This window comes from Paenibacillus sp. SER-28, from assembly GCF_052906305.1.
Genome location: NZ_JBRECM010000013.1, coordinates 57672 through 115342, shown reverse-complemented (window position 1 = coordinate 115342; position 57671 = coordinate 57672). Strand labels below are relative to the sequence as shown.

The window sequence follows — 57671 nt, the reverse complement described above, 5'->3', positions numbered from 1 at the left end:
AATTAAGCTCACATAGTTCATTCCCGATTCCCTTATATGAGGGGGCCGGGATTTTTTATTTCTCGCTGCCTACAATACCGTCCATGTGGAGCACAGTTGCACTCCACATACTGGACAGGATTTTCTTTGCTCCGCTAAGCGCACTAAGTTAGTCCGTCATTAGGAAGCCCGCTTGCTCCAATGCAGCGCAGGCATCATTAATTTTATCTTCGTCCGAGGCATTCAAGGTATGCAGGTGGATGCCTCCGGTCAGCTGGGACAAATAAGTGGCCTGGGTGGAGCTGATTTTACGGATAAAATCGTCCACTTCCTTGCGAGTTCCAACCCGTATCGGAGCAGTCAGATCCCCGTATACCGGATGCTCAACAATAACATCCTGCACACTTACACCGTAGTCCACAATCAGCTTTAGTTCCTCTTCTGTCTGTTCAGGTCGATGTTTACACACAATAATACGTGAAGCTAAGGGAGTTGCCTGACTCGCAGGCTCCATATAAATGTATCCTTGACTTGTTGCAAGGATAGGTTCTTGGCTTGCTTTTAACAGGGAAATATCCTGTACAATTACTTGTCGGGAGACGGAGGATCTGCGCGCCAGTTCGCTCCCGGTCAGCGGTGATTCGCTCTTGAGCCACAATAGTAGCTGTTCGCGGCGATCCGTACCTGACCGTTTTAAAGATTCAGTCAACGGGATAAGCTCCTTTCTTTTCGATGCGTCAGGTCTGTCAAAATATCTACCAATACATTCAATTCCTCGATGGTGGTCGTTCTTCCGAAAGAAACACGGATAAATTGTAACGCTTCACGGCCGGATGCTCCAAGCGCCTGTAAAGCAGGCGAAGGATCGTGGTGTCCGGCAGCACATGCGCTTCCAGTTGATATACAGACACCTCTGCGATTACATTCCAGCATAACATATTGTCCCTCGTAACCGTGAAAAAAACATCCTACGATATGATGAAGCACTGCTTTATTCTCGCTTTCCTGTACGGCCCAACGTAACGGAATGGATCTTTCCTGAATTTTCGTAATAAAGTGTCTTCTCAGGGTAGTATATCGCTCCTGATGCGACTCCATCTGTTCGGACATCATTTCTGCTGCCGCGACAAAGGCTGCAATCCCGGGAACATTAACCGTTCCAGGACGAAAGCCGTTTTCATGTAGTGTATCAGGGTACAAGGGACGCCACGGGGTTCCGGGTTTGAGATATGCAGCACCGACACCTTTGGGGCCATACACTTTATGGCTTGATACAGAGAGTGCATCTACTCCCATGGATTCTACATCTACGCGAATATTCCCAAATGTCTGTACCGCATCACTGTGCAGCAAAATACCCCGTTCGCGTAGCAGGGGAGATAAGGCAGCAAGGTCCTGAACCAGTCCCGTTTCCGAATTAGCGTGTTGTACGGAGACAAGTCCGGTGTCTTCTCTCAGGTGAGGTAAAAGAGTTTCGCGAGTCATCCGTCCTTCCCGATCCGGTTGCACAATGGTCAGTTCATAGCCCTGACGTTCCAGCAAAGTAGCAAGGTTGTACATCGAGTGGTGTTCCAAAGCGCTCATGATCCAATGCTTTTTATGCTGCGGCAACCCGTTCAGGATCGATTGCACAACCAACATATTGGATTCTGTTCCCCCTGTTGTAAAATAGATGCCTTCCTTTTGCCCGCCAATCATATTTGCTATTCGTTGCCTGCTGTAATCTAGCGTATAGGCTGCTTGACCGCCCGCATCATGAAGACTGCTGGCATTTCCGAACATTTCCTTATTTAATACGTTATACATATTTAAAGCTTCGCCACACATAGGTGTGGAAGCGGCATAGTCCAGATAAATCACACCAAATCCTCCCTGCTTAAAATAATTCCATTCAAAAACTCTTGAGATTATTGTAGGCATGTGTAAATATAAGTGTCAAGACACTTGTAAACATGTATGTACACAGAGCGGTTATCTGTTCGTGAGAGCGGGAACGATCAGCCGCATCGATATGGAGGGATTCTAATGTCTATGCTTGACGTTTTACAAGGAAATCGAGGGCTTATGCCAGAGCATTATAAGACACTGACGGTTGCTGACATGGAGCACCGAGTGGCCGAGCTGAAACAAAAATGGGGACCCAAGCTGCTCATACCGGGCCATCACTATCAGAAGGACGAGGTTATTCAATTTGCTGATATAACAGGAGACTCTCTACAGCTTGCTCAATTGGCTGCACAAAATCAGGAAGCGGAGTTTATTGTATTTTGTGGGGTACATTTTATGGCGGAGACAGCGGATATGCTGACTACTGATCGACAGACTGTTGTCCTGCCGGATATGCGTGCAGGCTGCTCGATGGCAGATATGGCGAATGTGGAGCAGACAGAACGAGCATGGAAGCATTTACAGGAGTTGGTAGGAGATACGATCATTCCGTTAACGTATGTAAATTCCACAGCAGAGATCAAAGCCTTTGTAGGACGGCATGGCGGGGCTACCGTGACTTCTTCGAATGCTAAGCAAGTGCTGGAGTGGGCGCTGAAGCAAAAGGAACGTATTTTGTTTTTGCCGGATCAGCATTTAGGTCGCAATACAGCTTACGATCTTGGAATTCCGTTAAATGAAATGGCCGTGTGGAATCCAGTGACCGATCAGCTTGAGACTGAACAGGACCCGGCAACTGTAAAAATTATTTTATGGAAAGGACATTGCTCTGTTCATGAAAAGTTTACAGTAGATCATATTCGCAATGTCCGCGAGCGTGATAAGAACATCGGGGTCATCGTTCACCCCGAATGCTCTTATGAGGTCGTACAGCTCGCAGATTGCGCGGGCTCCACAAAATTCATCATCGATACCATTCGCGCGGCAGAGCCGGGAACCCAATGGGCTGTTGGCACAGAAATGAATCTCGTGCAACGAATCAAGCAGCAGTACCCTGAACAGCAGATTGAATCGCTCAATCCCGATATGTGTCCCTGTCTGACCATGAACCGGATCGATCTTCCCCATTTGCTGTGGGCAATGGAGCAGTTTGATCGGGGTGAGCCTGTGGGTGTGATTCGTGTGGATGCTCAGATCAGACAGGATGCTGTACTAGCATTGAATCGTATGCTTGCTATCCGTTAACCTTTTGCTGTTCCAGCGAGAATGTGCTGCTTGAAATCTTTGGCCTTATTTTAAAGAAGCAGGGAGCTTGACGCCAAGCAGACGGTTTCCGCTTTGAATAAATATCATTCCACCGGATTTGAGCGTTGGACCGAAGGAGCGTGAGCCTGTGTTGACAGCAAACACGGGCTTTAAGCTCATCAAATCATAGCCATGAAATACGCCATCTGATTGCCCGACGTAGACTTCTTTACCGAATACGTCAGCTTGAACGGTCGGATTATCGCCGTCGTAATGAATGAATTGACCTGAGGACAGCTTCATAGCAGTCAGTCTGGATGTACTAAAATCTTGGTAGAACATGCGACCTTCATGAATAGACAATAAAGGAACAAGTTGATCATAGCCATTTTGCGCCCACTTGCGAGCAGGTTTGCTGTCTGGCTTGTAGTTCCAAAAATCATAGGAAGCTAGTGTCTCTCCCTGAAAGACATAAAGATCTTTGCCGTACAAAAAAGCAGAACCATATACACCTCCAGATCGGTAGACACCGTCTTTATTTTCAGGCTCGGTCCAGCGGTACTGACGATCTCCTTTGGATTTACCTGTCTTGAGGTCGTACTGTGCGATCGTAACTTTATGGTTTACCGGGTCATCATCAATCATAAACGTGTTGGCTACAGAGTATACGATTCCGTCTTTAACCGCCAGTGGAAAGGAAGTTCTAAAGCTGTCCCAAAGCTTTTTGCCGGTTTTAGCGTCATAGGCATTAATCTGTTCAAAGGTCAGGCTGCCTTGTACATTATAGTTGCGGATAAGCACACCGTCAGTTTCCATTATTTCGCCCAAACCACTGTATGAGTTCTTATCCTCACTGATTTTCCACTTCACCTTGCCACTGACAGCATCAATGGCAGCCGTTTGCACCGATTGCATAATATATATAGTCGGACCAATGCGCTGAATACGATATGCTTCAGTAAATCCCAGCGGAGTGGACCACACTTTCTTGCCAGCTTCTGTAACGGCATAGATAGAACCGCTTCGTGTCATTCCGTAGATGATACCTTTGTTGTACGTTAAAACAGGGGTAAGCTGATCACCATATTGCCACAATTTCCGACCCGAACTGGCCTCAAGGGCAACCAGTCTATGGTTCGAGTCAACCGCGAATACCTTACCGTTTTCCGCTATTGTTACCGCCTGATCTGGATATCGGTTTCTATCGATTGGGATAACGGGAAAAGACCAGGAAGGTTTGATCACAGGTGCTTGGATTGAGGTGCTATAAGCGCCGTTACTCATGGAGACCGCAGACGGCTCTGCACTTGCCTTTTCAGCGAATCCACCGCTGATCAAGGGCAGCCCAATGCTGGCTACCGCCAATCCTGTAAACAATGTGCTATGTATCGTTTTTCTCATACGCGCTGGCTCCTTTAATGGTTAATAGGGGAGTAAGGATTTCAGAAAGTCACCTTTGATTAGACTGTAAAAAAAACCAAAAGTTTCATGTTGTATTTGCATTTTGGTTGTTTTGAGCATAAATACTTAAATTCAGTTGCTTGTGTCGAACCTGTATCTCTAATTAAAGATTAGTCGCTTGTCCGGTTTTCGTGCTATAATTGTGGCAACAAACCGAAGGAGGTGAATCCCTTGTTTGAGCTTCAGGACCTACTCCCTTATTTATTTACAATCGGCTTACTGTGCACAGTGACTTATACGTATCTCGCTCATTTGCACGGCAATGTACCCGAATGCTGGGTCGAAGGCGGGCCCGTAAGATCTCATGCTTCTCCACAGATGCCGATGTCTGCCCGTGGACAGGACATGCCTGTCCGGCTGGCCCGACATATCCGACGTAAGGAAGCGCCGGATGAAGATGCATCCGATTGTTCTCCCTCGTTGAACGATGGCACAGCCAATCAACGAGGAGGAACATATGAAACGATTCAAGGGATTCACCTTTTGGGGTAAAAAAGAACGGATATTTGGATTAATGGTAGTGTTGGCGGTGGTCATGCTGCTGTCTGGTTGTGGTGCGAATGCTGCGGAGATAAATGCACAGACACCGGGATTTTTTAATCATTACGTGGTGTTCCCGCTTTCTTGGCTTATTCAGCAATTGGCGCAATGGTTTGGTGGAAGCTTTGGGCTTGCGATTATGACGTTGACATTCATTGTCCGTCTGGCCTTACTCCCGCTTATGATGCGTCAAACGCGTGCCCAGCAGGGGATGAAGCGTAAGATGAGCGCCATGCAGCCCGACTTGGACCGAATTAAGAAGAAGTATGAAAACAAGAAAGATGCCACCAGCCAGCAGAGTATGCAGCAGGAAATGATGTCGCTTTACAAAGAGCACCAATTCAATCCGCTTAATATCGGTTGTCTGCCTATTCTCATTCAGCTCCCGATCTTGAGCGGTATGTACACTGCAATCCGCTTAACCCCGGAGTTGGCGTCTCACTCCTTCCTATGGTTCCGGCTCGGACAGCCGGACTGGATTTTGGCAATCGTCGTCGCAATTGTATACTTGGCACAGGCCAAGCTTTCTCAGTTTCAGATGACGCCTGACCAGCGCAAGCAATTTGCGATCATGGGCTATCTTTCACCGATTATGATGGCGATCTTTTCCTTTAATGCCCCTTCTGCCATGCCATTATATTGGACGGTAAGCGGCACCTTTTTGCTGCTTCAGTCGCTATGGTTCCGCAGACGCTATCCAATAGAGGAAGCAGAGAGTAAGGTTAAAATTGGAGAAGTCACACCAACCTAATTAGAAGATCATGTTTGTTTAACTTGGGAATTGCGCTTGTAGTTGTCACGTGTAATCTTAGGATGTCATTCGAGCCGTTTATAAGGCTTGAATGGCGTCCTTTTTTGATGCTGCTTTTTTCGCTACATTCCGCTTGCGATTTTGTAGTCAATATGAAATCCTTATATTATAAAGTGACGCACCTAATTCTTTTAATGAAATGATAAGAGAAAAGTGGGCAAAGTAAGACCTATATGTAATGCTGAACTTTGTTTTATCACGCAATGAATATTATGGAGGAACTATAGAAAATGAAGAAAACATCAACAAAGCTGCCCATTTCCTTGGCTCTGCTCACATGTATAGTATGTGCATTCGGTTTTGGCTTAGTCGCATTATGGGTGAGTGACCATCAAGTTCGGCATTTTGACCAGGAAATTATTTCGGCTATTGGACAACTAGAGTCGCCCGCCATGACCCATCTAATGAAATTTTTTACCATGCTCGGCAGTGGGATTCCAGTTGCGATCATCATTTTAATTGCCATGTTCGTGCTCTATAGAGTATTGGGACATCGCAGAGAACTGCTTTTTTTGGCGGCTGGTGTATTGGGATCGGTAATGCTGAATACGATACTAAAATTGCTTTTTCAGCGTGCGAGACCGGAGATTAACCGTATTATTGAAGAGAATGGATACAGCTTTCCAAGCGGACATTCCATGACAGCTTTCAGCATGTATGCGGCGCTGACATTTTTAGTGTGGAAGCATGTTCCTTCTAGGCTGGGGCGTATCCTTCTTATTGTACTCAGCAGCCTGCTGATTGTAGCAATCGGGACGAGCCGCATTTATTTGGGCGTACATTATCCGAGCGACGTTGTGGGTGGCTATTTTATGAGTGGCTGCTGGATGGCGGCTTGTATTTGGTTTTATCAGCGGTACGAAGAACGACGAATGCTGCCACTTCGCTCCAAATCGACAGCATAACGGGTAGCATAAATAATAAAGCTTATAAAAAAAGCAGACGCTTTAGCGTCTGCTTTTCATTTGGACAGAGGAAGTGTGCTCAGTCATCTTAGTTCTCGCCTGTTCACCAGGCTTGAGCCCCAGCTTCTGTTCCCATTTTTCATAAAATATAATAGCCGCCTGCATGAAGATGCCAGGAAGCTTCCGGCTTCGAATGAATTGATGAACGCCGACGGCACAAACTGCACCAATAAGCGCACCTGCCAAAATATCCGAGGGATAATGCACTCCGGTCCACACGCGGGATACTGCGATGAGTACAGCCAAGATAACCCAGAGGACACGAAATTTTTGATGATGAAGCCATAAAATTGCAGCCAGAGCAAACGATCCAAGGGCATGGTTACTCGGGAATGAAGCATTAGGATCATGATGAATAAGCTGAATGACTGAATGTCCGACAAAAGGCCGATCTCTGTAAAACAAATGTCCAAGGCCCCAACTAATTACAAAGCCGATACAAACCGTTATGACGGCTTCTAAAGCCATCATCCGATGCGGCATTTTAAAAGTGAACCAGTAAATCAGCAAAGCCACTCCGAATAAATACGGTGCATATTGCGCCAAGAAAAGCATGGTTCCATTCAAAAAGGCGAGGGAATTAGCCAGTTCATTGATAGAGTGAAATAAAGCATAGTCTACATTAATTAACATGAATAAATTACTCCTTAACATCAAAAAATTGAATAACAAAGTTATATTATAGAGCGACTACACGGATAAAAGCTTAAAATCAAATAAAAAATGAATGTCATTTCCATTACTCATTTGTTTTTTCTATAGAAAATAGGTGGTTTTGCAATGGAAAAGTCGGTGCTGGTTATTGATGATGAAGAGAAGATATCCAGATTGCTTCAGTTGGAGTTATCCCATGAAGGATATGCAGTTGAAATCGCACAGACGGGCAGAGAAGGATTGGAAAAAGCTCTAGCTGGTAAATGGGATATCATCATTCTGGATGTAATGCTACCGGAGATGAACGGAGTCGAGGTGCTAAAGCAGATTCGACAAGTGGACAATCATACACCAGTAATTATGGTCACTGCACGTAACACGACTCCTGATAAGGTTTCAGGTCTGGATGAAGGTGCCAATGATTACATTACGAAGCCTTTTGAGATCGAGGAGTTATTAGCGCGGATGCGGGCCAGTATGAGGCATCAAATGGAGCCAACAGCTACCACTTTACAGGAAGAGGATAAGCCGCCGTCTAGGCTCCAAGTGGACAGCTTGGTGTTGGAACGCAAGACACGGTTAGTGGTGCGGGAGGGCAATCGAATCGAACTGACGCCAAAAGAATATGATCTGCTTCTCTATCTGATGGAGCACAAAAATCAGGTATTGCAGCGGGATCAAATGATTCAGGACGTGTGGGGGTTTGATTTTGTCGGTGATACGAATGTCGTAGATGTGTATATCCGGTATGTTCGCAAAAAAATTGATCATGGATACAAAAAGAAATTGATAAAAACCGTGCGCGGCGTTGGGTACTGCATCCGGGAGGAAGACTAGTGAAGCTTCGGACCAAAATCACCCTGCTCAGTTCTATTTTAGTGATGTCGATACTCCTGTTTGTGGATGTTACAGTTCACCTATTGTTCGTCAAAATCGCTACGCGAAACGAAAGAGAAGTGCTGCAAAATAAATGGACTGAAATCATTGCCGAAACAGGACCCACGATGATTCTAAAGAATGCATGGGGCTCCAAACTAAAAGATGAGCTTTCTGGAGACACCACTCTGAGAGTGTTTGATCAGCAATCCCGACTTCTGTATGAAGTAAGTCGCCAGTCCCGATTTAAGCTGGGCGGTATACGTTTTAACACTTCACAAAGTTCTCAACTGACAGATGTACAGGGTCATAAAATTCTGGTAATCCATCTCCCTGTGCTTTCTCCAGAGGGTAATCAGAAGGGGACCCTGGAGATTGTAGAAAAATGGGATGCACTCGAAACCAATCTCGATATTTTAAATACGATCCTCATCACATCCACTGTAGGGGCTATGTTGCTAAGTTTGGTAGGGAGCACGATTTTGGCGAATGCGATATTGCTGCCGATTTCAAGTAGTATTCAAACGATGCAGGAAATTGAAAGAAGCTTGAAATTCAAAAAAATCCCCGTTGGTGGTCACAATCAAGATGAATTGTCCCAAATGACCGCTACTTTTAACCGAATGATGGAGAGATTAGAAGAAAGCTTTCAGAGTCAGCAGCAGTTTGTTTCAGATGCCTCACATGAGCTGAACACCACACTTATGATTATTGAGGGTTATGCCAACATGCTGCGGCGGTGGGGCACGCGTGACGAGGAGATTCGTAAGGAATCCATTGAATCGATCTATGAAGAAACTCAGCGAATGCGTACGATGACACAGCAGTTGCTGACTCTTGCCTCCTCACAGCAGAAAGATCCTGAGCCGTATGAGCGGATCGAAATGATCGGTTGTTGTCAACAGGTAGTAGCGCATCTCAAGCCTTTACATGATCGTCAAATTTCTATTTTAACAGAAGAGAACGAAATTTGGCTGGATGCCAACCTGACAAAAATGAAGCAGTTGCTAGTCATCCTGCTGGATAATGCATTAAAATACAGCTCGGATGAGATCGAAATAGGGTTATCTACAGATGAAAAGGATGTTTATATCCAGGTTAAGGATTATGGGATCGGAATACCTGAGGGCGAGATCAAGCGGGTCTTTGAACGATTTTATCGGGTAGATAGCTCCAGACATCGTAAAACCGGAGGAACCGGGCTGGGGTTGCCAATTGCCAAGGCAATTACAGACGCCCATCAGGGTACGATACGTATGGAGAGCGTAGAAGGAGAAGGAACGGTAGTCATCGTCACGCTGCCCCAAAGACAACAGGAAAGGCTGTCCCTCCAGTAGAATATCTACTCGCGGAACAGCCTTTTTATTGTTACTTGTAAGTTAAGCATTCGGTGGATGGAAATCATCTAAAATTATGCTAAAGGACACGACGTGCTGTTGTGTAATTGCGACTCCACCATCCCGAATTTAGATCTGTAACCGTTACGCCGCCTTTACCATACGTATGCAGAATTTTTCCGTTCCCCATGTAAATGGCTACATGATGAATTGGCGCATAGAAAAAGACCAAATCGCCTTTTTTCAACTGGCTACGCGGTACGAAAGTGCCAACAGTTGATTGCTGTCTGGAAGATCGCGGAAGCTTGATGCCATTTTGTGCAAATACATATTGAGTGAATGAAGAGCAGTCAAAAGAGCTTGTACTGCCAGCTGGGGCTCCATGTTGATAACGCACGCCCATATACTGGGAGCCTTTAGAAATAATCCGATCAGCTTTACTTGCCGAAGCGGCATGAGTGGTGGCTGGTCCAACGACGAAGCTCCCTGCGCTCAATGCCAAAGTCATAGTAAAGCAAATACCCATCCACAATTTTTTAGAAGTACGTTTCATATATAAATTCCTCCGTTATTCGTATTGTGTTGATGTCCTGAAATGACAATAACACAAATAAAATGTCCGGAATTTACCACTCATGGTTACAAACCTGTTACCCCAACGCTTTGTCCTCATTTATTAGAAAACGATGAGAATTTCCTCCTTAATTTTGGCTTGACAAAATGTATAGATTCTACTTATAGATAGGCTCGTATGACAAAAAGCGAGTTGCAGTCGATTGGCACAAGCAATCACGCAAAATATACATACCTATATACTACAATTTATTACCTGTACGGGAGTATGTTCTGATTCCCGTTGACATTGTAAGGATCACACCGTATTTCCGGTCAGGAAGGGGAATTCGTATGGCTTCAAAGCAGAATAAAGCACTCAAAAAACCACGTCTAACCATTGTTCAGGTCATTTCCAACTATCCCGATGCACAGCCGGTACCCTCCAACAAGGGCGGAACGGAAAAGGTCGTGTATGAATTAACGGAGGAATTGGTGAGACGAGGACATCATGTATCTCTTTTTGCCGCCCGTGGGAGCAGAAGCAGTGCGCGATTGATTCCCTATCCCAAGGGGTTGAAACATAGTCAGATCCCCCACTATGTACTCCGGCATATGCCTTCCGACACACATATCATTCATGATCATACCTTTCGTTCTTCTGTAGGGCGTAGGAAGCTGCCTTGTCCATCAGTATGCACCGTTCATCTTCCAGTGAAGAGACATGGTAAAAACCCAGTATATGTAAGTAAACGAGCGCGCCAGCTGATGGGCAGGGGCAAAGGTTTTTATATCTATAACGGTATCAACACACATGAATACGAGTTCAGCAGTGAGAAGCGTGGCTACTTGCTGTTCATGGGCAGAATCATACGAGATAAAGGTGTATTGGAGGCCATTCAGGTTGCAGAACGAACAGGAAAAAAACTGCTTATTGCAGGTCCTATCAAAGCTCCAGAATTTTTCCGTAAAGAGATTCAGAAACGAATTCAGCGCAATCCGAATATACGCTATGTGGGGGCAGTTGGAGGCGATCAGAAACAGAAGTTGCTGAAACATGCAGAATGTCTGTTGTTTCCGACACTGTGGGAAGAGCCATTCGGACTCGTTATGGTTGAGGCCATGGCTTGTGGAACACCGGTGCTGGCATTAAAAAATGGCTCCGTCCCCGAGGTACTATCGGGCTTTCCGCAGTTGATTTGCAAATCGGTTAGCCAAATGGCACGAAAAGCACAGCAAAAGAACTACCCGTCACCAGCGAAGCTGCGTTTGTATGTGACTCAAAGATTTACCAACAAGCAGATGACCAGTAACTACTTAAGACTATACCGTGAAATCATCCGTCGGCGAGAACAGAAGAGAGGACAACGGCAGCCTATACGGAGGTGAAGGAGATGCAGGTCAAACGATATATGCTCGGAAAGGGCTCTTGGGCAACTCCTTATTATATAGCTACAGGGGGACAGAAAGGTCCGTGTGTGATGGTGGTGGCGGGAATACATGGTAAAGAAATAGCAAGCATACGAGCTGCTGAGAAATTGGTAAAGCTTTTGAATCAGCAAAAACTGCGATTTAGCCATGGTAAGCTTATAATTGTACCGATTGTAAATCAAGAGGCTTACCGCAAACGGATTAGAGGAATACCTGATCTTAATCGAACCTTTCCGCGCAAAAAAAAGCAGCTGGCAACACAACCACTTTCCGCTGCTCTATTTAAATTAACACAAAAGCATCAACCTGAATGGTATCTCGACTTGCATGAGGCCAACGGATTGTCACAAAAGGATGCCAAGGTGCTTGGTCAAACGCTAATCTCCAATAAGGCCAATCCCGTGGTTCCTACGGTTCGTCGGATTATTAAGCGAATGAATCGCTCCATCCAGGTGAGCGACCGACATTTCAACATTCGGTTGCATGAGCTTCCAGGTTCCTCCCGCACTGCTGCAGCCCGTATTTTAGGTGCACGCGCGGTTACCGTGGAGACGGGTTGGAGCCTGCCCAAGAAAGTACGCATACACTATCAGTTGGAGATCGTCCAGCATTTTTTAAAAGAAGCCGGAATAGTCAAAGGCAACGAGGTATATTTATCTGCCAAGGTTAGAACGGTTACCTCAAAAAAATATGGCACCACAAAATAAAATCGCTTCTGGAGCAAGGATTTTTGCACCTTGCTCAGGAGCGATTTTTTATGTGCGACCTTCGTTCAGAATCCGTGGCGTGCTGATATTATATCTATGTGTTGTCAGGTCTCGGATTATAGAAGGCGTTCACTAAGCTGTTCCCCAGACGTACCTCAATCAGCTCCAGTGGTGTATCCAGATCGGCCCGGATCGTGTGATACGTATCGACCGGAATGCTAAATACAGAACCGCTTGCCGCAGCAAAACGTTCTCCGTTCAGCATGACCTCTCCTCGGCCGGACACGATCGTCCACACTTTAAGTCCACTGCCATGAATACGGCCATTCAAGCGGTGATCTGGCAGTACCGTCAGCCGTATGGCCAGTATATCGTTCAGACTCCGATGATCAAATTCGTCCAACACCCGGTAACTGCCCCAAGAGGTTTCGCCATGCTTGGGATGTAGTTGAAGTTTGCCTAGCTGGTCCTTGATCGCGTGAGCATGGCTCTTGGAAGCGATGAGAATGCCGTCGGGGCTCGCAGCTGCAATAATATCTTCTACACCAATGACATGAAGTGGATAGGGCAACTCATTGACGATGTACGTGCCATGAGTTTGGCCACTGATCTGTCCACGCCCGATCACTTGGCTATTTAGCTGCTCTGTTAGAGCCTGCCAGTTGCCGATGTCGTGCCATTCGCCATCGTAGGGCAGGACGATGGCATGTTCGGCACGCTCTGCAATCTCCTCGTCGAAACTGCGAACCGGGAGGCCATCATACATTGCGCATAATGCTTTATCGTTCAGCGGCAAATAACTTCGCTCCATACAGGAGAGCATATACCGTAATGTAAAAGCGTAAATACCACAGTTCCACAGCGCACCCTGATGAATAAGCTGCTGTGCCCCGGAATGATCCGGCTTTTCTGTGAAGCGAGCAACTTGCGCATAAGAAGGTTTCCCTTCCCGTATCATTTGCAGACCCGGAACGACATAGCCGTATTGGTCGGAGGGATGAGTGGGCCTTGTCCCAAGCATAGCCAAATCGGCTCCGCTCTCAAGCAATAAGCCGGAGAGCGCTGCTATGCTATGGAAGAAATCCTCCCCTGCAAACATGTCCGCTGGAGCAATGCAGAGAACTTCATCCAGCCCCATGCCTCTGGTGTGGAAATAAGCAGCCGCCAGTGCAGCAGCGGTGAAGGTTCCCCGTTTGGCAGGCTCGCCCAAAACGGGCAGACGACCTTCTGTATGGCGAAAGGCTAGATTTACCTGGCTTCGATGAGCCAGAAGCAGGGCAGAGGAATCCAGCCCGGCTAATGTAAGCTGACGGTACACCCGGCCGAGCATAGATTCCTTTCGCCCGTCAGGGGCGGGCAACAACTGGAGAAACAGCTTCGACCGGATTTCGTTGGATAGTGGCCATAGCCGTTTTCCAGCACCACCGCATAACAATACGATGCGCACGGACGTTTCCTCCTTCAATGCAGATCCATTTGGATTGCATCATTTTGCAGGATTTTAAGAACTATTTTAGCGATGATTCAATCTTTGTTTTTGGAGCAAGCTGGTACACCTTGCGTTGATGAAAAGATAGGGAACGATAGCTCTTGGCCAAGACATCCAATTGTTTTTGCGACAGGGAAGAAGCCCGACTATGAAGCGCTTTATTCAATGACTTGCGCAAAATCATCTGAGAAGGCTTATTGCTGTATAAATAGTTGGCATACGTTTCATATTCGGAAAACCCAAACTGTTTTGTCCGGTTTATACTTTGGATAATCGCGTTGTACCAAGGTTTTCCATGTCGGGCCTCGATAACTTGCTTGAGCTGGGTGAGCCGCGCTTTTTCAAAAAGCATATAGTGAGTGACAAAGGATTTTGGTGAGGGTGCTTTAACGCCCATCAGCTTGTGGTAGGTGCGAAAATACTCAGGCTGGCTCCAGCTACGGTAGTAAAAAATCGTTTTTCCGTCTTTACGGAACGTATGTGGACGAATCAAAATCGTGTCTGCGTCAATGACGAGAAAAAAAGAGGCTTTACTGATTTTGTCGCCATTCATTTTGAGTAATTGTTGATACAGCCAGCCTGAGCGGTCCCAGCGCGTTGTCCCGTAATGAATATGTTTTTTGGTGATGGGCAGCACCGTTTTTTCGTCAATAAATGTACATTTCTTGTTTGCGCACAGACGGCGAATCCCGGTGCTTTGCGGTGAGACGATATAAATAGTTCCAATTCGGTGCTGCACGTGACGGCGCAGACTGTCAATCACCAGCGGTAGTGTGGCAAGATCTTTATCAATTGCTGGAATCAGAACATCGATTGTAAGGGAACCCTTCCGTGGCCCATCCGATTGCGCTGACATGTTATTCACTCCCTATATGTGCAAATATACGCTCCCAGCGTCTCTCCATATCGTATGCTTGGACAGGCGCTTTCGACCGGGCAAGGTCAAACGTCCATTTCTATGCAGGACAGGGCTGATGAAGCTTCGAATGGGGAGTTAGCGCATACGATAGATTGATCTTTTTTAACAGGAGCGTTCTACCTGAGAGTAGAGAGGAGAGGGGCAAGTGAATTCTTCACAAGCGCAGGCATTGCGCAGCAAATGGCATAAAACCCAATTGTTGCTCCAGCATGGCAGCATCAAGCCGTATGTACCTGAAACTCGCAAATATAATAAAGCAAATTTGAAATCAATGCTGGAGAAGTACGGTATGGTCTATGTAAAACCCGAGCGAGGTACCTTTGGTAAAGGTGTAATGAGAGTAGAGCAGGAGGCCGGCCAGCGTTTCGCCTATCAATATGAGGAAACGCGCCAAGAATTCAAACATTTGGATGCACTATATATCAGCCTATCGAAACATACGGGGAAGAAAAGTTATCTCATTCAAAAGGGAATCCATTTACTACGCCATCAAATGCGTTATTTTGATATTCGGGTCATGGTGCAGCGTAATGAAAAAGGGCTATGGGAGTCTACCGGAATTATTGGACGTCTTGGTCATCCCCGTAAAATCGTGACCAACTATCATAGTGGTGGTAAGCCGATGGCCTTGGAGCAGTTACTAAAATCCCATTTATCGCAAAGCAAGCAGGCGGAGCTGGTTAAGAAACTAAATGAACTGGGTCTTACTATCGCCAAACAACTGCAAAAAACATATCCGAAATTCCGGCAAATTGGTGTGGACATTGGACTGGATCATCGCTTTATCCCGTGGATTATTGAGGTGAATACGAAGCCGGACCCATATATTTTTAACCAATTAACAGATAAGTCCATGTACCGTAAAGTGTTAAGCTATTGGCGACTGGCTAATGAAAAAAGGAAGGTCACCGTCCCAAGCAAAGATACAAATAAAGATAAAAATAAAGACAAGAATAAAGGTAAAAATAAAGATAAGAATGTAATTAAAGATTCTAAAAAACAAAAAATATCTTGACCAGTAGATTGCTTCATTGCCAGCAGCTAATACAGAAAAAAGGATGAATTTTTCATAATTCATCCTTTTTATTTAGGATTACATTTTAAACTCGCCAAGTCCCCAATTGTTTGCGTATAAGTACGATTTGTCCGCTATGATATGCATCGTGCAGCGTCCACCGCGATAATTCAGCACCGAGAGTGTCGGAGCCGTGAGGCTTATCCAGATCAGCATCATTCAGAGCAGTAATGGCGACAAGCAGTTGGTTTACAAGAGCTTCCGCTTCTTTCAGCGTCTCCTGCCATCCTTCATGGTCTTCAGCATCCCCTGGCGGACCGAATGTCTCATCGTTGCTTATTCCAGTTGAACTTATAGGGCGGTTAGTTAAACGTCTCAAAATACGCTCATTGTAATAATTAATGTGACGAACCGTTTGCCAAATCGTGTTTCCTCCACCTGGTGGTGTCCAAGTGGCCTCCTGTGTATTCACACCGTGAAGTGCTGCGGCAAGAGGAACAATCCATTCTTCCTTATCCCATGAATTTTCTCTTTGCAATACCAGCATATTTACTCGATCTCGGCTCAACTAACCCAACTCCTTTTGTAGGGATGTAACTAGCTAAACATAGGATAAATCGTTACAATTAACAATGTAGCATGACAAATTAAGATTTGCAACCAGTTAAAATGATTTTAGTGGTTACAGACGGTGGAGGAACTCTTTTGAATACACTTTGGACTGATCTTGTAAACAGCGAATGGCACGATTGGAGAGGGAGCGGACGTTCAGAAGATCGTTTGTTGAAGCCCGAATGGCAAAATGAATTTCTTATGCGGTGGCAATTTACCGCTTCGGTCCCAGCCAGTGCAGAAGATATCGAAGAAATGCAAATTCTCCGGCGGGAATTACGTAGCTTCGCTGAGCACCTGACTTCTGGCGGACAAATGACAACTGATCTGGTGGATATGATTAACCGAAAGATGATGGAAGGGGGGCCGGTCACTCGCTTATTAAAGCAACAGGATGAGCATTTCAGCATTGTGCTGGAACCCGTGACAAATGGTTGGAAAAAAGTGCTGGCAGAGGTTGTAGCCGATTTTGCCCAGGCACTTGTCAATAGCGGCGGCTCCAGAATTCGTATTTGCGATAATACCGATTGCCGATGGGTATTTTACGATGATACCCGAAATCGGTCAAAGCGATTTTGCGACGATAAGATGTGTGGTAATTTGATGAAGGTACGCCGTTTTCGCGAGCGTAAGAAAAAGTAGATGGAGCAAGAGAATTTACATGAGCAGTACATGTTGAGCCCACTCCTATAGGAACAATGGAGTGGGTTATTTAAAATTGAACAACCTGTGACCCTGTGCTATGCTTACATAAAAGAGGAGCTAGCCGTACTAACGATGATCTTTACTATGCGTATAAACATCTGATGATACGACGAATAGAAAGGGTGTACAGCCATGAATTCTGTCATTGAACTTAATAATGTAAGCTGGAAGAGAGATAACCGTACCATACTGGACCAAATCAATTGGCAGGTAGCTGAGGGGGAGCACTGGGCTGTACTCGGCTTGAATGGATCAGGTAAAACAACGATGCTCAATATGATTAACGGTTACATATGGCCAACCACAGGTAGTGTCGGTGTATTGGGGCATACCTTTGGAGATGTGGATCTGAGGGAGTTGCGCAAATCTATTGGTTGGGTCAGTTCCTCTTTACAGGAAAGAATTAATGGGAGTCAGCGTACGCAGGATGTTGTCATTAGCGGCAAATTTGCCTCCATTGGACTTTATGACCAGACGACGGATACAGAGTATGAACAGGCCGTTCAGCTTATGACGCAACTAGGGTGTGCTCATCTCGTGGATCGGTTGTATCAGGGATGCTCACAGGGAGAAAAGCAAAAAGTACTTATCGCCCGCGCATTAATGGCCTCGCCCAAGCTACTGATTTTGGACGAGGCGTGTAATGGTTTGGACTTTTTCTCCCGGGAAGCATTGCTAGATAGCATTCGCCAGTTATCGGAGTCGCAGGCTTCGCCGAATTTACTGTATGTTACACATCATATCGAAGAAATTCTACCGATGTACACGCATACGATTTTAATCCGCCGGGGCACGGTATTTGCCAAAGGTAAAACGACTGATATTCTGAGTAGTGACACACTTAGTGCTTTTTTTGAAACGCCTGTACAAGTAGAATGGAGACAGGATCGTGCATGGCTCTCTATGGTGTAGAGAGTCTTTTTTTCTCGCTAACCTGCTACCAACATAATCAGAATAGGCAATATCAGGAATGAGGCAAGCGTGCTCCAAAGGATGCAGGTGGAAACCAGTTTTGGCGATGCATTAAATTTTTCTGCTAAAATGACAGCATTCACAGCAACCGGCATCGAGGCCAGAATGAAGAGAACGGAGAACAAAAGGCCTGAAATTCCCAGTATCAGCATAGCAAGACAAGCCGCAAGCGGAGAGAGCAAAAGGCGAATTGTTAGTCCGGCGTAGCTGGCTTTTTTAATAGACGACTCCAGTTTGAATATTTTTACATAAGCCATCTGGGTACCAAGGATCGCCAGCACGACTGGAGAATAAGCGGCAGCAATCATCGAGACGCCCGACTGAATGCCAGAGGGAAGATGCCAGTCCAGCAGCCGCAGTCCCATGGCGAGTAGAGCTGCATAGATCGCAGGAAGTGAAAACACCGACTTAACAGCACTTTGAACAGAAAATTCAGAGCGGGCTGCAAAGTAAACGCCAATGGTATTGACCATAATCATCTGGATGACGACATACACGGAGGCTTTATCCAAACCGAGCTGCCCAAAGGCAAGTAAAATAAGGGGCAGGCCATAATTTGCACTATTGGTCAGCGTGGAGATTAAGGTAAGTCCAGCCGTTTCCGGAGTGCTCAGTCTAAAGATTTTCCCCGCTAATTGTGCAATTCCCCACAACAGCAGCAGGTTCAGTATTGAAAAAGCGGCAGTCTGCGCTACATCATGCCAAGAAAGCTGTGCTTTGAGTAGCGTGTCCAGAATCATGGCGGGGCTTAAAAAATATAAATACAAAGTCGAGAGCGGTTTCGTTTCCAGCTTCATGAATTTTCCGAGTAAAAATCCGGCGATCACTGGAATGGACAGCGGAACGATAACGGATAATAGAGTTGAAAGTACGATTTGTATCATGAATTCCACCCATCCTTTCTGTAATGACATTTTCCATTATAAGGCGCTACTTTCGAGCCCGTCCAAGATGAAAACACAATCAAGGTCATAGGTATATACTATGAAGCCTTCGACACTTATTGTGAAAACAATAAAAGGGATGCCCTATTAGCCGTTTATCATGGCTGTGGGCATCCCTTTTATTATAATGAACCAATGATACTGCCGATTTATGCAGTAGCGACGGTTTCCGCTTTGGTTCGGCAATCATCAGAGCAATAGTGCTGATGCTGTTCTTCGCAATCCGGACATACGATATGCTGGAGATTGCACACCGGGCAGTTGATATAATGATCGCTTGGCGTTTCACAATGGAAGCACTTGCCGACAATGACGTCTTCATCCGTATGATTGATCGGAATGGAGATTCGTTCGTCAAATACGTAGCATTTACCGTCAAACAAACGTCCTTGTACTTCCGGGTCCTTGCTGTAAGTCACAATGCCGCCATCCAACTGGCCTACATCGTTAAACCCTTCTTTGATCAGAAGACCGGACAACTTTTCGCAACGGATACCTCCGGTGCAGTACGTCAGGATTTTTTTGTCTTTGAACTGAGTCATATTGTCGCGAATCCATTGTGGAAATTCACGGAACGATTCGACTTCAGGGCGAATAGCCCCGCGGAAATGACCGATGTCATATTCATAATCATTACGTCCGTCCAGAACAACTACATCTTCATCTTGAAGCTGTTCATAAAACTCCTTTGGTGACAGCCGCTTACCGCTAATTACATTAGGGTCCAGTTCATCCTCATGACGCAGCGTAACTAGCTCCTGACGATGGCGTACAAATATTTTCTTGAACGCATGACCGTCAGACTCATCTATTTTAATAACAATATCGTGGAATTTCGGATTGGCGCGCAAATCACGCATATATTGCTCCGTTTGCTCTACTGTACCAGACAGTGTTCCGTTGATTCCTTCTGCAGCAATCAAGATTCTTCCCTTGACGCCCAGCTCCTTGCAGTAAGCCAGATGCTCTGCCGTAAAGGTGGCAGGGTCTTCTATGTTGACATATTTGTAAAACAACAAAATTCGATAAGCATGTTCACACACGTAAAATCACCCTCTGATTCAAGTCAAAGTTTTTTAACAAGCAATTTTAAATGTACCACATTCTTTAAGTTAGTCAACTTAAATGTATAAAAAGTGGAAATGGAAAAGATGACGAGCGACAAAAGTAAGGGTTTACATTATAATAGTAACGTAGTAATGAGGGGATTTCTGGTAGCAGGATGAGTTTTACTAGGTGAAAGGATGAATGAAATGAAACATCATTTGACAGCGCATACACCACCTATGGGGTGGAATAGCTGGGATTGCTACGGTGCAGCAGTACGGGAAGAGGAAGTACGGGGAAATGCTCAATATATGGCGGAGCACCTAAAGGAATATGGTTGGGAATATGTCGTGGTGGATATTCAGTGGTATGAATCAGGAGCAGTATCTTCACAGTATCGCCCGTTTGTCCCATTGGAAATGGATTCATTTTCACGTCTTATTCCAGCGGTGAATCGTTTTCCTTCGGCAGCAGATGGACGAGGCTTCCAAGCTCTTGCGGAATATGTACACGGTCTAGGATTGAAATTTGGCATACATATGATGAGAGGCATCTCCCGTCAGGCGGTGCACCAGGATACCCCGATTTTGGGAACCACAGCCACGGCGAGACAAATTGCGCATCCCAACTCTATTTGTCCCTGGAACACAGATATGTATGGGGTAGATGCATCCAAGGAAGGCGCACAGGAGTACTATAATTCGTTGTTTGACCTGTATGCGGAATGGGGTGTGGATCTTGTCAAAGTAGATGACATAGCTGCATCACGTCTCTATGGTATTCATTTGGCGGAAATTGAATTGATTAGGCGAGCTATCGCCCAATGCGGACGTCCGATGGTGCTGAGTCTATCACCTGGTCCTGCACCGCTGGAGCATGCATCTGATTTAATCGCAAACGCGAATATGTGGCGTATGACTGATGACTTCTGGGATGTATGGCCTTTACTGTATGGTATGTTTGAGCGCTGCGAGAAGTGGGCGGAACATGTAGGTCCGGGTCACTGGCCGGATTGCGACATGCTGCCACTAGGTCATCTGGGTATTCGTTCGGTAGATTCGGTGGATTCCGGCAGCCATGACCGATGGACACGCTTTACGAAGGATGAGCAGCTAACGATGATGACCTTGTGGAGCATTTTCCGGTCTCCATTGATGTTCGGGGGAGAACTGCGGGATAATGAAGCATGGACTCTTTCCTTGCTAACGAATGAAGAAGTATTAAATGCTCATCGCAACGGTTTGAATGCGCGGCAGGTGTACAGAAAGGATGAACATATCGTTTGGACTTCACATAACGGGGAAGGTCATGTATACGCAGCTTTGTTTAATGCTGGAGATGAAGCTTCAAAGGTGCGTGTATCCTTAAAAGACCTTGGTATTGAAGGACAGGCAAATGCCAGAGATTTGTGGAACCATGTGGATTTAGGTGTTTTAACACAAGAACTGTCCGCAGATTTACCTCCTCACGGAGTAGCTCTATTTATTTTGAAATAGAGGATTTGCAAAAATCCTGAATAACATAATGTAAGGAAGAACTATGCTGCAATTCCAACCCAATCACCCTATCGTAAAAGTGGAAGGTAAACTTTACGATAGGGTGATTTTTTTGCATGGGTAACTTTAGGATATTTTAACGAACTCGACATTATTCTTGGGAATTTGACATTTGGAACGTGTTAATTTTATAGGGTGCCTATTTCTGTACAAATTTAAATCATTCTAGCGAATAGACTCGAGAAAGGAGTCAAATCATGAAATTAAAAAAAATCCACAAAAATGAACAGGACGAGCCTTGGCCCTCTAGCAAACCAATACTATGTATCGGGGGGGCCAATCTGGATCGCAAAATCATGATTAAAGGTACATTTCAGCTTCATACCTCCAATCCGAGCAGTACAAGGCTGCAATCTTGCGGTGGGGTAGCACGAAATGTAGCCGAAAATTTAGGGAGGTTGAGCCAACGGGTCAGCCTGCTAACTGCGGTTGGGGACGATGCGGAAGGTGAATTTATTATTGAACAGTCCAGCCGTTACATGCACGTGGTTCCTCTGCAAGTCAAAGGTGAGCCGTCAACTGGGGTTTATACTGCCTTGCTGAATGAGCGTGGTGAACTGATTGTAGCGACAGCAGAAATGGAGATTTATGATCAGATTCGTCCTTCAGTAATTTATGAAAATACTCCTTTAATCGCCTCGTCCCGACTCGTTCTGCTGGACACTAATTTCTCTATGAACGTAATTGCAGCCACCATACATGTCTGCCATAAACATCGGGTTCCGATTGTCGTTTCTTCGGTATCGGCCTCCAAGATGAGAAAGCTTCCCCGGAATTTGCATGGGGTGGAATGGCTGGTATGTAAACCGGTGGAGGCTGAAGCTTATTTGGGGCTAGAACTTACAGATGATCAGCATATGTTGGATGCCACCCGGATTTTTCACAAACTTGGGGTTCAAAATGTCATTTTTATCTGTGGTGCTGATCGAGTTTTGTACGCCTCTCAGGATGGAACTCATGGACAAATTCCTATGCATCCCGTTCAAGAGGTCATTGATGTCACAGGCGCAGATGATGCTTTTATTGCCGGGATGATTTATGGAATCACCCAAGGTTATCCTATGGAGCAAGTGTGCCAATTTGGAATTAGCTGTGTCGACTTGACCCTGCAAACGGATCGGACGGTTTCAGAGACCCTTTCTATGAATAAACTCCATTCTAGGTTTCAGGAGCTGTATGGCACACATTCGCAAAATTTTGTGTTTTTCAAGGGCGTGTATTTTAAAAAGAAAGATACATAAGTAATAATTGGTAAAAGGAGCATGTTGTCTGATGGACAGCGTGAAATACGTAATTGTTTTTCTGCCACAGTGCCTCCTTTATTTGCTTTTAAAGGGAGGTTCTTTGGTAGAGTCCGCTTTGTTCTGGGTTTTCGCAGGTGTATCCGTTCTAAAGTCTGGCCACTCATTATGCAATAGGGTAACCAACGGAATTTAATTATCTTGAAAATTAAATATCGTTCATGTCCCTGGCTGATCTCAGATAGACGATTATCTCCTTGACTAGAAGTTACATTTCGTGTAAAGTGGTGAAAATTGTAATATATAGGAATAGTGTAGACCAAGGATCAAAGGTTCAATACCCGCTGTACAGAGAAGAAACTCATGGGCTGAAAGGTTTCTCGCCGCGAATGAACGTTTCCCTGCCTTGCGAGCTGTAGCGGTTTGTAAGTTAAACCGTTACCGGCTAGACGCCGTTATCTGATGAAGGACCGTTCCGTGTATGGCTACGGTCAAATTAAGGGTGGTACCACGACACATTCGTCCCTGACGGATGTGTCTTTTTGCGTACATTTTATCGTCCATACAAGGAGGTAGCTACACATGCGCCAAAGCCAATTATTACTGACAACCTTGCGTGAAGCACCCGCAGAGGCCGAAGTGATCAGTCATCAGCTTATGCTGCGGGGAGGATTTATCCGCCAACTGGCGGCTGGAATGTACACCTATATGCCATTGGGCAGACGGGTGCTCAGAAAAGTAGAGCAAATCATACGAGATGAAATGGATCGCGCCGGAGCTGGGGAGTTGCTGATGCCTGTATTGCAGCCAATGGAGCTATGGCAAGAATCAGGGAGATACGATGTTTACGGTCCTGAGCTGATGCGTCTGCAAGATCGACATGATCGAGAGTTTGCATTGGGGCCTACACATGAAGAGGTCATTACGTCTTTAATACGAAATGAAGTGAATTCTTATCGCAAATTGCCTGTAACCCTGTATCAAATTCAAACCAAATTTCGGGATGAACGACGTCCTCGATTTGGCCTGCTTCGCAGCAGAGAATTCTTGATGAAGGATGCCTATTCGTTTGATGCACATTGGGAAGGACTAGATCATACCTATTGGACTATGTTCCAGGCATATCAGCGCATTTTCACCCGCTGCGGTTTGTATTTTCGTGCAGTAGAAGCAGATGCGGGTGCCATTGGTGGCGAAGGTGAAACCCATGAATTTATGGCTCTAGCTGATATTGGAGAGGACACCATTGTAGCATGCACCTGCTGTGAATATGCAGCTAATCTTGAAAAAGCCGTGGCGCGGTCGACGGAGAAAATAGAAATAGCTCCAGTCTCAGATGAAAATGAACATGTCAGCCATCCTTCTTTTGATACAGCTAAAATGGAAAAATTCCATACTCCAGGCCTACGTACAATAGATCAACTGGTTGAATCGCTTCACATAGAACCTGAAGAAATCATCAAAACACTGATTTATATGGCTGACGATCAACCTGTTGCTGTAGTTGTCAGGGGTGATCATGAGGTTAACGAAGTGAAAGTTAAACATATTTTAGGTAGTGAAAAATTCGAAATAGCAAGTGCAGACACCGTGTCAAAGGCGACTGGAACCCCCGCGGGGTTCATAGGCCCATGCGGATTGACGATCCCTGTGTGGGTAGATTACGCCGTTGTCCAAATGTCCAGCGGTATCGCAGGCGCGAATGAGCTGGATTATCATTATCGACATGTGAATCCAAGGCACGATATAGATCTTCGGCATGTGGCTGACTTGCGGAATGTAATAGAAGGGGATAGATGTCCTCGATGTGACGAAGGGGAATTGAAACTTTATCGTGGGATTGAGATCGGACACGTGTTTAAACTGGGCACCAAATATAGTGAGAAGCTGGGTGCGACTTTTCTGGATGCTTCTGGAACGGAGCAAGCGATGATTATGGGCTGCTATGGCATTGGCGTATCCCGGATCCTTTCTGCTATTGTAGAGCAAAATCACGATCAGAACGGAATGATATGGCCTTACGCGCTGGCCCCGTTTCAAGTTCATATTATTCCGATTTCTGTGAAAGACAGGCTTCAGATGCAAATAGCCGAGAAATTATACAACCAACTGCAGGATCACGGTGTGGAGGTGCTGCTGGACGATCGTGAGGAACGGCCCGGGGTTAAATTCAAAGACTCTGATTTAGTAGGTATTCCCGTGCGCATCGTCGTTGGTAAAGATGCCGAACACGGGAAAGTAGAGTTAGTGGAACGAAAAAGCTGCAACAAAGAGACGATTCATATCGAAGATGTAGAGAGACGGATATTGGAACTACGCTAAGCATCTGTATCCCGTAGAATATGGCCTTCTCCAAGTGTAGTCTCATGAAAGTCCGCCATCTGACGTGCCTGAAACCGGATTGGCTTGTCCCGACCTACCATAATGATATTTTGAATGTCGGCAGCACCATCCGAGGGGAGCGAGAAAGTTGTGACATAGGCGAATTCTTCACGCAACGTTGTGTGAATGGCATTGATCAGGTGGTCGTGTTCACTTTTGCCCATTAAATTCATAATCAGGGAGCCTTCGGAATCCAGCTTTTCTTTGGCCATCTTGAAAAATTCCCAGGATACTAAATGCAAGGGTGTACCCTGCTCTGTGAAGGCGTCCAGAATAATATAGTCATAAGCATCAGGCGCTTCCTTCTCCAGAATGCGTCGTCCATCGCCAATAGTTACATTATCCTGATCGTATCCAAAGAATGTTCGGCTGAACTCTACGACTTGTGCATCCAGCTCGGCAATCTTAAAGCGTTTATCTGTAAAATGACCCGCTATTGTACCTATACCGTGCCCAATAACAAATACATCTTCAAATGACGGATCGTTCAGTTCCATGAGATGGATGATTGCTCTAGGATATTCGAACAAAATGCGTTGCGGATGATTCAAGTCCACCGCGCCTTGGATGGCTGTATTTGAAAACTGCATCACCCGAAATAATCCCTTTTCACCGTACAGCTCGGTGGTTTCGTATACTGTGATTTCATGATTATGGCTCAACTTTTTGTACAAGACATCCAATTAAATGATCTCCTTCAAGTCAGACTTCCTCCTCATCTTAGACATGGATAGGGGGATTGTCCATAGATGAGGAGAATTGGAAGTTCATATTTCCAAGCATTCCTAATTAGGTAGAATTGTTTATTTTTCCATAACGGAGTTGTTTGAACTTGTTCGTATGTCCTTTAGGAGATATAATATACAAGGATATAATGAAGTTCGTTGTGTATATTCATACAGGAAGAGAGCGGGATATTATGGGACGTAAGTGGAATAACATTAAAGAAAAGAAGGCATCCAAGGATGCTAATACGAGTCGTATATATGCTAAATTTGGCGTGGAAATTTATGTGGCAGCCAAACAGGGCGAACCTGATCCTGAATCCAATCGGGTATTAAGAGTCGTTTTAGAACGTGCAAAAACGTACAATGTACCCAAAGCAATCATTGACCGTGCTATTGAAAAAGCAAAAGGTGCTGGCGATGAAAACTACGTAGAACTTCGTTATGAAGGCTTCGGACCGAACGGTTCCATGGTCATTGTAGATGCACTGACCAATAACGTTAATCGTACAGCATCGGATGTGCGTTCTGCTTTTACTAAAAATGGCGGTAGCCTGGGCGTGAGCGGATCTGTAGCCTATATGTTTGATTCAACAGCAGTTATTGGTCTGGTGGGTAAAACCGCAGATGAAGTGCTGGAGCTGCTAATGGAGGCAGATGTAGAGGTGCGTGACATCATTGAAGAAGATGAAGCCGTCATCGTATATGCAGAGCCTGATCAATTCCATGCTGTGCAGGAAGCTTTCAAACAAGCAGGAGTAACTGAGTTTACCGTTGCGGAGCTCACCATGCTTGCCCAAAATGATATTTCACTTCCAGAAGATGCACAAGTTCAATTCGATAAATTGATTGATGCATTAGAAGATTTGGAGGATGTTCAGCAGGTTTACCACAATGTAGACTCTGACGAATAGTCGGATTGCATCATTTACATCTGAGCGTTTGTATAAAATAAACATTCCTAAACCATCGTATTTCGGTACGATGGTTTTTTTGTAAATAAACTTATAAAAAATCAATTTTATTTTCTTGACTGATCAGTCTGTAAAAATTATAATCATAGGCAAGGAGGTGAACATAAGGTTTGGGAAGAGCAAAAGAATTTGATACTGAAAGTGTTCTACGAAAAGCTATGGCTGTATTTGGAGAGCATGGCTATGAGGGAACTTCTCTGACAATTTTACTGGATCAGCTGGGTATAGCGCGGCAGAGTCTTTATGATACCTACGGAACGAAATATGATTTGTTTTTTTCGGCTATTCAGCTTTATATACGTGACAAGACCGAAGCTGTAGTTCATCTGCTCAGTCAACCTGGGAGCATTAAGGATGCAATAGCGATGATTTTTAATGAATCTGTTAGAGTGTTGACGGATAAGAGGCTGTCCAAGGAATGCTTTATTATGAACAGTGCTATTGAACAGGCTCCGCATCATCATGAGATCAAAGCTTTTATTTCTGAAAACACTGAAAAGCTTGAACTTGCTTTTTACGACGCCCTAGTCCGCGCCCAAAAAGAGGGGGAGATTCATGCTACGGAATCTGAGCTATTGTCAATCGCCAGATTTCTAAATCATGCCCGACTATCGTTGACATTTACCGCCAAGACAGGCGCGAGCACTGAGGTGCTTAGAGATATTGTGCGTACAACGCTGTCGATTTTAAATTGATCTTTATGAACGCTTAATAGCGTTTATTTTTTGAACATTCCAGACTGATTGGTCAAATTTTTTTGAGTATTATAGACTGTTCAATCTAGAATGCTTATGTTTATTTTAGCGTCTTGAATTCGTTTTTTAAGCAGGAACTAAAAATATATTTGCGAGGTGTCTACCATGACAATCAATCCGAATACTGACGAAGTAAAACAGCAAGCGCAAGCAGTCATGCATAAATTTACGAACAACCTGTTAGAAGAAAATATGGAGCAATGGATTTCATTATTTGATGATAACGCTGTTTTCGAGTTCCCTTATGCACCTAAGCATTTTGCACAAATGCTTCAGGGCAAAGCAGCAATTTACGAGTACATTAAGGAGTTTCCTAATATACTTCGGATTCAGCATTTCTCTTCACCAATTATCCATACGACAACGGACCGGGATTTATTCGTGGCCGAGTTCGCCTGTGAGGCGCAGGCTGTGAGCACAGGTAAACCGTATAATCAAACCTACATTTCTGTTATTAAGCTGAAGAACGGAAAAATTATTCACTACAAAGATTACTGGAACCCTTTAGTAGCTCTTGAAGCCCTGGAATCATAAATAAAAGAGTTCAAGCCTCATAGGGATATGGATATCTAGGCGAAAACAAAAAATTTAAATAGGAGTTGAATTTCATGAAAGACAGAAATATAGCGTTGATTACAGGAGCAAACGGCAAAACAGGTAGCCGTGTAGCCGCCAGACTTACGCAACTTCAGCATCCGGTACGTTTGGCAGGACGTGCTCATCCTGCCGAATGGGAAGGGAAAGATTATGTATATTTTGATTGGTATGATGAATCAACACATGCACAGGCGCTGATGAATGTAGATAAAATTTATTTGGTAGTACCTGTGCTGGATGTCAATCCCGCCAAAGTGATGATTCCTTTTATTGAGAGGGCCTTGAGAGAAGGAGTGCAAAGGTTTGTGCTGTTAGGGAGCGCATCTGTGCCTGAGGACGGGCCAGTATTTGGACCTGTGCATCAAGCACTACGTAGATTAGCTCCAGAGTGGGCTGTATTGCAGCCATCCTACTTTATGGAGAATTTTACAGAAGGTCAGCATGTAAGTACCATCAAAAACACCAGCACGATTTATAGTGCGACAGGAGAAGGGAGAGTAGGTTTTGTCAGTGCAGATGACATTGCAGAAGTGGGAGTACGAGCTCTGATTGACGATAAACCACATAACATAGCTCATGTCATCACTGGACCTCAGTCACTAACCTATGGCGAAGTCGGTAAGATTATTGGGAAGTTAACAGGCCAAGCAATCCAGCATATCTCGTTGCCTGATGAAGAGCTAAAAGCGGGCATGGTTCGAGCTGGAATGCCTGAAGAATATGCAGATATGCTGGCGGGATTGGATAGAAGGATACGTGAAAATGGAAGTGAAGATCAAGTTACTCATACCGTAGAGCGTGTCACTGGGCGCCGTCCGATATCATTCGAGCAGTTTGTTCTGAGCCATGGGGATAGCTGGAAATAATCATGACAAAGTTGTTCCCGTTATTTCTTTTTAGGGTCATAAGAATAACCAGGATATTTGACGACGGGCCATTTTACCTTTCGTAAATTAGAGATTACATCAACACCTACATGTAAATTACTCTGAATCAGTTCTGTGGGGGTAAGAGCCATCCATTGATTTAGTGAAACATCCGCAAAACGGTCACTCTTAAACATTTCAAGAAACCATAATGAGCTAGAGCCAGTATTTTGAATGTAATGACCATAAGCAAAAGGAACATATCCGACATCTCCGGCTCTAAAATCAAATGTGCGGGCAGAGCCATTACCACCAAAGACAGTCATCCGTCCTTGCCCTGTAAGATAGTATTGCCATTCGTCATTATTGGGGTGCCAGTGCATTTCTCGCATGGCTCCGGGCTCAATCTCAACAAGGGCGGCTGCGATGGTTTTGGAAATCGGAAAATTAGAGGAGTCAACGATTCGTACGCTTCCGCCCGGTGTTTTGATTGGGGGCTGGGCTAGTAATTCATGCTTGAAGGATTGGGGCAACGTCCCGTAAGGAGAGGGAACCGCTTGGCTTTGAATTGAACCGGGAATTGAATCCTGATAGATGTATACTTGTTCTTGAGGAATTGCTGCAAAATCAGCTTCTGATACACCAAAATTTGCAGAAAGTACGTCTTTGGGAGTATGTGCGAACCAATCCGAGATGGATAGGGTGTTCAGATCGGAAAAGCTGCCATCATCAAAAACCAGCAAAAATTCACAGCCATCCTCAAGCCCCTGTATAGAGTGGGGAATGCCAGGAGGAAAGTACCAGAGATCCCCGGGACCCACATCAGCAATAAAATTACGTCCATTTTGGTCAACTGCCGTAATACGAGCACTTCCCAACAGCATATAAGACCATTCCGCCTGCTGATGCCAGTGAAGCTCACGTACACCTCCCGGCGTCAAACTCATATTCACCCCGGCAAGGGTTGTGGCAATAGGTAATTCTCTTACCGTTACTTCTCTTGACCACCCACCATGATTAAGCTGCATATGGGCGTCAGAAAAAGAAAATCTCATATTCGGAATGAGACCATTGTCCGTTACGGGGGGAACCAGCATATCGGGATTTTGTAGATCCCTCATCACATCACGTGGGCCCTTGTCGATGCCCCCAGCACCATCGCTTCTGATGGGTTGGGGGATTCTTACATTTTTCGGGCAATCATTATGCATCATTAGATCTTCCTTTCCAGGTTGAAGCTTGATGAAGCAAGGAATTAGAGAAAATATGCATAAAGATTTTATGATCATGTGGTGAGTTTTATGCTGTATGTGTCAGATCTGCAAACTGTGCTTGAATGATTTGAGCTAAATCGTGTGGACTCAACTCCAGTTGGGTCCCAATTTTCCCACCGCTCACAACGATGGCTTCCAGTTCCAATGCAGGCTGGTCGATAAAAGTGGGGTAGAGCTTTTTCATTCCTATGGGGGAGCAGCCACCGCGAATATATCCCGTATACTTTTGCAAATCCTTAACTGAAAGCATTTCAATTTTTTTCTCTCCCGCGCATTTGGCTGCTTTTTTGAGATCAAGCTCTTTATGTACAGGGATTACAAAAACAAACAGATTTTGTTTGCTGTGTGCAATCAAAGTTTTGAAAACCATTTCTGGGGCTCTCTCTATTTTCTCAGCCACATTCATCCCGTCTATTTTTCCGTCTTGATGATCATAACTCAAAATATTGTATTGTATGTGTTGCCCATCCAATATGCGCATGGCGTTTGTTTTGCTGGCACTCATCTTATTTCTTCCTTTCTTAGAGTTTTTCCAATTGATCGACATAATCCTTTGCATCCTTAAGGGAAAGATCCTTAGCGGTTCTCAGCTCTTTTATGGCTTGAATCTTTTTTCCTTCCCTAATTAGCAGGATCAACTTTTCATTGATATCTTCTGAAGCTCCTGCATCTAGAACATGTGAAGGAGTGGCAGCGATGGTACCTGACAGCGATGTTCCTTGTATTCCTGAACGATTTTCAAGACGCTCCACGTCGGATTTCAGGTCATTAAGACGCGATTGAAGGCTATAGACCTTAATTAAAAGTATGACGGAGAGGAGCAACGCGATTATTGCTATATACTCAATAGCTGACAACAGAATCCCTCCTATTTCACTTCGTTTTATCGCAAAGATGCCGCACTAAAAATTTGTTTCTTATTTATAGTATAGCATGATGATGGAGGAGAAGAGGAAGACGCGTACAAATTGACTTTTTGCAGGCAGAGCGGTATATTACAACTTATTATAAACCTTTTAATAAATACTGGAAAAGGAGTGTATTCAAATACAACCAGTCTCCAATAATACTATTCGGGTTAAACAAATTAATGTAGAGTTAGTTAAAAACACACTGAAATCCAAGGAATATGCAACCAAGTCATCCATAGCCAGTATCACAGGTCTTAGTGTGGCAACCTGCGGAAATATTCTGAATGAGCTTCTTCAAACCGGGGAAGTATTAGAGACGGAATTGGAAGAATCGAACGGCGGACGTCCGGCTAGACGGTACAAATATAACGCTGATTATTCATATATTATCTGTTTAAATGTGAAAACGGAAGGCGGTATACATTCTCTTACTTATGCTGTTGCCAATTTGCTTGGTGATATCATCATCGAGAATACTTCCATAGTGCCCCATATTGATTATGAGGTCATAGAAACCCAAATTGGAGAGCTGATTAATAACTATGGAAACGTCAAAGCCATTGGGATTGGCATTCCTGGGGTTGTTCATCAAGGGATTATCGATGTTTGCGATCTCGACCTGCTCATAGGAGTCCCTGTAGGTCCACGGCTTCAAGATAAATACGGATTAGAAGTTACCATTGAAAATGATATGCATTTGACAGTCTACGGATTTTATAACATGCAGAATTATGATGAGGATAAAACCTTTGCTATTGTTTCGTTTCCCAAAGACAATTTCCCCGGAGCGGGTTTTATTGTCGACGGACATTTGTTAAAAGGAAATACCAAGTTTGCGGGGGAGGTGTCCTTCTTACCCTTTGATTTAACAAGAGAGGAACAGCTTAAACAGTTAAATAGCACAGAGGGATTTGTTCCTCTGGCGATCAAAACGATTACTTCCATTATTGCAATTATAGACCCTGTATCTATCGCTTTGACTGGAGAGTTATCCAAGCCGACTCTGTTGGACGATATTTATAACGGCTGTCTAAAAGATGTACCCAAAGAACATATGCCCGAGATTTTTGTGAAAAACGATACGCATGATGAATATATGTATGGGTTGATTTCGGTGACCCTTGAAAGTCTGACGTACAATTTGCAATTGGTGGAGAAAAGGAAATAGGACATCGTTCAATAAAGCATGAGAGGATGAGATTAATGACTCAAAAATCGATTGCATGGACTACAGGGACATGGACTAATCACCCTGTATCATCCATAGAAGAAGACCAGTTTCTTAAAGTTGAAACCAGAGAAGGAAGCGACTACTGGGAAAAAACTTTGTATGGATTTGAACGCAGTAGCGGACATTCCCTGCTTACAGACTGGGAAGAAGGCTCAGCCATCGAAGTCACGTTTCAATTAGGCTCATTTACGGAGCTCTATGATCAGGCCGGTATAATGCTGTATCAAGGACAGCAAAAGTGGATTAAAGCTGGGATTGAATTAAATGACGGAATTCCTCAATTAGCTGTCGTAGTCACAGATGGCTATTCCGATTGGTCATTAGCTCCTGTACCTGAGTGGGTAGGGAAAAATGTCACGATTCGTGCTTCACAGCTACAGGATGCAGTTATCATTAGAGCTCGAACCGAAAATCAAAGCTGGCGCACCGTACGTGTAGCACGTTTTCCTTATCAAACGGGACAACAGGCGGGTCCTTTTGCCTGCGCGCCGACTCGAGCCGGCTTTCAGGTTATCTTTACACGCTGGGTAAGCACTGAACCAGATAGAGATATTCATGTAGATCCGCCAATTAAAGAATAGTCATTTTACTCAATAATAGAAGAGTTATAAGTATGGGAGTACTTATTGGAGATAATACAGTTATAAGCTCTAGAAGTTTTTAAAATAATACTTGACATGAAACGCGTTACAAACCTTAAGATTCATTTAGAAGTACTTATAACACATTAGCATAGAGGTAACGTATTTCTATCTAGTTAATGAAAAACATCAGCAAAGGCGGAGAAAATATGAGTACACAGTTTCCAAAAGATTTCCTGTGGGGCGGAGCAGTTGCTGCTAATCAGCTCGAAGGCGCTTATCAAGAAGATGGAAAAGGCTGGTCCATTCAGGATGTAACTCCTCGTGGTGGCTGGGGGCCCGTTACGGATGTACCAACAGAAGATAACATGAAGTTGATCGGTATTGATTTTTATCATCATTATAAAGAAGATATCAAACTTTTTGCGGAAATGGGCTTCAAAGTATTCCGTACTTCTATTGCATGGTCACGTATCTTCCCTAAAGGTGACGAACTGGAGCCTAACGAAAAAGGCTTGCAATTTTATGATGATTTGTTTGATGAACTTCACAAATATGGAATTGAGCCACTCGTTACATTATCTCACTATGAAACACCTTTACATTTGTCCAGAGAATACGATGGTTGGGTAAACCGTAAGCTTGTTGATTTTTATGAGCGCTATGCTACAACTGTATTTAATCGCTACAAAGATAAAGTTAAATACTGGTTGACTTTCAATGAAATCAACTCCATTCTTGAAGCACCATTCATGAGTGGAGGAATTAGCACACCAAAAGATCAACTTAGTGAGCAAGATCTTTATCAAGCTATTCACCATGAGCTTGTAGCGAGTGCAAGAGCGGTAAAAATCGGTCATCAGATCAACCCTGATTTCAAAATTGGCTGTATGGTGCTGAGTATGCCTACTTATCCGCTGACACCTAATCCAGACGATGTGATTGCTGCGATGGAATTCGATCACAGAAACATGGCATTTGCCGATATTCACGCAAGAGGTCAATACCCTGGTTACATGAAACGATTCTTTAAAGAAAACGGAATTTCTATTCACTTTGAACCAGGTGATGCCGAAGATTTGAAGCATACCGTTGATTTTATCTCGTTCAGCTATTATATGAGTACTTGTGAGACAGCTGACGAAGCTAAAAAAGTCAAAGGTGAAGGTAACATCCTTGGTGGTGTCATCAATCCACATCTCGAGGCAAGTGAGTGGGGCTGGCAAATTGATCCGCAAGGTCTGCGTTATGTCCTGAATACGTTCTATGATCGCTTCCAAAAACCATTATTCATCGTTGAAAATGGCCTGGGCGCCGTTGATGAACTGATCACGAATGAAAAAGGCGAAAAAACGGTTGAGGATGACTACCGAATCAACTACCTGAATGATCATTTGGTTCAAGTTGGTGAAGCTATTGAGGACGGAGTAGAAGTTTTGGGCTATACGTCTTGGGGATGTATTGACCTTGTCAGCGCTTCGACCGCTCAGCTTAAAAAACGTTATGGCTACATTTACGTAGACCGTCATGATGATGGCAGCGGTACACTTGAAAGATATCCAAAGAAATCGTTCCATTGGTACAAAGAAGTTATTGCTACGAACGGTGAAAGCTTGAAACGTTAATTTATAAATAAACCAGTGATTAAGTATTAAATATACAATGAAGGCTTATAGATAGCGACCGTTTCTTCTCTTTTACGAAGCGGTCGCTAATTTTTTAGGGGTATTAGCAACCGAGTTACAAGCTGAAGACGAAAGAGCTTTCATGAATGATTCGTAAGCGTTATTTATTGAAAATTGATGATAAATAGATTGGACAAAAATGAATTACTGAGATATATTGAGACTTATTAAAACGTTAATAATAACTATGCTAAAAATTGAGTCCAGTATAAATTAATGATTTTTTAATGATGAGGGCTGCAGAAGGAGGAAAATAATGAAGATTGAGCATGTAGCGATCTGGGTGAGAGACTTAGAAAAGATGAAAAGCTTTTACGAGCAATATTTTGATGGAAAATCTAACGATAAATATTATAACGCTACAAAAGGATTTGAGTCCTATTTTATCACCTTTGAGGATGGAGCAAGGTTAGAGGTTATGCGTAAAACGGGAGTAGATCATTCACCACAGATAAATATTACGGGCTGGGCTCATGTGGCATTTTCCGTTGGAAGTAAAGCACGGGTGAATGAAAAGACAGAGCAGCTCATGCATGCAGGATATGAAGTTGTGGGTCAGCCAAGATTGACAGGTGACGGCTATTATGAAAGCGTAATTAAAGATCCAGAAGGTAATTTGGTGGAAATTTCAATGTGAGTAGCTTTCCAGTTCTGAAGAGTTGATTGAAGAACGTTTATACGCCAAAAGTCTCTGCCACGAATATAATCAGCTTCATCCTAGAAATATCGAAGAACGAGAAACACTCATCAAAACTTTACTTGGGAAAACAACTGATAGATTTTTGATTGAGCAACCTTTTGTGTGTGACTATGGCTATAACATTGAAAAAGGTGAAAATTTCTATAGTAACCATAATACGATCATGCTTGATGGGGCAAAAATCGTTTTCGGTGATCATGTGTTTATTGCTCCTAACTGCGGATTTTATACTGCGGGTCATCCTCTTGATGTAGAACAACGTAATGAGGGATTGGAGATTGCTTTTCCTATTACAGTTGGCAATAATGTGTGGATCGGTGGTAATGTCAGCGTTCTGCCTGGTGTTACTATAGGCGATAACTCCATTATCGGTGCAGGAAGTGTTGTTACCAAAGATATCCCTTCTGGTGTGATCGCTGCTGGAAACCCATGTAAGGTAATCCGTAAAATCACCGAAGATGATAAGACCAAGTACAAAGGGAACTAATAATAAACTACAGCTCACTCGGAGCTGTAGTTTATTGTCTTAAAAGAATGTTACCAAATAAAAGAACAATTTTGCACAGATTTGTTCAGGGAATAATGCAATAATGTGCTTAAGTGGAATATTTTTAGCCTATTCAGAAAGGAAAGAACAATCATGAAATTGATGTTTATATCAGATATTCACGGCTCATTACACTGGTTGCAATTGGCACTGGAAAAGTACAGGGAGGAGAAAGCCGATCGTCTTGTTCTGCTCGGAGATTATATGTACCACGGACCACGTAATCCGTTACCAGAAGGGTATAATCCGGCAGAAGTGGCAGCTCTGCTGAATAAGTACAAGTCCCATATTGCGGTTTCTGTGCGCGGAAATTGTGATGCAGAGGTGGACCAGATGCTACTGGAGTTTCCTATGATGGGTGATTATGCTTTGTTGCACCATGAAGGACGGAGAATCTATGTCACGCACGGACATGGCTTTAGTATCGGAAATTTACCACCACTGGAAGCGGGAGATGTGTTCATCCAGGGACATACTCATATTCCGGTAGCAGATGTGGAAAATGGGGTCTTTATACTGAACCCCGGTTCGATCTCGCTGCCAAAAGAAAACTATCCATCCTCTTACGGTGTGCTGGAGGGAGCACAATTCACTGTGAAGGATTTTGATGGGAATACGGTGAAAGCAATCACGTTTTCAAAGTAATTTATTCCAATGTAAATGTAAATTATTAAAACTTTTCCGCTTCGATTGAGACAAAGATCATATTATTGTATGATAGGAGCGGAGTCTACATTATGAAAAAGAAAGAGAGCTTCAATACATGCAAATTAAGGATTCACATTATAAGATGCCGCCTGAATGGGCGCCACATGAACGCACGTATATTTCTTGGCCTGTAAAATCTTCAATGGTTTACCCAGATATGCATGCTGATGTATGCAAGGGGTATGCCGGAATTGTACGCGCCATGGCGGAATTTGAACCAGTTACTGTGGTCGTAAATCCGGATGATCTGGAGAGCGTTAAGGCGCTTGAACTTGGGGAACGGGTAGAACTCCTGCCGATTGAGCACAGCGATGCGTGGCTGCGTGACAACGGCCCTACTTTTCTCACAGACGAGCATGGTCAATTGGCAGGTGTAAACTGGAAGTTTAACGCCTGGGGCGGCAAATACGCTCCATGGGATCTAGATGACCATGTTGCGCCGCAAATTTTGGACCAACTTGGAGTTCCACGGTTTGATGCACCGCTTGTGATGGAAGGCGGCTCACTGCACGTAGACGGCGAAGGCACACTGATTACAACCGAAGAGTGTTTGCTCAATCCCAACCGAAATCCGGAATTAAGCAGAGAAGAAATTGAACGGTATGTATGTGAGTATACAGGTGTAGAGAAAATAATATGGCTAAAACGTGGTCTTAGTGGCGACGAAACAGATGGCCATGTGGACAATATTGCTTGCTTTGCAGCTCCTGGCAAGGTCATTATGCAAGTATGTGATGATCCTGAGGATGAAAATTACGAAATCACGCAGGAAAATCTGCGTATTTTGGAGCAAGCAACGGATGCCCAAGGCCGTAAGCTGGAAGTGATTCGGATCGGTCAGCCGCCGCGCGTGGATTATGAAGATAGCCGATTGACACTGAGCTATATTAACTTCTACTTTGTGAATGGCGGCATTATTTTGCCGGTGTTTGGCGGTACTGCCGCTAAGAGCGATCTTGCAGCTGAGCAAGTGCTGGCAAATGTATTTCCAGATCGCACCATTCGTACTGTAGACGGTATGGCGGTCATCCGTGAAGGCGGTAACGTGCACTGTACGACCCAGCAGATGCCTGCTGTAAAGCGTTGAATGATACAACATCTAAAAGGAGGACTAACGTGAGAAAAGTAAAAGTGGCTGCAACTCAAATGAGCTGCTCTACCAATATCGAAGAAAATATTAGTAAAGCAGAGAAGTTAGTACGTGAAGCGGCAGCGCAGGGCGCACAAATTATTTTGCTGCAAGAGTTGTTCGAGACTCCATATTTCTGTCAGAAGGAAAAGTCTGATTATTATTCATATGCAACTGAGCTGGAGCACAACAAGGCGGTTAACCATTTTAAGAAGATCGCCAAGGAATTACAGGTTGTGCTGCCCATCAGTTTTTATGAAAAGAAAAACTACGCGCGCTACAACAGTCTTGCTGTCATTGACGCGGACGGTGAAGTGTTGGGTAAATATCGTAAAAGCCATATTCCGGACGGTCCTGGGTATGAGGAAAAATTTTATTTTAATCCGGGCGATACCGGTTTTAAAGTATGGAATACACGTTATGCCAAAATTGGGGTAGGCGTGTGCTGGGATCAATGGTACCCTGAGGCGGCCCGCTGTATGGCGCTCATGGGCGCAGAACTTTTGTTCTATCCGACAGCTATTGGCTCGGAACCGCAGGACTCTGCCATTGATTCCAAGGATCACTGGCAGACCTGCATGCTGGGTCATGCGGCTTCCAATCTGATTCCAGTTATTGCTTCCAATCGGATCGGAACTGAAACGGACGAGGACTCCAGTATTACATTCTACGGTTCTTCCTTTATTGCCGGGCATCAAGGTAACAAGATCGCAGAAGCGGGTCGTACCGATGAGGAAGTGCTTACTGCTGAATTTGATCTGGATGAGCTGGAAATAGGACGGATTGAATGGGGCATTTTCCGTGACCGTCGTCCTGAACTGTACAATATGATTGCCACCTATGATGGTGATTTAAAAGTATAATCTGTATACGGATAGACAAGTCTCCCTTGACGTCAAGCTGAGGTGTTTCCTTTCATTAGACTCACCCAGCTTTTCGGGCAGGGGATTTTGGAGCGTGTACCCAACGGTTTCAAAAGAACAGATCGGTAGGCGGTTCGGAATATTAGCATGATTTTTTTCACACAAAAGGGACATTCCTCACAGGTTTGTTCCTTTTTTATGTCTTAATCCAGTTAATCTATAGACTGAAACTATGATTCACTACATAAAATAGCATTAGAATTTATGAATTAGATGATATAAAATCAAACCATAAGGAATGATCGTACTCAATAACATCTCGATATTCCCAAAAGTGAAAAAAATCACATATGAAAATACTTTAATGGAAGCTTGAACATAAAATTTGTAAACTCGCAAGGAGGAAGAACAATGAACCACTATCCTGCTATCTTTGAACCTCTAACCATACGACGCATGACCTTGAAAAATCGGATTGTTATGCCCCCGATGGGAACTAACTTTGCTGCCATGGACGGAAGCTTTGTTCAGGATCATATTGACTATTACGTGCAACGGGCCAAAGGTGGTACCGGCTTGATAACAGTAGAAAATGTTTGTCTTGATTTCCCAATGGGTACGAACGGAACAACCCAGCTGCGTATGGATAACGATCAGTTTATTCCCGGACTATTTAGATTAACAGAAGCCCTGCACTCTTATGGAGCTTGTGTTTCTGTACAAATTAACCATGCGGGTGCTTCGGCTTATGCGGGACGACTGAACGGAGTTCAGCCTGTATCTTCTTCGAATATTCCTTCTAAAAAGGGCGGAGTGATTCCAAGACCTCTGCAAAAAGAAGAAATTTACGCCATTGTGCGCAAATACGGAGAAGCAGCGGGAAGAGCACAACGAGCAGGATTTGACTGTGTTGAAATTCATGCGGGACACTCCTACTTGCTGAGTCAGTTTCTTTCGCCGATGTATAATAAACGCACGGATGAATTTGGCGGCAGCGCAGAAAACCGTACCCGTTTTGCCAGATTAGTCATTGATGAAATTCGTTCAGTGGTGGGCCCATTTTTCCCTATTTGCTTACGGTTTAGCGCGGAAGAGTTCACAGAAGGTGGGAACACACTGGAAGATACACTCGAGTTATTGGAGTATCTTAATGATGAGGTAGATATTCTGAACGTTTCTGCTGCTCTGAATGATTCCATCCAGTTCCAGATTGACGGGATGAACCTGCCGGATGGTTGGCGCTCATATATGGCCAAAGCGGTCAAAGAAAAATTCGGGAAGGTCACGATGACCTCAGGTAATATTCGGAGCCCACAGGTTGCGCAGGATATTTTGGAGAGAGGTGACGCTGATCTTCTGGCAATGGGTAGAGGCTTGATTGCAGAACCGAACTGGGTGCTTAAAGTGCAAAACGGCTACGAACATTTGCTTAGAAAATGTATCTCTTGCAACATTGGTTGTGCAGATCATCGTATCTCCAAAAGTAAACCAATTTGCTGTACGGTAAATCCGGATCTGTTCAAGGAAGCTGAATACCGGAAACAACGTGTAAAAAACAACGTTCAGGTTGTTGTGATCGGTGGTGGGACCGCTGGTATGGAAGCTGCATGTACGGCAGCCGAAGTAGGCTGCAAAGTAACCCTCTTTGAGGAAAAACCAGAGTTGGGCGGCTTGGCTCGTGATATTGCCCACTTGCCAGACAAAACACGCATCAATGATTTCCCTGATTATCTGATTCAACGCACCAAACAGTTAACCAATCTGAACATTGTAACAGGGACCCGAGCCGATTTGGCGATGATTAGTGCCCTGAATCCTGATATTATTGTCAATGCGACGGGGGCCACACCACTTCTTCCGCCCATTGCAGGTTTACATGAGCAACTGGGTAAACCAGGTACAAAAGTGTTCTCCATCTTTGATCTTTTGCACAACATGGAGAAATTCCAGGAATTTGAAGGTAAACGCATTGCTGTAGTTGGCGGCGGAGCCGTGGGACTGGATGTCGTCGAATATTATGCAGAGCGTGGAGCACAAGAGGTTTCTATTATTGAGATGATGCCGTTACTGGGTAAAGACCTGGATATGATTACTCGGATTTCCATGATGAAAATGGTAGAGGAGCGGGAAGTGAACGTCCATACGGAAACAGCTTTGACAGAAGTGTGTAGCGACCGCTTCAAAGTAAAGCATGGAGAACAGGAGTTTGAGATTCCTTTTGATCTTGGATTCGTATGCTTGGGTATGCGTTCACACAGTCCGCTGATGGACAGCTTGCTCGAATATGGTAAAGAACATCAATTAGAAGTTATTAATATCGGGGATAGTAAACAAGCTCGTCGTATTATTGATGGCACACGTGAAGGTCGAAATATTCTGAAAACCATTCAACGGGTAGACGAATTTAAACATGAGTTTTCTTATTCTTACTGATTTGAAAATACAAGTGATGGGTGTTCACGATGGCAACTCAGTGAATATTGAGGTTGAAGAGACGGCTTGTCTTTTCAGCCTTTTTTATTTGAGTTTTTCCAGGAAGAGGATTGATTCCTCTGTCATTACGAAGGTAAACTATGGAAAGCATATATAGTAAGTAAGGCTATCTTAACGTGGGGGGGATGAGCGTGAATCAACTCTTTAGTGAAATACCGGGTGCCAGCAGGTGGAGCCACGTGGAAGAAATTCATAGAGGCTGGTCCAGTGACAAGAAATATTATATTCAAACCACTGACGGTAGGGACTTGCTGCTAAGAATAGCGGATATGGTTCATTATGATAAAAAGAAGCGCGAGTTTGAAGCTGTAACAAAGCTGAACCACGTGGAGAATCTGTTCATGTCCCGGCCGCTTGAATTTGGGATTTGTCATGATGGTCAATCTGTATATTCCCTGTTCACCTGGATCGAAGGGAAAGATGCTGAAGAGATTATCCCTACGTTGACCGCAGCACAACAGTATCAACTCGGGGTTCAAGCAGGAGATGCATTGAAAAAAATGCATGAGATTCATGCGGAGCAAGATCGAGTCCCATGGGGTGAACATTATAATGGCAAAATAAACAGATTTATTACAAACTATAAGTCATGCGGTATTCCCCTAAAGGGAGCAGATCAAGCCATAAGCTTTATTGAGCAAAATCGTCAGCTATTAGAAAATCGTCCCCAGACTTTTCAGCATGGGGATTATCATGTGGGCAATATGGTGGTTACCCCATCCGGTGAACTGGGTATCATCGATTTTAATAGAATGGATTATGGTGATCCTTGGGAGGAATTCAATAGAATTACCTGGTGTGCAGCGTTAAGTCCTTTATTCGCTTCGGGCCGTATCCACGGTTATTTTAATAACCATGTACCTGATTTATTTTTTAGATTAATGGCTCTGTATATTGCAAGCAATCAGCTTTCATCGGTTCACTGGGCCATTCCATTTGGCAAAAAAGAGGTGGACGATATGGTGCAACGAGCTGAAGAGGTTTTGGAAGCGTATGATTACTTTCAAACCTATATACCGAAATGGTATGTGCCCAGTTACCGCGACTTGTAAAAGCGAAGACCGCCCCTCCTGGGAGTGACGGTCTATTTTTTCTATTATTGTTTCTTAATCTTATACGTAAATTCCCAAACGGCTTGATGACCTGAGTAACGTCCACGGTTTTCAGTAACCGTCACTCTTAGCTTAACGGTAGAACCTTTGGCAGAAACAGAGGAGACCTTTACATTCTTGGTGGCTTCACCATCATCAGGAATTTTGTCTTGTTCTTCGGCATACGCATACAGCTTAATGCTGCCCCCTGATTTGACCTTTACCTTTACGCTGTTGCCTTCACTAATGGATTGGCCCGCCACCTGGGCAGCAATGGCCCATTCGTTGCCTACGTAATCGTTGGATACCAAGGTTGCTTGTTGAAACGTAACGATATACGTTGATGTTGCTGAAGCTGCGAGCGCGTACGTTCCATTGAACATCAGGGATATTACTACCAATAGAATAGCCGATGCTTTCGTCCATACTCTATTCATTCGCCTGTCTCCTTCAGTTGGATATATTGAGGGAAATCCCTCTATTCTAATTATCGTTTGCATCAAACAAAATTGTTAATGGTTGGTAAAAAAAGAGTTTGACTTCTTATTGCATCACTTGTGATCTAATTTAACTATGACTTGAATTTATTTAGCAGAGAAAGGCAAGGGAAAATCTGATGAAAAAAATATACAGTGAACAAGAAATCATAGATATGACTATTAAGCTGCTTGAACAAACTTCAATATATGAAGAGCAGTATGAGCAATATGTAAGACGACCTTTCCGTACGGATTTTTATGATGATCTTAGTTCGTATGTGCAAGTAGGCAAGCGGGGTTATACGCTCCAGATGTATGAAAGAGGCATACAGATGCTAAACAAGCTTACGAAAGATGTAGAGGATGTGATTTATTGGATTATCGAAGATACGATTCACATCATTGCTCATCTAAATCTGCTTCGCAAATATAAAGTGGATAACATAAATACTCATTTAAAATATACCAAGGAGATCATGAAGGAGCTGACAACTGTAATGAACAAAGCCTTTTATGAAATTGGAGGAATCTATCAGGAATGGCATGAAGCAAATAGAAGAGGGGAGCTGGAGAACCCATTAAAGTAAAACATAAAACTTAAAGAAACAGTTGACAATCAGTGAGGTAAAATTTACAATTTGATATTAGTGATAATGATTATCAATATCACTAATTTTAAGTATGTTTTGCACTTACTATATTTCAAAGGAGATTTACAACATGCATCGTATGATGAATAAGAAGTTTCACATGATTTTATGTGCACTATTCGTAGTGATTTTCGTTATTTCAGGTTGCGGGAATGCTGGCAGTTCCTCTGATTCATCTGCTAAACCCGCGTCGTCCGTGAAGGAAGAGGCAAGCAGTGATTCTGATACGCGTACAGTCTCTACGGTAAAAGGAGACGTGAAGGTGCCCGCTAATCCTCAACGGGTAGTCGTGAACTGGTATGTTGGCGATGTATTTACACTAGGGATTAAGCCAGCCGCAGTCATGGGGTGGAAACAAGAAACGATGCCTTTTTACGATAAGTTTAACGACATTCCCAATATTGAAAAGTGGGAAACTGAGGAAATTATGAAGTATGATCCTGATCTCATCATTACATATGATACAAAGGATTATGATAAGTTGTCTAAAATTGCGCCTGTTCTTGTAATACCTGAGGATAAAATGACCTCTATAGAACGTTTGAAATTCCTTGGTCAGGCCACAGGACATGAAGCAGAAGCAGACAAAGTGATTTCACTGTTTGAAAGCAAGCTGAGTCAGGCCAAAGAAAAACTAAATTCCGACATATTCAAGGACAAAACGTTTAGCATTTTCGAGGATTGGGGCAGTGGCTCTTACGGAATATATTATGAAACAGGCTCACGTGGAGGAACGTTGCTTTACAATTATCTGGGACTTCACAAACTGGAAAAGCTCAACACATTGGTTAAAAATTCCGGAGAGAGTCGGGGTTCTTTATCCTACGAGGTAGCTGCTGAATACTTTGGAGATTATGTCCTTTGGTTTAAGCAGGAAGGCAAGGAATCTGAATATGCGAAGACAAAAATCTGGAGCAGTATTCCAGCCGTTAAAAACGGACATATCATCGAAATTCCAGCGAAATATGCAGGACTGTTCTATTATTCGGACGTTGCTAGTATGACGGGACAGCTAGATTATATTATTAGCAAATTGCTGGAACAGACTAAGTAACGATGCATAATTGACCAACTAAGGGTGTAATCGATGTCTACTCACAAAGAACCAAATAAAAAAGGAATATTTCATTTTGTAAGCTACATGATCGTGGGCGTGTTCCTGCTCCTGCTGGTTACCGCAGCATCTATTACCTTTGGTGCTGCGGAAATGAGCCTGAAGCTGGCATGGGGTGCTATATTTCAGTTTGATCCCAACATTACAGAACATCAGATTATTCACACCTTGCGTTTTCCACGAACCGTGGCAGATATCATTGTAGGGTGCAGCTTGGCTGTGTGTGGGGCAATTATGCAGGGAACCACTCGCAATCCACTAGCGGATTCGGGACTTATTGGCATAAGTTCTGGCTCGACATTTGCTATTGCGTTATGTATGGCCTTTTTGCCTGGTCGCACCTACGGAGAAACCATGCTGTATTCTTGTCTAGGTGCAGCAATCACTACAGGCATTACGTATTACATCGCATCTATAGGCAAGCGAGGAATGACGCCTCAGCGACTGGTGCTGGCAGGAATGTCCATCTCCATGCTTTTTGGTGCGTTTAGTACGTTTATCGCTATTAAGTATGAGATTGGCCAAGCCCTTGATTACTGGTCTGCTGGTGGTACAGCCAGTGCCAAGTGGGGTGAATTAGCTTTCATTGCGCCACTGTTTGTAGTGGGTTTGATCTGTGCCATCGTGCTTTCTCCCTCGATTACGATTTTGAGCTTCGGGGAGGATGTGGCATCAGGCTTGGGTATTCGTGCAAACAGGATTAAGTTGTTTTCAACCTTAATTGTATTAATTCTAACGGGGTTATCGGTTATTGTGGTCGGCCCTGTTGGCTTCGTTGGTTTGATCGTGCCACACATTATGCGCCATCTGGTCGGAACGGATTATCGGTATATTATCCCAGCCTCAGCTTTGTATGGAGCAGTCTTTCTGTTGGCGGCGGATTTACTCGGACGTCTGATCAATCGTCCTCACGAAACACCCCTTGGCATTATTTTTGCCTTGGTGGGCGTACCCTATTTTCTCTACCTTGTGCGCAAGCAGAGGAGGGAGTTTAGTTGAAACTGTCCCGTAATACCAGGGGGATTAGCATTATTTTACTGTTAGTAGTGCTGACGCTGCTAGTGGCTGTACTTAGTATGAATGTTGGGAAAATGAACCTAACTCCATTCGAAGTTTTCAAGGTTATCATTGGCGAAGGAACGAGCAAACAGAACCTGATCGTGTTTGACTTTCGACTGCCACGTATTGTGCTTTCTATATTGGTAGGTATTGGCATGGGGATATCAGGCTGTATTATGCAAAGCTTGCTCAAAAACGACATGGCCAGTCCGGGAACACTCGGCATCAGCTCAGGCTCAGGGTTATTTGTACTTATGTATATTACGTTGTTCGCTAGTGAAGGATTGCTATCGCCTATTCTTCTTCCTGGGCTGGCTTTTGCAGGCGGCCTTTCGGCAGCATTTATGATTTTTATGTTTGCTTTCAGGCGGGGAAGAGACATCTCGCCTACAGGCTTAATTTTAACTGGTGTCGCTATGGGCAGTGGCTACAGCGCATTATCTCTGATGTTGACACTCCGGCTAGACAAGCAACAGTATGACTTTGCTTTGAGATGGCAGGCTGGAGACCTGTGGGGGGACGACTGGAGCAATATTATGGTGCTGCTCCCATGGGTGCTTATCATCTGTTTTTACGTTTTTTACAGGTCTAACACACTCAATACGTTGAATTTGGGGAATCAGACAGCATCGGGCCTCGGCGTAGCAATTAAAAGGGAGTTTATCGGCTTGACGATTGCTGCCGTTGCGCTTGCTTCTGGTAGCGTGGCACTTGGCGGAAATTTCTTTTTTGTAGGCATGGTCAGCCCCCATCTAGCGCGCAAGCTAGTAGGGCCCGATCATAAGCTATTGCTACCTACGACGGCATTCGTTGGTGCACTCGTCATTTTGATTGCTGACACACTTACTCGGACGATTAGTTTTGGGGCAGATATTCCAACCGGAATTATTATCACCATACTGGTCACCCCTTATTTCCTTTACTTGCTGTCGAAAGCCAGTTAAATGCAGATAAATGAAAAGACGCTAACCCATGTCCATAGAAAAAATGGCTAGGTTAGTATCTTTTTTTGTTACTACTTAGGTCTCCTTATGGAAAAACAATTCTTTCTCACATTCTGTTAGGATTCCCGGCCTTCGTGTTGAAGGGTGGGGATTGTAAATAAAGCCTAATCCTTGGCATAATTCAAACCCAAGTGATAAGCTTGGCCCAGCAGCATTTCAAAATGACCGGAATTTGAACTCAGGGTCTCATATAAGAATTCAACCTTGGAATTGGAAACCCCGCAATAATCTGCAATTCCCACATTCAGCAAATGAGTAATCATTTCATCATACTTACGCTTTTTCATCTGTTCCTTCGAAACTCCGGCCAAGCCAATCCACAAGACATGCTGATGATGCAGGTAATTCGAACCGTACGCAAACCCATTGTTCCATACGCGGTCAATATAACCCTTCAGCATAGCTGGCAAATTCCACCACCAAAGAGGAAAAATAAATGCCACTGCATCATGCTCCTTCATCCGCCTCATTTCCATTTCTACTTCAGGGGAAAAGGACTGTTCCGCAACTGTCAAATCCGGTTCATCTACTCCTTTTAAAATAGGATCAAAACTAATCCCATGCAAATCCAATATCTCATAATCGTGGCCTGCATCGGCAAGACCCTGTACGAAACGATCAGCAACCTTAAAGGTCAAGGAATCTTTTCTCGGGTGTGAAACAACGGTTAATACTTTCATGCTTCTTCACTACCTTTCTCAATAGCTTACTTCTAGGAATGCTCAATGCTTGATGCTATTATATACAGTAGGAAAATAATCTGGAAGTACGCACTTCTAAGTTCTATAGGATGATACAGGTGCCATAGGAACATGGAAGTGCCCTAGGTAGATTCCCTAGAAACTGATCTGAGTAATGAATTGAAGTGATGGGTTGTTCTGAGCAAACGAAGCCTTCTAAAGGAGGATTAAGAAATGACTGAACAGATAAAAAATAGGGTTCAAAAGAAGTATCAAGTTGGAGTGGAAGCGGCTTTAGAGGTGATGGGAGGGAAATGGAAGCCTTTGATTATCTACCATCTGATGACAGGACGGAAACGAACATCTGAGTTTCGTCGGTTAATACCCGGCATTACACAAAAAATGCTGACTACTCAGCTCAGAGGCCTAGAAAAGGATGAGATCGTTACACGAAAGGTTTATAATGAAGTCCCTCCTAAAGTGGAGTATGAGTTAACGGACTACGGCTGGGGATTAAAACCCGCGCTAGACCATTTATGCTACTGGGGAGAGGATCACTTAGATAAGATCCATGGAGACAAATTCAAGGTCTTGGAAGAATTCTAAGGCTGCTGTATAGAGTAACTTCAAGCTAATATTAAGCCCTCACAAAGCATTCAGTCAGAATAGCTTGTGAGGGCTTAACTGTCGTAGGTTATATAACAGACTAACTGTCGGTCATTCCGTTATCATAGCTTAACTGCCATTCAATTCCGAACTTATCTTTAAGGCTACCGTAACATTTACTCCAAAATGTTTCTTGAAGTTCCATGCTTACGGTTCCTCCTTCTTTTAACTTATGAAAGTACGATCGAATTTTCTCTTCGTCCTTATTGACGATGGCGAGGCTGATGTTGTTTCCGGCTACGAAAGGCATACCAGGAAAAACGTCTGAGAACATGACATTACTACCATCAATTTGAAGCCGCGTATGCATGACCAAATTTTTGGCTTCTTCAGGGAGAGGATAATCGGGGTTGGGTGGTGCTTCACCGAACGTCATGATTTGTGGTTTCTCAGTCCCAAATGCCTCTGCGTAAAACTCCGCTGCTTCACGACAATTTCCATTAAAGTTAAGATAAACATCAACAGACATGTGTTTCACTCCTTCAAGAATCATTATTTACTTGCAAACAAACAAAAATACAACAAGATCCGTTTTGCGAAAGTATTTGCGGCTTAACATGTTCAATTTTTAAAAGAAATGGGCATGATGATCAAAGTAATGGTATGATAGCTTAGTTAAATCTGAACGACTAGTAATGGAGTGATCATATGGGTGGAAAAAGCAAGGGCGGCGGAACCGGCAGAGGTACAGGTAGTAAGGGCTGGACACGCTGGAACAAAACTGCGAAGCCAGTAAGGACAAAAAGCGCTTCTACAAGCGCACCGGGAAGCAAAGCGGCAGGTGGCACAAAAGGCGGCACAGCCAAACCAACAAGGAATAAAAGCGGCGGCAACAGTAGCAAATAAGCCGGGAAAGTATAAGTTGTCGTAAACGTCGAACATCTGATTAAGCAAGAACAATCAGGTGTTTTTTTAATTATTTTACTTAAACTCGCATATTATAATCAGAAGCAGGTGAATTGTGAGAATTAACAAGTACATCAGTGAGACAGGATTTTGCTCACGTCGGGAAACCAACAGGCTGATTGCAGCAGGACGAATTACAATTAATGGAAATGTTTGTGAAGCGGGCGCGGAAGTAGAGCCACAGGATATCGTGCTGATTGATGGAGAAGCTATTCCGCTTAATTCCAGTGAACCTGTATATTTGGCTCTGAATAAGCCTATAGGCATTGTTTGTACCGCAGCGGAGCAAGTGGCTGGCAATATTATTAGTTATGTCAATTATCCTTCGCGGATTTTTGCCATCGGCAGGCTGGATAAAGCGTCAGAGGGACTCATTCTATTAACCAACGATGGAAGCATTGTCAATCAAATGATGCGTTCCGAAAATGGTCATGAGAAGGAGTATGTAGTGACTGTAGACCAACCTGTTACAAACGAGTTTACGCATGCCATGTCTTGTGGCGTTGAAATATTGAACGTCATTACCAAACCGTGCAAGGTTGATCGTACGAGCGAATACGAGTTCCGCATTATTTTGACGCAGGGTCTGAACTTGCAAATTCGCAGAATGTGCAAGGCCTTGGGGTACAGGGTGCTAAAGCTGGAACGTGTTCGAATTATGAATATTACCTTGGATCATCTGGAACGTGGGCAATGGAGACATCTTGAAAGGGAGGAATTGGAGTTGCTTCTTGCTAAATTGCAATAATAAGTACAACAAAAGTTTATTTGAGAACAGTATGTTCATATAGCCAACGCAACTTTAGTGATAATTTTTACGTAAATTCAACGATACCTTACCCACCAGCCATAGCACAATAGGAAACACGATACCGAAAATCATGGCGTAAAAAGGCCATACTGAAAAAAACTTGATTAAAAATTGCATATTTGGCCAAATAGAATGAACCATTGCCAATGCGATTAGGATCAGAGGAACTAAGAGAGAGTTAGCGCTTCGAAGACGAAAAGCATCTGCAAGCCCTTGCGCTGAAACATATAAAAGCAGTGCGAGTCGGAAAAAAATGGTGACAAACCAGAACACTGCAACGAAAATTTCAAACCGTTGAAGAAACTCTCCGTTACTGATTGTTCGGTTAATAAAAAAAGTAGGAAATGTCAAATTAGATACAACACCTTCACTCATCACGGCGATTATTTGTAGAACCATGAAAAAATACATGCCGCCGCTAATCAAAGCACAAGTTATCACTGTCTTTCTCCACTTTTTTGGATCGGGGATGTGCTGTGCAAAAAAAAGATACAGAATTGCCTCAAGGTAGGGAAAGGCAAACAAATTGAACGAAGCGAGAACGATAGGGTTCAAACCATACTCAAAAATAGGGAGCACATTATCTATGGTGGTATCAGAAAGAAGGGTAATCCTGACCAACAGATACAGAACCAGAAGGAAAAAAAATAGGATTTCCGCACAACGGCCAATTACAGCAGGGCCTGATCGAACGGCAAAATAAATGACTATAAGCATGATGAAATATATCGCGTCGGAGGGAGTTTCCGGCATAATAGCTATCGTGATAAAGTCGCCCAGATTTCGAAGTGTCATAATGAACACAAGAAAGGGAAAGAAAAAAATGAAAACGATGCTGATCGTCCCGCCCAAGGGACCGAAGAGGCAACGGAGATGCTCTACGAAAGATTTCCCCTGCATTTGCCTAGCGATGGAGGCATATAAAGGTATCAATAACAGATGGAAACCTAAGGAGACTGGGATGGAGAGCCAGGCATCTTGTTTTGCGACAGCGGTAATTACCGCTGGGAGCACCAGATATGCGCTTCCTATTTGATACAATGCAAACCACAAAATAGCTTGTCGAACCGTCAAATTGGAGTTCATTCCAATACCCCCCTTAAGATAACATTTCTGTAAGTAACCGACTTATTGGTTGAAATAGGATTTGAATGCCATTCAGTGGAGTCGGCAGTTTAATGTTGGCGATCCGTAGGATAATCAATATAACGCCTATAATCAACAATATCGAGCTGAATACAATTTCACGCACATATTGTTTCTCCTTGAATTTTTTAAACTCATACAAAGATGTTAAAATGGAAGTTACGAGAATCACATAAAGCATTGCATTCACTCCTAATTGTGTATTCCCATATCGATTGGACTGGTAATGTCCCCGAACCGGACTAAACGATAATTGAGCTGAATATCCACTTTAAGCGTTTGAAATTTTTGTGGCCAATCCTCTTTCCATTTATGCCATTCACGTGGGAACTTGCGGTGAAAAGCTTCTCCAAACCCGAATATATCGGAACCGATTTGTTGTGCGTACGAAATGCCCTCCTTCAAAGATTGTTCCAGATGCTCTTTAGCTGATTCTTGAAGATCTCTAAATGTCTCTTCATTCTTAAGGTTGGCATTGCACGAGACCGTTCCGATATTGGATTCTGTATCCACAATAAGAGAAATGTGCGGCTCATGATCTATTATTTTTGGATGCATCTTTACTTTGGAACGGATTACTTCAACAACAAATTTTCCTTTGGAATTCGGACAATCGATGGAAGCTACGGTGCTGGAAACACGATTGGATATATAGGTAAAGGCTTTACTTTGTGAATCATCCATCCAATTGATAAGTCGGTCTCCCTTGAAAACACCAATTCCAGTAAAAAAGTATTTAACATGTTGGGGCGATTTTGTCACATTATCAATAGTTAGACCTTTTTCTAGGTTTGTCAGTCGAATACCGGTGAGAACCGGTTCAATGCCATCATCTGTGAAACTCTGTAAAATATCTTTCACATTGACCGCGGAAGTTGGAGCCCATGCTTTTTCAGAAAGCCTTAATGCCTTATACATATCCATTGCAGGCAAGACCTCGGTTGGAGTTACAAAAGTAACGGCCTCCTTTGCCGTGTTTCCTCTGACAACGGCCAAATAGAAATCAGGCCGAACTTCATGATCACGGAACAGAAAGTCCAGCGGCTCCTTGATTCCTTTTTTTGCCGTTTTTTCATCAAAAATGACAAACTTTAAGTGAGACATATACATTTTTCGGGACGATTCCGTTGTTAATTTTCGAATAGCTTCAAATATGGTATCGGCGCGTTTGGAAAAAACGATCGTTGGCGTCCGTTCCATGGGGGAATTCTGAGACATTTTCGTTGGGTCAACCACTTGTAAACTGACTTCATATTGGTCATCAACTGCATCAATGCCCAGAGCCATCACGACGGAAATTGCGCTCAATTCCTTACTGTTCCAGCAACCCGTAAGAAACACCATTAGCCAGACGGACATAATCAGTAATAAAATGGTGGATCGATACGAGTTCATGATGGTCTACTCCTTTAGTTTTTGCGATGTTTTTTGTTAGTTCTATATGGAAAACGCAATATGGCGTCCCTCTGCTCAGACGATTTGTAATTGGCAAAGGGACTTAAATACGGTACACCGAATGAATGAAGCCCATTGAGATGCACAAAGAGCATGAGAATACCAACAGTCAATCCGTACACACCAAACATAGCGGCTATGCCTATGAAAGCGAAACGTAATATCCGGATTGGAATGGCAAAGGTGTACGAGGGAATGACAAAGCTCGAAATGGCAGTTATTGCAACAACAATGACCATAACAGCCGAAACGATGTTTGCTTCTACAGCAGCCTGGCCGATCACTATTGACCCGACAATAGAAACGGCTTGACCGACCGTCCGTGGCATACGAAGACCTGCCTCCCTCAGAATTTCAAAAACCACTTCCATGATCATCGCCTCAATAAATGCTGGAAACGGAACTCCTTCACGTTGCGCGGATAAGCTTAATAACAAAACTGTTGGAATCATATCCTGATGAAATGTCGTTAATGCGACATAAATGGCCGGAGCCAACATACAGATTGCCAGGCATATGTACCTTAATATTCGAATGATACTACTGTAAATAAAGGATTGATAATAATCTTCTGCGGATTGAAGAAAGTCTACAAACACCGCAGGTGCAAGGATGGCGAAGGGAGATCCATCCACAAATATCGCAATTTTCCCCTCCATAATTCCTGCTGCAATAGAGTCTGGGCGATCAGAATTATAAAAGATCGGAAATATCGTGAGTTGTTTATTTTCTTGGAGACATTCTTCCAAATATTCGCTTTCAAGCACACCTTCTACATGCATGTTCTTTAACTTGGATATCATGTCCTGCACCTTTTTTGGGTCAGCGACCCCATGCAAATACATGACCGATATATCGGTCTTGGTTTTTTCGCCAACTTTTATGGTAGTTAGACGTACTCTTGTATCCTTCACCCTTCGACGAGCCATAGTCGTATTCGTACGTAAAGTTTCTGTAAACGACTCTTGCGGACCTCTGACCACAGGCTGTGTCTTCGAATCTGTAATGCTGCGTTCTTCCCATCCAGGCAAAGAAATGATCAATCCTTCATCCATATCGTCCAGGAGTAGGAGAAGACCACCTGAGAGGATCTGTTCCAAAGCATCTTCAAAGTTTTGAGCAAAGCTTGCTTCACCAATGTCCAAAATTGCGTTTTTCAATAACGGTAAAGTGATCTCGTCAGAGGAGACACGATCATGCAACGGACGGATCACATTGTCCTGTACCTTTTGCATGTCAGTCATTCCGTCCAAATAAAAAAGTGCGGCGTGTTTATGGCCAGCTGTGATTTCACGAACAATAAAATCCGAACTGTTTCCCATGAAGTCACAAATGAGATCGATATTCCGGCATAATTGTCTTGAAAATTTGGTATGTAACTTCATTTTCACCCTCCTCAGATACGTAGTATTAACAATAATCCAAAATAATACCACAATAATCCATAAATGCGTTTGTTGTCGGTAAGGTCAATGACATCTTAACGGTGGAGGATTCGGGCTAAGTAATTTTTAAAAGACAGCTGCGGATAACAAGAAACTCTTGGATAAAGGGAATTTTGATATAGCAAACAGCGTGAAAGAAACCAATTGTGTGAGATATTTATTCAGCAGTTGCAGAATGTGGCTTAGTTGACTTAACCCATTTAAATAAACACTTTAAAAGTGTATATGGAACAACAGCATTTGAATATATGTCCCATTTAAATTGAGGAGGAGGGCATTGAATCCGTTTATATTAGAGTCCATTCAAGCTTAAACTGTTGATGTGAAAAATAAACGTTTTCCTGAAGAAAAACATACATTTACGATGAAGAAGAGGAACTGAAAGTACTTTATGGAGGTAAGTGATGAAGATAATTCGCATTCATTTCTAAATTATTTTTCGATTACTGTAAACACAGACTAATATTCTGTGTTTTTTTGTTTTATATATCATTGAGGGGAGGAATTCTACATGAACGAACAACTCATAAAAAGCGATGGAATAGTAATTTGTACTGACAGTTTCGGAAAGCAAGTTAACCCGGCAATATTACTGATTATGGGGGCTCAATCCTCACTGGTCTGGTGGGAGGAAGAATTCTGCCAGCGTTTAGCAGAGACAGGTCGCTTTGTCGTTCGCTATGATAACCGAGATGTTGGACGTTCTACAACCTATGAACCTGGGCAACCGGACTATACTTTCGAAGACATGGCAGATGATGCTATTCGAGTATTGGATGCGTATAAGATTGAGCAAGCGCATATTGTGGGCATGTCCATGGGCGGCATGCTGACTCAAATGATAGCTCTGCGACATCCAGGCAGAGTTCTAACCGTTACCCTCGTATCAACGTCCAATTTTGCTCCCGATCTTCCACCGATGGAGGAAAAGGTTATGGACTATTTCTCGAATATGGGAGCAATAGATTGGACGAACGAACAATCGGTGGTCGATTTTGTGATAGGTAGATCAAGAATTCTAGTAGGTTCAAAACACGCTTTCGATGAAAAAAAAGTTTATAAATTAGCAAAAGAAGAATGGAAAAGAAGCAACAATATAGCCAGCATGAACAATCACGCAATGCTGTCAGGTGGAGAATCCTATCTGGCTAGGACAAGGGAAATAACCGTCCCTGCTCTGGTTATACACGGTACTGAAGATCCGATTATCCCTTATGAACACGGAATCAATCTTGCTAACGAAATTCCGGGTGCGGTTTTACTTACATTGGAAGGAACTGGACATGAACTTCACTACGACGATTGGGATTTAATAATCGATTCTATTTCAAATCACACTTCGATACCCAATTAAGTCAAACTGATGTGTAGGATAGGCTGAATAAAGCCGTTTTTGAGAGAAGCAATCTTACTGAATAAAAAGGCAATCTCCTTTTTTAGGAGGATTGCCTTTTCTATTTGTATGCCCTTATTTCATGAAAACTGAGCCAGTCTCAGGCACAAGTATCCCAAAGCTCCATCAATTTGGTTATGGCTGCATCAATGTTGTCTAGGGGCACACCATCTCTGGCTTCCGTAGATATACCTTCTAGAAAGGTAACGAATAGTGTGGTTAACATGCTAACATTTGTGGATTCTTGAAGTTCTCCGTTCTTGGTAGCTCGCTCAATACGAGCATGGAACTTGTTCCTAGTCACTGCTCTTTGCCTGGTCAATAGTTCTCGAATATGAGTGTTTTCCGGCGAACAAGTATTTGCAGAGAATATGACTAAACAACCCAAGGGATGGGTCTGCTCAGTCTGCATGATTGCTGAACATCTTAAGGCTAATTCAATAGCTGTGCGCGATGAAAGTGAATAGTTTGTAAGGCTTGTCGATACTTGTCCGTATGTAGCCAAATACTGGTCCAGCGCTTCTTTGAATAATGCGTCTTTTGATTCAAAAGCTGCATAAAAGCTGGCTGAGGAGATGCCGCCCATCGCCTTTTTGAGCTGAGCCAAAGAGGTTGATTCAAATCCATGCTCCCAAAACAACATCATAGCTTGGGAGATCGCTTCGTCGCGACTGAATTTACGTGGTCTTCCGGTTCTAACCATGGAGTCGCCTCCTTTTATCTTGTACTTATATACTAATCGATCCAAAAGTAATTGACAAGACCGAGAGGCATCTTTAAAATATGGAATGATTGATCCATAATTGAAATAAAAGGAGGGCAAATCATTGGTATATGTGCTTGATTTTTCGCTTGAACTTGTTTTGAAATCGATATTAAGGAGCTGCGCTAATGTCCAGCAATAATTCTTCTACTACTGCAAAGATTGCTTCTTCCGTCTCATCTGAGCGCTTTCCCTGGCTTGGCCTGCTCGCTTTGGCTATGACAGGATTCATCTGTATTATGACGGAAACGATTCCGGCTGGTTTGCTTCCGCAAATAAGCAAGGGACTTTATATTTCAGACGCAATGGCTGGTCAACTGGTCACTGTCTATGCCATCGGTTCTTTAGTGGCTGCCATCCCTGTAGCTATAGTTACCCGCCAATGGCGGAGGCGTCCGCTGTTACTTCTGGCTATCTGCGGGTTTCTGGTTTTTAACAGTGTCACCGCAATTTCCTCTAGCTACATACTGACGCTGGCTGCCCGTCTGCTGGCAGGAGTTTCGGCTGGAGTTCTATGGGGGATGATCGGCGGTTACGCTCTCCGCATGGTCTCTGCTACATTGAAAGGGAGGGGGATGGCGGTTGCCATGGTTGGAACGCCCATCGCCTTGGCTATTGGTGTCCCGGCGGGAACGTTTCTGGGGAACCTTATGGGTTGGCGTTCTGTTTTTGGAATCATGTCGCTACTGACTGTTATACTGATCGCGTGGGTGCTTTGGAAGGTGCCTGACTATCCGGGACAATCCTCCGATAAGCAAGCTTCGATCTATGCAGTCTTCCTTACACCGGGGATTCGGCCCATACTATTGGTTGTACTGACCTGGATGACAGCACATAATATTCTTTACACTTATATTGCTCCATTTCTTGCGGCCAATGGGATAGGGGAGAGAGTGGGTCTGGCGCTGGCTTTCTTTGGCATTGCTGCTCTTGTAGGTATATGGATAACTGGCGTATTCATCGACCGTTGGCTGCGTAAGCTTGTCCTTATTAGTCTTATTTCCTTCGTCTTAATTTCTATTGCCATGAGCTTTAGCAACTCCAATGTCCTTATAATCTATATCATTGTTACGGTATGGGGTTTAACCTTCGGCGGCGCAGCAACGCTATTGCAAACGGCGCTTGCTCAGGCTGCAGGGGAGAGCAAAGTGGATATGGTGATGCCGATTAACACGACCGTATGGAATCTGGCTATCGCTGGCGGCGGGATGACTGGGGGTATTTTGCTTGAAACTTTTGGTGCGGGATCATTTTCATGGGCATTATTCATACTCTTATTCCTTGCGCTTCTCGTGGCTTGGGGTGGCAAAAAGTATTCGTTCCCTCCACAGTAATCTGGTAATTAGTGAGGCTTTTTGAAAAAAATTAGCTTGTTATGACTTCTAACGTTAATGAGTAGAAGATATGAAGTCCTGCTTATTTTCCAAGAAGGGCTGACTTCGTCCAGGACTTACTCAGGCAACCGGACCGAATCCGGCCACCCATACAGTATTATCCTCGATGTGGACGTGATTCTTTTTCACTGCGTTCATAATCGGTGTAAATCCTCTGGTCACATTTCAGATACTCGGCATTAGTCCTCAATTACCTTAGTGAAATATTCGCTAAAAATCAGTATTGATTTTTTACTGAGATATCCTTGT

60 protein-coding genes and 1 pseudogene (1 of these 61 only partly in view) are annotated in these 57671 nt (G+C 43.8%); 39 read left to right on the top strand and 22 right to left on the bottom strand.

From position 1 onward, the window contains the following. A protein-coding gene (greA, locus tag ACUYLD_RS22945; protein ID WP_013310174.1) for a transcription elongation factor GreA crosses the window boundary here: on the top strand, positions 1 to 16 show its 3' portion. It extends 464 nt beyond the left edge of the window; only the last 16 of its 480 coding nucleotides appear in the window; its start codon lies beyond the left edge, outside the window; the stop codon is at positions 14 to 16. Positions 17 to 148: 132 nt separating this feature from the next. Here the strand turns inward: greA and ACUYLD_RS22940 are convergent, their stop codons facing one another. Then, positions 149 to 688 (bottom strand): transcription repressor NadR, encoded by a 540-nt coding sequence (locus ACUYLD_RS22940; RefSeq protein ID WP_039274627.1) that lies wholly within the window; start codon positions 686 to 688, stop codon positions 149 to 151. Then, positions 685 to 1839 carry an IscS subfamily cysteine desulfurase gene (locus ACUYLD_RS22935; RefSeq protein ID WP_446676069.1) on the bottom strand — a complete coding sequence of 385 codons (1155 nt, stop codon included), beginning with the start codon at positions 1837 to 1839 and terminating at the stop codon, positions 685 to 687. Before ACUYLD_RS22935 ends, ACUYLD_RS22940 begins: the two co-directional genes overlap by 4 nt. Positions 1840 to 2004: 165 nt before the next feature. Between ACUYLD_RS22935 and nadA the strand changes: the two genes are divergently transcribed. After that, a complete protein-coding gene (gene nadA, locus ACUYLD_RS22930) occupies positions 2005 to 3111 on the top strand; it encodes a quinolinate synthase NadA (RefSeq protein WP_446676068.1) in 1107 nt (368 codons plus the stop codon). A gap of 45 nt (positions 3112 to 3156) precedes the next feature. Here the strand turns inward: nadA and ACUYLD_RS22925 are convergent, their stop codons facing one another. Next, complete coding sequence (locus tag ACUYLD_RS22925) at positions 3157 to 4512, bottom strand: outer membrane protein assembly factor BamB family protein (protein ID WP_446676067.1); 1356 nt, start codon at positions 4510 to 4512, stop codon at positions 3157 to 3159. 231 nt (positions 4513 to 4743) lie between these two features. Here ACUYLD_RS22925 and ACUYLD_RS22920 point away from each other — a divergent pair, with 231 nt between their 5' ends. The 3 genes from ACUYLD_RS22920 (at position 4744) to ACUYLD_RS22910 (ending at position 6828) form a co-directional block, all read left to right on the top strand. Next, the gene (locus tag ACUYLD_RS22920) at positions 4744 to 5064 is read left to right on the top strand and encodes a hypothetical protein (RefSeq protein WP_013310179.1); all 321 of its coding nucleotides are present in this window, start codon (positions 4744 to 4746) and stop codon (positions 5062 to 5064) included. After that, positions 5030 to 5863 (top strand): membrane protein insertase YidC, encoded by an 834-nt coding sequence (gene yidC, locus ACUYLD_RS22915; RefSeq protein WP_446676066.1) that lies wholly within the window; start codon positions 5030 to 5032, stop codon positions 5861 to 5863. The genes ACUYLD_RS22920 and yidC overlap by 35 nt, the downstream gene beginning before the upstream one ends. Before the next feature lie 290 nt (positions 5864 to 6153). Then, positions 6154 to 6828, top strand: coding sequence for a phosphatase PAP2 family protein (locus ACUYLD_RS22910; protein ID WP_446676065.1), 675 nt, complete (start codon positions 6154 to 6156; stop codon positions 6826 to 6828). Between the two features lie 42 nt (positions 6829 to 6870). Here ACUYLD_RS22910 and ACUYLD_RS22905 read toward each other — a convergent pair whose 3' ends face one another. Then, complete coding sequence (locus ACUYLD_RS22905) at positions 6871 to 7521, bottom strand: undecaprenyl-diphosphatase (RefSeq protein ID WP_446676064.1); 651 nt, start codon at positions 7519 to 7521, stop codon at positions 6871 to 6873. A gap of 147 nt (positions 7522 to 7668) precedes the next feature. Between ACUYLD_RS22905 and ACUYLD_RS22900 the strand changes: the two genes are divergently transcribed. Together ACUYLD_RS22900 and ACUYLD_RS22895 are read left to right on the top strand one after the other, a co-directional pair. Beyond that, entirely contained in the window at positions 7669 to 8379 is a 711-nt protein-coding gene (locus ACUYLD_RS22900) for a response regulator transcription factor (protein WP_336078460.1), read from the top strand. Beyond that, positions 8379 to 9755, top strand: a complete 1377-nt coding sequence (locus ACUYLD_RS22895; protein ID WP_446676063.1) for a sensor histidine kinase — start codon at positions 8379 to 8381, stop codon at positions 9753 to 9755. The genes ACUYLD_RS22900 and ACUYLD_RS22895 overlap by 1 nt, the downstream gene beginning before the upstream one ends. A gap of 79 nt (positions 9756 to 9834) precedes the next feature. Here the strand turns inward: ACUYLD_RS22895 and ACUYLD_RS22890 are convergent, their stop codons facing one another. Beyond that, a complete protein-coding gene (locus ACUYLD_RS22890; protein ID WP_061830140.1) occupies positions 9835 to 10308 on the bottom strand; it encodes a C40 family peptidase in 474 nt (157 codons plus the stop codon). A gap of 353 nt (positions 10309 to 10661) precedes the next feature. On the opposite strand from ACUYLD_RS22890, the gene ACUYLD_RS22885 reads away from it, so the two are divergent. After that, positions 10662 to 11696 carry a glycosyltransferase family 4 protein gene (locus ACUYLD_RS22885; RefSeq protein ID WP_446676062.1) on the top strand — a complete coding sequence of 345 codons (1035 nt, stop codon included), beginning with the start codon at positions 10662 to 10664 and terminating at the stop codon, positions 11694 to 11696. A 5-nt stretch (positions 11697 to 11701) separates the two neighbouring features. Next, positions 11702 to 12445: a succinylglutamate desuccinylase/aspartoacylase family protein gene (locus tag ACUYLD_RS22880; RefSeq protein WP_322162372.1), complete on the top strand. Its 744-nt coding sequence runs from the start codon at positions 11702 to 11704 to the stop codon at positions 12443 to 12445. 94 nt (positions 12446 to 12539) lie between these two features. Here ACUYLD_RS22880 and ACUYLD_RS22875 read toward each other — a convergent pair whose 3' ends face one another. Both ACUYLD_RS22875 and ACUYLD_RS22870 read right to left on the bottom strand, forming a co-directional pair. Further along, the gene (locus ACUYLD_RS22875; protein WP_250261456.1) at positions 12540 to 13892 is read right to left on the bottom strand and encodes a sugar phosphate nucleotidyltransferase; all 1353 of its coding nucleotides are present in this window, start codon (positions 13890 to 13892) and stop codon (positions 12540 to 12542) included. Positions 13893 to 13953: 61 nt separating this feature from the next. After that, positions 13954 to 14790, bottom strand: a complete 837-nt coding sequence (locus tag ACUYLD_RS22870) for a DUF6492 family protein (RefSeq protein WP_103047518.1) — start codon at positions 14788 to 14790, stop codon at positions 13954 to 13956. Positions 14791 to 14998: 208 nt separating this feature from the next. Here ACUYLD_RS22870 and ACUYLD_RS22865 point away from each other — a divergent pair, with 208 nt between their 5' ends. Next, entirely contained in the window at positions 14999 to 15868 is an 870-nt protein-coding gene (locus ACUYLD_RS22865; RefSeq protein WP_250268223.1) for a YheC/YheD family protein, read from the top strand. Between the two features lie 85 nt (positions 15869 to 15953). Here ACUYLD_RS22865 and ACUYLD_RS22860 read toward each other — a convergent pair whose 3' ends face one another. Continuing rightward, a complete protein-coding gene (locus ACUYLD_RS22860; protein WP_446676061.1) occupies positions 15954 to 16436 on the bottom strand; it encodes a DinB family protein in 483 nt (160 codons plus the stop codon). 137 nt (positions 16437 to 16573) lie between these two features. On the opposite strand from ACUYLD_RS22860, the gene ACUYLD_RS22855 reads away from it, so the two are divergent. Further along, complete coding sequence (locus tag ACUYLD_RS22855; protein ID WP_446676060.1) at positions 16574 to 17122, top strand: CGNR zinc finger domain-containing protein; 549 nt, start codon at positions 16574 to 16576, stop codon at positions 17120 to 17122. A gap of 195 nt (positions 17123 to 17317) precedes the next feature. Then, on the top strand, positions 17318 to 18097 hold the full coding sequence (locus ACUYLD_RS22850; RefSeq protein ID WP_250261452.1) for an ABC transporter ATP-binding protein: 780 nt from the start codon (positions 17318 to 17320) through the stop codon (positions 18095 to 18097). 17 nt (positions 18098 to 18114) lie between these two features. Here ACUYLD_RS22850 and ACUYLD_RS22845 read toward each other — a convergent pair whose 3' ends face one another. After that, positions 18115 to 19041, bottom strand: a complete 927-nt coding sequence (locus ACUYLD_RS22845) for an AEC family transporter (RefSeq protein WP_053325370.1) — start codon at positions 19039 to 19041, stop codon at positions 18115 to 18117. A gap of 209 nt (positions 19042 to 19250) precedes the next feature. Next, positions 19251 to 20144: an oxygen-dependent tRNA uridine(34) hydroxylase TrhO gene (gene trhO / locus ACUYLD_RS22840; RefSeq protein WP_250261451.1), complete on the bottom strand. Its 894-nt coding sequence runs from the start codon at positions 20142 to 20144 to the stop codon at positions 19251 to 19253. Between the two features lie 210 nt (positions 20145 to 20354). Between trhO and ACUYLD_RS22835 the strand changes: the two genes are divergently transcribed. From ACUYLD_RS22835 to ACUYLD_RS22825, 3 genes are all read left to right on the top strand, one after another. Continuing rightward, positions 20355 to 21644 carry a glycoside hydrolase family 27 protein gene (locus ACUYLD_RS22835; protein WP_446676059.1) on the top strand — a complete coding sequence of 430 codons (1290 nt, stop codon included), beginning with the start codon at positions 20355 to 20357 and terminating at the stop codon, positions 21642 to 21644. 257 nt (positions 21645 to 21901) lie between these two features. Beyond that, on the top strand, positions 21902 to 22945 hold the full coding sequence (locus ACUYLD_RS22830) for a carbohydrate kinase family protein (RefSeq protein ID WP_446676058.1): 1044 nt from the start codon (positions 21902 to 21904) through the stop codon (positions 22943 to 22945). A gap of 582 nt (positions 22946 to 23527) precedes the next feature. Beyond that, a complete protein-coding gene (locus tag ACUYLD_RS22825; protein ID WP_446676057.1) occupies positions 23528 to 25267 on the top strand; it encodes a proline--tRNA ligase in 1740 nt (579 codons plus the stop codon). Here ACUYLD_RS22825 and ACUYLD_RS22820 read toward each other — a convergent pair. Then, the gene (locus tag ACUYLD_RS22820; RefSeq protein WP_446676056.1) at positions 25264 to 26010 is read right to left on the bottom strand and encodes a spermidine synthase; all 747 of its coding nucleotides are present in this window, start codon (positions 26008 to 26010) and stop codon (positions 25264 to 25266) included. The genes ACUYLD_RS22825 and ACUYLD_RS22820 overlap by 4 nt on opposite strands. A 236-nt stretch (positions 26011 to 26246) precedes the next feature. On the opposite strand from ACUYLD_RS22820, the gene ACUYLD_RS22815 reads away from it, so the two are divergent. The 4 genes from ACUYLD_RS22815 (at position 26247) to ACUYLD_RS22800 (ending at position 29244) form a co-directional block, all read left to right on the top strand. Beyond that, on the top strand, positions 26247 to 26966 hold the full coding sequence (locus tag ACUYLD_RS22815; RefSeq protein ID WP_250245220.1) for a YebC/PmpR family DNA-binding transcriptional regulator: 720 nt from the start codon (positions 26247 to 26249) through the stop codon (positions 26964 to 26966). A gap of 170 nt (positions 26967 to 27136) precedes the next feature. Continuing rightward, complete coding sequence (locus ACUYLD_RS22810; protein ID WP_250268233.1) at positions 27137 to 27721, top strand: TetR/AcrR family transcriptional regulator; 585 nt, start codon at positions 27137 to 27139, stop codon at positions 27719 to 27721. A gap of 165 nt (positions 27722 to 27886) precedes the next feature. Continuing rightward, positions 27887 to 28315 carry a nuclear transport factor 2 family protein gene (locus tag ACUYLD_RS22805; protein WP_250268234.1) on the top strand — a complete coding sequence of 143 codons (429 nt, stop codon included), beginning with the start codon at positions 27887 to 27889 and terminating at the stop codon, positions 28313 to 28315. Between the two features lie 74 nt (positions 28316 to 28389). Beyond that, positions 28390 to 29244, top strand: coding sequence for an NmrA family NAD(P)-binding protein (locus tag ACUYLD_RS22800; RefSeq protein ID WP_235306298.1), 855 nt, complete (start codon positions 28390 to 28392; stop codon positions 29242 to 29244). A 20-nt stretch (positions 29245 to 29264) separates the two neighbouring features. Here the strand turns inward: ACUYLD_RS22800 and ACUYLD_RS22795 are convergent, their stop codons facing one another. From ACUYLD_RS22795 to ACUYLD_RS22785, 3 genes are all read right to left on the bottom strand, one after another. Then, positions 29265 to 30455, bottom strand: a complete 1191-nt coding sequence (locus ACUYLD_RS22795; RefSeq protein ID WP_061830157.1) for an oxalate decarboxylase family bicupin — start codon at positions 30453 to 30455, stop codon at positions 29265 to 29267. An 88-nt stretch (positions 30456 to 30543) separates the two neighbouring features. Then, complete coding sequence (gene ybaK, locus ACUYLD_RS22790; protein WP_446676076.1) at positions 30544 to 31023, bottom strand: Cys-tRNA(Pro) deacylase; 480 nt, start codon at positions 31021 to 31023, stop codon at positions 30544 to 30546. Between the two features lie 16 nt (positions 31024 to 31039). Then, positions 31040 to 31375, bottom strand: a complete 336-nt coding sequence (locus ACUYLD_RS22785; protein ID WP_446676055.1) for a ribosomal protein L7/L12 — start codon at positions 31373 to 31375, stop codon at positions 31040 to 31042. 313 nt (positions 31376 to 31688) lie between these two features. Here ACUYLD_RS22785 and ACUYLD_RS22780 point away from each other — a divergent pair, with 313 nt between their 5' ends. The 10 genes from ACUYLD_RS22780 to ACUYLD_RS22735 all read left to right on the top strand — a co-directional run bounded on the left by ACUYLD_RS22780 (position 31689) and on the right by ACUYLD_RS22735 (position 42418). Continuing rightward, positions 31689 to 32597, top strand: a complete 909-nt coding sequence (locus ACUYLD_RS22780; RefSeq protein WP_254327455.1) for an ROK family protein — start codon at positions 31689 to 31691, stop codon at positions 32595 to 32597. A 35-nt stretch (positions 32598 to 32632) separates the two neighbouring features. Beyond that, a complete protein-coding gene (locus ACUYLD_RS22775) occupies positions 32633 to 33241 on the top strand; it encodes a DUF1349 domain-containing protein (protein ID WP_061830161.1) in 609 nt (202 codons plus the stop codon). 209 nt (positions 33242 to 33450) lie between these two features. Beyond that, positions 33451 to 34866 (top strand): glycoside hydrolase family 1 protein, encoded by a 1416-nt coding sequence (locus ACUYLD_RS22770; protein ID WP_250245222.1) that lies wholly within the window; start codon positions 33451 to 33453, stop codon positions 34864 to 34866. A gap of 316 nt (positions 34867 to 35182) precedes the next feature. Beyond that, positions 35183 to 35563, top strand: coding sequence for a VOC family protein (locus tag ACUYLD_RS22765; protein WP_023988486.1), 381 nt, complete (start codon positions 35183 to 35185; stop codon positions 35561 to 35563). Between the two features lie 22 nt (positions 35564 to 35585). After that, positions 35586 to 36113, top strand: a complete 528-nt coding sequence (locus ACUYLD_RS22760; RefSeq protein ID WP_322162350.1) for a sugar O-acetyltransferase — start codon at positions 35586 to 35588, stop codon at positions 36111 to 36113. Between the two features lie 153 nt (positions 36114 to 36266). Next, a complete protein-coding gene (yfcE, locus tag ACUYLD_RS22755) occupies positions 36267 to 36818 on the top strand; it encodes a phosphodiesterase (RefSeq protein WP_061830162.1) in 552 nt (183 codons plus the stop codon). 118 nt (positions 36819 to 36936) lie between these two features. Then, on the top strand, positions 36937 to 37968 hold the full coding sequence (locus ACUYLD_RS22750; RefSeq protein WP_446676054.1) for an agmatine deiminase family protein: 1032 nt from the start codon (positions 36937 to 36939) through the stop codon (positions 37966 to 37968). A gap of 29 nt (positions 37969 to 37997) precedes the next feature. Further along, positions 37998 to 38873: an N-carbamoylputrescine amidase gene (gene aguB, locus ACUYLD_RS22745; protein ID WP_254351670.1), complete on the top strand. Its 876-nt coding sequence runs from the start codon at positions 37998 to 38000 to the stop codon at positions 38871 to 38873. Between the two features lie 411 nt (positions 38874 to 39284). Then, a complete protein-coding gene (locus tag ACUYLD_RS22740; RefSeq protein ID WP_446676053.1) occupies positions 39285 to 41306 on the top strand; it encodes an oxidoreductase in 2022 nt (673 codons plus the stop codon). 191 nt (positions 41307 to 41497) lie between these two features. Next, a complete protein-coding gene (locus tag ACUYLD_RS22735; RefSeq protein WP_446676052.1) occupies positions 41498 to 42418 on the top strand; it encodes an aminoglycoside phosphotransferase family protein in 921 nt (306 codons plus the stop codon). A 44-nt stretch (positions 42419 to 42462) separates the two neighbouring features. Here the strand turns inward: ACUYLD_RS22735 and ACUYLD_RS22730 are convergent, their stop codons facing one another. Next, positions 42463 to 42894 (bottom strand): hypothetical protein, encoded by a 432-nt coding sequence (locus tag ACUYLD_RS22730; RefSeq protein WP_446676051.1) that lies wholly within the window; start codon positions 42892 to 42894, stop codon positions 42463 to 42465. A gap of 179 nt (positions 42895 to 43073) precedes the next feature. Here ACUYLD_RS22730 and ACUYLD_RS22725 point away from each other — a divergent pair, with 179 nt between their 5' ends. From ACUYLD_RS22725 to ACUYLD_RS22710, 4 genes are all read left to right on the top strand, one after another. After that, positions 43074 to 43523, top strand: coding sequence for an Imm63 family immunity protein (locus ACUYLD_RS22725; RefSeq protein WP_446676050.1), 450 nt, complete (start codon positions 43074 to 43076; stop codon positions 43521 to 43523). A 133-nt stretch (positions 43524 to 43656) separates the two neighbouring features. Further along, positions 43657 to 44640 carry an ABC transporter substrate-binding protein gene (locus ACUYLD_RS22720; RefSeq protein WP_446676049.1) on the top strand — a complete coding sequence of 328 codons (984 nt, stop codon included), beginning with the start codon at positions 43657 to 43659 and terminating at the stop codon, positions 44638 to 44640. A gap of 33 nt (positions 44641 to 44673) precedes the next feature. Continuing rightward, entirely contained in the window at positions 44674 to 45699 is a 1026-nt protein-coding gene (locus ACUYLD_RS22715; protein ID WP_235306290.1) for a FecCD family ABC transporter permease, read from the top strand. After that, complete coding sequence (locus ACUYLD_RS22710; protein WP_446676048.1) at positions 45696 to 46703, top strand: FecCD family ABC transporter permease; 1008 nt, start codon at positions 45696 to 45698, stop codon at positions 46701 to 46703. Before ACUYLD_RS22715 ends, ACUYLD_RS22710 begins: the two co-directional genes overlap by 4 nt. A 164-nt stretch (positions 46704 to 46867) precedes the next feature. Here ACUYLD_RS22710 and ACUYLD_RS22705 read toward each other — a convergent pair whose 3' ends face one another. Beyond that, positions 46868 to 47443, bottom strand: a complete 576-nt coding sequence (locus ACUYLD_RS22705; protein WP_254327448.1) for an NAD(P)H oxidoreductase — start codon at positions 47441 to 47443, stop codon at positions 46868 to 46870. Between the two features lie 234 nt (positions 47444 to 47677). Between ACUYLD_RS22705 and ACUYLD_RS22700 the strand changes: the two genes are divergently transcribed. Next, positions 47678 to 48049: a winged helix-turn-helix transcriptional regulator gene (locus ACUYLD_RS22700; protein ID WP_061830172.1), complete on the top strand. Its 372-nt coding sequence runs from the start codon at positions 47678 to 47680 to the stop codon at positions 48047 to 48049. 100 nt (positions 48050 to 48149) lie between these two features. On the opposite strand, the gene ACUYLD_RS22695 is transcribed toward ACUYLD_RS22700, so the two are convergent. Beyond that, entirely contained in the window at positions 48150 to 48578 is a 429-nt protein-coding gene (locus tag ACUYLD_RS22695; protein WP_061830173.1) for a VOC family protein, read from the bottom strand. 179 nt (positions 48579 to 48757) lie between these two features. On the opposite strand from ACUYLD_RS22695, the gene ACUYLD_RS22690 reads away from it, so the two are divergent. Both ACUYLD_RS22690 and ACUYLD_RS22685 read left to right on the top strand, forming a co-directional pair. After that, complete coding sequence (locus ACUYLD_RS22690) at positions 48758 to 48955, top strand: DUF3934 family protein (RefSeq protein WP_013310240.1); 198 nt, start codon at positions 48758 to 48760, stop codon at positions 48953 to 48955. 115 nt (positions 48956 to 49070) lie between these two features. Next, positions 49071 to 49763: a pseudouridine synthase gene (locus ACUYLD_RS22685; protein ID WP_446676047.1), complete on the top strand. Its 693-nt coding sequence runs from the start codon at positions 49071 to 49073 to the stop codon at positions 49761 to 49763. A 54-nt stretch (positions 49764 to 49817) separates the two neighbouring features. Here the strand turns inward: ACUYLD_RS22685 and ACUYLD_RS22680 are convergent, their stop codons facing one another. From ACUYLD_RS22680 to ACUYLD_RS22665, 4 genes are read right to left on the bottom strand one after another with little or no spacing between them, the layout of a single operon-like run. Beyond that, positions 49818 to 50912 carry a GerAB/ArcD/ProY family transporter gene (locus ACUYLD_RS22680; RefSeq protein WP_446676046.1) on the bottom strand — a complete coding sequence of 365 codons (1095 nt, stop codon included), beginning with the start codon at positions 50910 to 50912 and terminating at the stop codon, positions 49818 to 49820. A 13-nt stretch (positions 50913 to 50925) separates the two neighbouring features. Continuing rightward, positions 50926 to 51153 (bottom strand): hypothetical protein, encoded by a 228-nt coding sequence (locus tag ACUYLD_RS22675; protein ID WP_250261428.1) that lies wholly within the window; start codon positions 51151 to 51153, stop codon positions 50926 to 50928. 11 nt (positions 51154 to 51164) lie between these two features. Next, positions 51165 to 52367 (bottom strand): Ger(x)C family spore germination protein, encoded by a 1203-nt coding sequence (locus ACUYLD_RS22670; RefSeq protein WP_446676045.1) that lies wholly within the window; start codon positions 52365 to 52367, stop codon positions 51165 to 51167. A 14-nt stretch (positions 52368 to 52381) separates the two neighbouring features. Continuing rightward, positions 52382 to 53812 (bottom strand): spore germination protein, encoded by a 1431-nt coding sequence (locus ACUYLD_RS22665; RefSeq protein ID WP_446676044.1) that lies wholly within the window; start codon positions 53810 to 53812, stop codon positions 52382 to 52384. A gap of 212 nt (positions 53813 to 54024) precedes the next feature. Here ACUYLD_RS22665 and ACUYLD_RS22660 point away from each other — a divergent pair. Together ACUYLD_RS22660 and ACUYLD_RS22655 are read left to right on the top strand one after the other, a co-directional pair. After that, a pseudogene (locus ACUYLD_RS22660) lies at positions 54025 to 54138 on the top strand (AraC family transcriptional regulator); the annotation flags it as partial. A gap of 245 nt (positions 54139 to 54383) precedes the next feature. Continuing rightward, on the top strand, positions 54384 to 55226 hold the full coding sequence (locus tag ACUYLD_RS22655) for an alpha/beta fold hydrolase (RefSeq protein WP_446676043.1): 843 nt from the start codon (positions 54384 to 54386) through the stop codon (positions 55224 to 55226). A gap of 139 nt (positions 55227 to 55365) precedes the next feature. Here the strand turns inward: ACUYLD_RS22655 and ACUYLD_RS22650 are convergent, their stop codons facing one another. Then, a complete protein-coding gene (locus ACUYLD_RS22650; protein WP_254327442.1) occupies positions 55366 to 55968 on the bottom strand; it encodes a TetR/AcrR family transcriptional regulator in 603 nt (200 codons plus the stop codon). Positions 55969 to 56156: 188 nt separating this feature from the next. Here ACUYLD_RS22650 and ACUYLD_RS22645 point away from each other — a divergent pair, with 188 nt between their 5' ends. Next, a complete protein-coding gene (locus tag ACUYLD_RS22645; RefSeq protein ID WP_446676042.1) occupies positions 56157 to 57362 on the top strand; it encodes an MFS transporter in 1206 nt (401 codons plus the stop codon). Positions 57363 to 57671: the final 309 nt, after the last annotated feature.

Excerpts from the sequence above, each read along its gene's own strand:
- nadA (WP_446676068.1), top strand. The coding sequence starts at position 2,005 with ATGTCTATGCTTGACGTTTTACAAGGAAATCGAGGGCTTATGCCAGAG.
- ACUYLD_RS22925 (WP_446676067.1), bottom strand. The coding sequence starts at position 4,512 with ATGAGAAAAACGATACATAGCACATTGTTTACAGGATTGGCGGTAGCC.
- yidC (WP_446676066.1), top strand. The coding sequence starts at position 5,030 with ATGAAACGATTCAAGGGATTCACCTTTTGGGGTAAAAAAGAACGGATA.
- ACUYLD_RS22910 (WP_446676065.1), top strand. The coding sequence starts at position 6,154 with ATGAAGAAAACATCAACAAAGCTGCCCATTTCCTTGGCTCTGCTCACA.
- ACUYLD_RS22905 (WP_446676064.1), bottom strand. The coding sequence starts at position 7,521 with ATGTTAATTAATGTAGACTATGCTTTATTTCACTCTATCAATGAACTG.
- ACUYLD_RS22900 (WP_336078460.1), top strand. The coding sequence starts at position 7,669 with ATGGAAAAGTCGGTGCTGGTTATTGATGATGAAGAGAAGATATCCAGA.
- ACUYLD_RS22890 (WP_061830140.1), bottom strand. The coding sequence starts at position 10,308 with ATGAAACGTACTTCTAAAAAATTGTGGATGGGTATTTGCTTTACTATG.
- ACUYLD_RS22885 (WP_446676062.1), top strand. The coding sequence starts at position 10,662 with ATGGCTTCAAAGCAGAATAAAGCACTCAAAAAACCACGTCTAACCATT.
- ACUYLD_RS22880 (WP_322162372.1), top strand. The coding sequence starts at position 11,702 with ATGCAGGTCAAACGATATATGCTCGGAAAGGGCTCTTGGGCAACTCCT.
- ACUYLD_RS22870 (WP_103047518.1), bottom strand. The coding sequence starts at position 14,790 with ATGTCAGCGCAATCGGATGGGCCACGGAAGGGTTCCCTTACAATCGAT.
- ACUYLD_RS22850 (WP_250261452.1), top strand. The coding sequence starts at position 17,318 with ATGAATTCTGTCATTGAACTTAATAATGTAAGCTGGAAGAGAGATAAC.
- ACUYLD_RS22845 (WP_053325370.1), bottom strand. The coding sequence starts at position 19,041 with ATGATACAAATCGTACTTTCAACTCTATTATCCGTTATCGTTCCGCTG.
- ACUYLD_RS22835 (WP_446676059.1), top strand. The coding sequence starts at position 20,355 with ATGAAACATCATTTGACAGCGCATACACCACCTATGGGGTGGAATAGC.
- ACUYLD_RS22830 (WP_446676058.1), top strand. The coding sequence starts at position 21,902 with ATGAAATTAAAAAAAATCCACAAAAATGAACAGGACGAGCCTTGGCCC.
- ACUYLD_RS22825 (WP_446676057.1), top strand. The coding sequence starts at position 23,528 with ATGCGCCAAAGCCAATTATTACTGACAACCTTGCGTGAAGCACCCGCA.
- ACUYLD_RS22815 (WP_250245220.1), top strand. The coding sequence starts at position 26,247 with ATGGGACGTAAGTGGAATAACATTAAAGAAAAGAAGGCATCCAAGGAT.
- ACUYLD_RS22805 (WP_250268234.1), top strand. The coding sequence starts at position 27,887 with ATGACAATCAATCCGAATACTGACGAAGTAAAACAGCAAGCGCAAGCA.
- ACUYLD_RS22800 (WP_235306298.1), top strand. The coding sequence starts at position 28,390 with ATGAAAGACAGAAATATAGCGTTGATTACAGGAGCAAACGGCAAAACA.
- ACUYLD_RS22795 (WP_061830157.1), bottom strand. The coding sequence starts at position 30,455 with ATGCATAATGATTGCCCGAAAAATGTAAGAATCCCCCAACCCATCAGA.
- ybaK (WP_446676076.1), bottom strand. The coding sequence starts at position 31,023 with ATGAGTGCCAGCAAAACAAACGCCATGCGCATATTGGATGGGCAACAC.
- ACUYLD_RS22775 (WP_061830161.1), top strand. The coding sequence starts at position 32,633 with ATGACTCAAAAATCGATTGCATGGACTACAGGGACATGGACTAATCAC.
- ACUYLD_RS22770 (WP_250245222.1), top strand. The coding sequence starts at position 33,451 with ATGAGTACACAGTTTCCAAAAGATTTCCTGTGGGGCGGAGCAGTTGCT.
- ACUYLD_RS22765 (WP_023988486.1), top strand. The coding sequence starts at position 35,183 with ATGAAGATTGAGCATGTAGCGATCTGGGTGAGAGACTTAGAAAAGATG.
- yfcE (WP_061830162.1), top strand. The coding sequence starts at position 36,267 with ATGAAATTGATGTTTATATCAGATATTCACGGCTCATTACACTGGTTG.
- ACUYLD_RS22750 (WP_446676054.1), top strand. The coding sequence starts at position 36,937 with ATGCAAATTAAGGATTCACATTATAAGATGCCGCCTGAATGGGCGCCA.
- ACUYLD_RS22740 (WP_446676053.1), top strand. The coding sequence starts at position 39,285 with ATGAACCACTATCCTGCTATCTTTGAACCTCTAACCATACGACGCATG.
- ACUYLD_RS22730 (WP_446676051.1), bottom strand. The coding sequence starts at position 42,894 with ATGAATAGAGTATGGACGAAAGCATCGGCTATTCTATTGGTAGTAATA.
- ACUYLD_RS22725 (WP_446676050.1), top strand. The coding sequence starts at position 43,074 with ATGAAAAAAATATACAGTGAACAAGAAATCATAGATATGACTATTAAG.
- ACUYLD_RS22720 (WP_446676049.1), top strand. The coding sequence starts at position 43,657 with ATGCATCGTATGATGAATAAGAAGTTTCACATGATTTTATGTGCACTA.
- ACUYLD_RS22715 (WP_235306290.1), top strand. The coding sequence starts at position 44,674 with ATGTCTACTCACAAAGAACCAAATAAAAAAGGAATATTTCATTTTGTA.
- ACUYLD_RS22705 (WP_254327448.1), bottom strand. The coding sequence starts at position 47,443 with ATGAAAGTATTAACCGTTGTTTCACACCCGAGAAAAGATTCCTTGACC.
- ACUYLD_RS22700 (WP_061830172.1), top strand. The coding sequence starts at position 47,678 with ATGACTGAACAGATAAAAAATAGGGTTCAAAAGAAGTATCAAGTTGGA.
- ACUYLD_RS22695 (WP_061830173.1), bottom strand. The coding sequence starts at position 48,578 with ATGTCTGTTGATGTTTATCTTAACTTTAATGGAAATTGTCGTGAAGCA.
- ACUYLD_RS22690 (WP_013310240.1), top strand. The coding sequence starts at position 48,758 with ATGGGTGGAAAAAGCAAGGGCGGCGGAACCGGCAGAGGTACAGGTAGT.
- ACUYLD_RS22680 (WP_446676046.1), bottom strand. The coding sequence starts at position 50,912 with ATGAACTCCAATTTGACGGTTCGACAAGCTATTTTGTGGTTTGCATTG.
- ACUYLD_RS22675 (WP_250261428.1), bottom strand. The coding sequence starts at position 51,153 with ATGCTTTATGTGATTCTCGTAACTTCCATTTTAACATCTTTGTATGAG.
- ACUYLD_RS22670 (WP_446676045.1), bottom strand. The coding sequence starts at position 52,367 with ATGAACTCGTATCGATCCACCATTTTATTACTGATTATGTCCGTCTGG.
- ACUYLD_RS22665 (WP_446676044.1), bottom strand. The coding sequence starts at position 53,812 with ATGAAGTTACATACCAAATTTTCAAGACAATTATGCCGGAATATCGAT.
- ACUYLD_RS22655 (WP_446676043.1), top strand. The coding sequence starts at position 54,384 with ATGAACGAACAACTCATAAAAAGCGATGGAATAGTAATTTGTACTGAC.
- ACUYLD_RS22650 (WP_254327442.1), bottom strand. The coding sequence starts at position 55,968 with ATGGTTAGAACCGGAAGACCACGTAAATTCAGTCGCGACGAAGCGATC.
- ACUYLD_RS22645 (WP_446676042.1), top strand. The coding sequence starts at position 56,157 with ATGTCCAGCAATAATTCTTCTACTACTGCAAAGATTGCTTCTTCCGTC.